At 67.1% G+C, this 56,552-nt stretch carries 48 protein-coding genes and 1 tRNA gene (1 of these 49 running past the window's edge); 26 read left to right on the forward strand and 23 right to left on the reverse strand.

The window, feature by feature from the left end; translation table 11 throughout:
• Positions 1 to 141, reverse strand: partial view of a saccharopine dehydrogenase NADP-binding domain-containing protein gene (locus AC1Z3O_RS13765; RefSeq protein WP_483516271.1) — the beginning only. 1,296 nt of this gene lie to the left of the window's left edge; only the first 141 of its 1,437 coding nucleotides appear in the window; the start codon lies at positions 139 to 141; the stop codon falls past the left edge of the window.
• A gap of 59 nt (positions 142 to 200) precedes the next feature.
• On the opposite strand from AC1Z3O_RS13765, the gene AC1Z3O_RS13770 reads away from it, so the two are divergent.
• Positions 201 to 503 (forward strand): hypothetical protein, encoded by a 303-nt coding sequence (locus tag AC1Z3O_RS13770; RefSeq protein WP_483516272.1) that lies wholly within the window; start codon positions 201 to 203, stop codon positions 501 to 503.
• A gap of 574 nt (positions 504 to 1,077) precedes the next feature.
• On the opposite strand, the gene AC1Z3O_RS13775 is transcribed toward AC1Z3O_RS13770, so the two are convergent.
• The 4 genes from AC1Z3O_RS13775 to AC1Z3O_RS13790 form a co-directional block, all read right to left on the reverse strand.
• Positions 1,078 to 1,167: transfer RNA gene (locus AC1Z3O_RS13775), tRNA-Ser, on the reverse strand.
• A gap of 80 nt (positions 1,168 to 1,247) precedes the next feature.
• Positions 1,248 to 2,561, reverse strand: coding sequence for a serine--tRNA ligase (gene serS / locus AC1Z3O_RS13780; protein WP_483516273.1), 1,314 nt, complete (start codon positions 2,559 to 2,561; stop codon positions 1,248 to 1,250).
• A 106-nt stretch (positions 2,562 to 2,667) separates the two neighbouring features.
• Positions 2,668 to 4,077 carry a replication-associated recombination protein A gene (locus AC1Z3O_RS13785; protein ID WP_483516274.1) on the reverse strand — a complete coding sequence of 470 codons (1,410 nt, stop codon included), beginning with the start codon at positions 4,075 to 4,077 and terminating at the stop codon, positions 2,668 to 2,670.
• A gap of 75 nt (positions 4,078 to 4,152) precedes the next feature.
• Entirely contained in the window at positions 4,153 to 5,247 is a 1,095-nt protein-coding gene (locus AC1Z3O_RS13790) for a TRAP transporter substrate-binding protein (protein ID WP_483516275.1), read from the reverse strand.
• A 380-nt stretch (positions 5,248 to 5,627) separates the two neighbouring features.
• Here AC1Z3O_RS13790 and AC1Z3O_RS13795 point away from each other — a divergent pair, with 380 nt between their 5' ends.
• Entirely contained in the window at positions 5,628 to 6,248 is a 621-nt protein-coding gene (locus AC1Z3O_RS13795) for a hypothetical protein (RefSeq protein ID WP_483516276.1), read from the forward strand.
• A gap of 51 nt (positions 6,249 to 6,299) precedes the next feature.
• Here the strand turns inward: AC1Z3O_RS13795 and AC1Z3O_RS13800 are convergent, their stop codons facing one another.
• The 3 genes from AC1Z3O_RS13800 to AC1Z3O_RS13810 form a co-directional block, all read right to left on the reverse strand.
• On the reverse strand, positions 6,300 to 6,695 hold the full coding sequence (locus AC1Z3O_RS13800; RefSeq protein ID WP_483516277.1) for a hypothetical protein: 396 nt from the start codon (positions 6,693 to 6,695) through the stop codon (positions 6,300 to 6,302).
• A gap of 8 nt (positions 6,696 to 6,703) precedes the next feature.
• Positions 6,704 to 7,363: an outer membrane lipoprotein chaperone LolA gene (gene lolA / locus AC1Z3O_RS13805; RefSeq protein ID WP_483516278.1), complete on the reverse strand. Its 660-nt coding sequence runs from the start codon at positions 7,361 to 7,363 to the stop codon at positions 6,704 to 6,706.
• Positions 7,364 to 7,521: 158 nt separating this feature from the next.
• Positions 7,522 to 9,852, reverse strand: coding sequence for a DNA translocase FtsK (locus AC1Z3O_RS13810; RefSeq protein WP_483516279.1), 2,331 nt, complete (start codon positions 9,850 to 9,852; stop codon positions 7,522 to 7,524).
• 169 nt (positions 9,853 to 10,021) lie between these two features.
• Between AC1Z3O_RS13810 and trxB the strand changes: the two genes are divergently transcribed.
• The 3 genes from trxB to AC1Z3O_RS13825 all read left to right on the forward strand — a co-directional run bounded on the left by trxB (position 10,022) and on the right by AC1Z3O_RS13825 (position 12,684).
• Positions 10,022 to 10,969 carry a thioredoxin-disulfide reductase gene (gene trxB / locus AC1Z3O_RS13815; RefSeq protein WP_483516280.1) on the forward strand — a complete coding sequence of 316 codons (948 nt, stop codon included), beginning with the start codon at positions 10,022 to 10,024 and terminating at the stop codon, positions 10,967 to 10,969.
• 326 nt (positions 10,970 to 11,295) lie between these two features.
• Positions 11,296 to 11,970: a Smr/MutS family protein gene (locus AC1Z3O_RS13820; protein ID WP_483516281.1), complete on the forward strand. Its 675-nt coding sequence runs from the start codon at positions 11,296 to 11,298 to the stop codon at positions 11,968 to 11,970.
• A 126-nt stretch (positions 11,971 to 12,096) separates the two neighbouring features.
• Positions 12,097 to 12,684 (forward strand): trimeric intracellular cation channel family protein, encoded by a 588-nt coding sequence (locus AC1Z3O_RS13825; RefSeq protein ID WP_483517599.1) that lies wholly within the window; start codon positions 12,097 to 12,099, stop codon positions 12,682 to 12,684.
• A 28-nt stretch (positions 12,685 to 12,712) separates the two neighbouring features.
• Here AC1Z3O_RS13825 and glnK read toward each other — a convergent pair whose 3' ends face one another.
• Complete coding sequence (gene glnK, locus AC1Z3O_RS13830) at positions 12,713 to 13,051, reverse strand: P-II family nitrogen regulator (protein WP_483516282.1); 339 nt, start codon at positions 13,049 to 13,051, stop codon at positions 12,713 to 12,715.
• A 112-nt stretch (positions 13,052 to 13,163) separates the two neighbouring features.
• A complete protein-coding gene (locus AC1Z3O_RS13835; RefSeq protein ID WP_483516283.1) occupies positions 13,164 to 15,212 on the reverse strand; it encodes an NAD(+) synthase in 2,049 nt (682 codons plus the stop codon).
• Between the two features lie 182 nt (positions 15,213 to 15,394).
• Between AC1Z3O_RS13835 and AC1Z3O_RS13840 the strand changes: the two genes are divergently transcribed.
• Positions 15,395 to 16,651, forward strand: a complete 1,257-nt coding sequence (locus tag AC1Z3O_RS13840) for a GNAT family N-acetyltransferase (RefSeq protein WP_483516284.1) — start codon at positions 15,395 to 15,397, stop codon at positions 16,649 to 16,651.
• Between the two features lie 48 nt (positions 16,652 to 16,699).
• On the opposite strand, the gene AC1Z3O_RS13845 is transcribed toward AC1Z3O_RS13840, so the two are convergent.
• Positions 16,700 to 17,242 (reverse strand): cytochrome b, encoded by a 543-nt coding sequence (locus AC1Z3O_RS13845; RefSeq protein ID WP_483516285.1) that lies wholly within the window; start codon positions 17,240 to 17,242, stop codon positions 16,700 to 16,702.
• A 177-nt stretch (positions 17,243 to 17,419) separates the two neighbouring features.
• Positions 17,420 to 17,947 carry an inorganic diphosphatase gene (gene ppa / locus AC1Z3O_RS13850; RefSeq protein WP_483516286.1) on the reverse strand — a complete coding sequence of 176 codons (528 nt, stop codon included), beginning with the start codon at positions 17,945 to 17,947 and terminating at the stop codon, positions 17,420 to 17,422.
• Between the two features lie 180 nt (positions 17,948 to 18,127).
• On the opposite strand from ppa, the gene AC1Z3O_RS13855 reads away from it, so the two are divergent.
• The 4 genes from AC1Z3O_RS13855 to AC1Z3O_RS13870 all read left to right on the forward strand — a co-directional run bounded on the left by AC1Z3O_RS13855 (position 18,128) and on the right by AC1Z3O_RS13870 (position 22,122).
• Positions 18,128 to 19,564: an aldehyde dehydrogenase family protein gene (locus AC1Z3O_RS13855; protein ID WP_483516287.1), complete on the forward strand. Its 1,437-nt coding sequence runs from the start codon at positions 18,128 to 18,130 to the stop codon at positions 19,562 to 19,564.
• Between the two features lie 53 nt (positions 19,565 to 19,617).
• Positions 19,618 to 19,860: a hypothetical protein gene (locus tag AC1Z3O_RS13860; protein WP_483516288.1), complete on the forward strand. Its 243-nt coding sequence runs from the start codon at positions 19,618 to 19,620 to the stop codon at positions 19,858 to 19,860.
• A 134-nt stretch (positions 19,861 to 19,994) separates the two neighbouring features.
• The gene (locus tag AC1Z3O_RS13865) at positions 19,995 to 20,753 is read left to right on the forward strand and encodes an SDR family oxidoreductase (protein WP_483516289.1); all 759 of its coding nucleotides are present in this window, start codon (positions 19,995 to 19,997) and stop codon (positions 20,751 to 20,753) included.
• 64 nt (positions 20,754 to 20,817) lie between these two features.
• On the forward strand, positions 20,818 to 22,122 hold the full coding sequence (locus tag AC1Z3O_RS13870) for an MFS transporter (RefSeq protein ID WP_483516290.1): 1,305 nt from the start codon (positions 20,818 to 20,820) through the stop codon (positions 22,120 to 22,122).
• A 190-nt stretch (positions 22,123 to 22,312) separates the two neighbouring features.
• Here the strand turns inward: AC1Z3O_RS13870 and AC1Z3O_RS13875 are convergent, their stop codons facing one another.
• From AC1Z3O_RS13875 to AC1Z3O_RS13900, 6 genes are all read right to left on the reverse strand, one after another.
• Positions 22,313 to 28,375, reverse strand: coding sequence for a hybrid sensor histidine kinase/response regulator (locus AC1Z3O_RS13875; protein WP_483516291.1), 6,063 nt, complete (start codon positions 28,373 to 28,375; stop codon positions 22,313 to 22,315).
• Between the two features lie 59 nt (positions 28,376 to 28,434).
• Complete coding sequence (locus AC1Z3O_RS13880) at positions 28,435 to 30,624, reverse strand: methyl-accepting chemotaxis protein (protein WP_483516292.1); 2,190 nt, start codon at positions 30,622 to 30,624, stop codon at positions 28,435 to 28,437.
• 78 nt (positions 30,625 to 30,702) lie between these two features.
• A complete protein-coding gene (locus AC1Z3O_RS13885) occupies positions 30,703 to 31,257 on the reverse strand; it encodes a chemotaxis protein CheW (protein WP_483516293.1) in 555 nt (184 codons plus the stop codon).
• Between the two features lie 26 nt (positions 31,258 to 31,283).
• A complete protein-coding gene (locus AC1Z3O_RS13890) occupies positions 31,284 to 31,652 on the reverse strand; it encodes a response regulator (protein ID WP_483516294.1) in 369 nt (122 codons plus the stop codon).
• A gap of 26 nt (positions 31,653 to 31,678) precedes the next feature.
• Positions 31,679 to 32,125, reverse strand: coding sequence for a response regulator (locus AC1Z3O_RS13895; protein WP_483517600.1), 447 nt, complete (start codon positions 32,123 to 32,125; stop codon positions 31,679 to 31,681).
• A gap of 334 nt (positions 32,126 to 32,459) precedes the next feature.
• A complete protein-coding gene (locus AC1Z3O_RS13900) occupies positions 32,460 to 32,630 on the reverse strand; it encodes a rubredoxin (protein ID WP_483516295.1) in 171 nt (56 codons plus the stop codon).
• Positions 32,631 to 32,845: 215 nt separating this feature from the next.
• Here AC1Z3O_RS13900 and hemL point away from each other — a divergent pair, with 215 nt between their 5' ends.
• Positions 32,846 to 34,135: a glutamate-1-semialdehyde 2,1-aminomutase gene (gene hemL, locus AC1Z3O_RS13905; protein ID WP_483516296.1), complete on the forward strand. Its 1,290-nt coding sequence runs from the start codon at positions 32,846 to 32,848 to the stop codon at positions 34,133 to 34,135.
• A 26-nt stretch (positions 34,136 to 34,161) separates the two neighbouring features.
• On the opposite strand, the gene dapA is transcribed toward hemL, so the two are convergent.
• Positions 34,162 to 35,055: a 4-hydroxy-tetrahydrodipicolinate synthase gene (dapA, locus tag AC1Z3O_RS13910; RefSeq protein ID WP_483516297.1), complete on the reverse strand. Its 894-nt coding sequence runs from the start codon at positions 35,053 to 35,055 to the stop codon at positions 34,162 to 34,164.
• 438 nt (positions 35,056 to 35,493) lie between these two features.
• Here dapA and AC1Z3O_RS13915 point away from each other — a divergent pair, with 438 nt between their 5' ends.
• The 3 genes from AC1Z3O_RS13915 to AC1Z3O_RS13925 are packed head-to-tail and all read left to right on the forward strand — an operon-like array spanning position 35,494 to position 37,531.
• A complete protein-coding gene (locus tag AC1Z3O_RS13915; protein WP_483516298.1) occupies positions 35,494 to 36,102 on the forward strand; it encodes a LemA family protein in 609 nt (202 codons plus the stop codon).
• Positions 36,103 to 36,118: 16 nt separating this feature from the next.
• Positions 36,119 to 37,003 (forward strand): TPM domain-containing protein, encoded by an 885-nt coding sequence (locus AC1Z3O_RS13920; protein ID WP_483516299.1) that lies wholly within the window; start codon positions 36,119 to 36,121, stop codon positions 37,001 to 37,003.
• A gap of 24 nt (positions 37,004 to 37,027) precedes the next feature.
• Positions 37,028 to 37,531, forward strand: a complete 504-nt coding sequence (locus AC1Z3O_RS13925) for a TPM domain-containing protein (protein WP_483516300.1) — start codon at positions 37,028 to 37,030, stop codon at positions 37,529 to 37,531.
• Positions 37,532 to 37,582: 51 nt separating this feature from the next.
• Here AC1Z3O_RS13925 and AC1Z3O_RS13930 read toward each other — a convergent pair whose 3' ends face one another.
• Positions 37,583 to 38,896: an MFS transporter gene (locus AC1Z3O_RS13930; RefSeq protein ID WP_483516301.1), complete on the reverse strand. Its 1,314-nt coding sequence runs from the start codon at positions 38,894 to 38,896 to the stop codon at positions 37,583 to 37,585.
• A gap of 77 nt (positions 38,897 to 38,973) precedes the next feature.
• On the opposite strand from AC1Z3O_RS13930, the gene AC1Z3O_RS13935 reads away from it, so the two are divergent.
• From AC1Z3O_RS13935 to AC1Z3O_RS13955, 5 genes are all read left to right on the forward strand, one after another.
• On the forward strand, positions 38,974 to 39,879 hold the full coding sequence (locus AC1Z3O_RS13935; protein WP_483516302.1) for a LysR substrate-binding domain-containing protein: 906 nt from the start codon (positions 38,974 to 38,976) through the stop codon (positions 39,877 to 39,879).
• 1,244 nt (positions 39,880 to 41,123) lie between these two features.
• Positions 41,124 to 42,503, forward strand: a complete 1,380-nt coding sequence (locus tag AC1Z3O_RS13940; RefSeq protein ID WP_483516303.1) for a sigma-54 dependent transcriptional regulator — start codon at positions 41,124 to 41,126, stop codon at positions 42,501 to 42,503.
• 193 nt (positions 42,504 to 42,696) lie between these two features.
• On the forward strand, positions 42,697 to 43,074 hold the full coding sequence (locus AC1Z3O_RS13945; protein WP_483517601.1) for a GtrA family protein: 378 nt from the start codon (positions 42,697 to 42,699) through the stop codon (positions 43,072 to 43,074).
• Between the two features lie 200 nt (positions 43,075 to 43,274).
• Positions 43,275 to 44,714: a hypothetical protein gene (locus tag AC1Z3O_RS13950; protein ID WP_483516304.1), complete on the forward strand. Its 1,440-nt coding sequence runs from the start codon at positions 43,275 to 43,277 to the stop codon at positions 44,712 to 44,714.
• Positions 44,715 to 44,753: 39 nt separating this feature from the next.
• A complete protein-coding gene (locus AC1Z3O_RS13955; protein WP_483516305.1) occupies positions 44,754 to 45,491 on the forward strand; it encodes a class I SAM-dependent methyltransferase in 738 nt (245 codons plus the stop codon).
• 450 nt (positions 45,492 to 45,941) lie between these two features.
• On the opposite strand, the gene AC1Z3O_RS13960 is transcribed toward AC1Z3O_RS13955, so the two are convergent.
• From AC1Z3O_RS13960 to AC1Z3O_RS13970, 3 genes are read right to left on the reverse strand one after another with little or no spacing between them, the layout of a single operon-like run.
• Entirely contained in the window at positions 45,942 to 46,970 is a 1,029-nt protein-coding gene (locus tag AC1Z3O_RS13960) for a glycosyltransferase family 2 protein (protein WP_483517602.1), read from the reverse strand.
• A gap of 37 nt (positions 46,971 to 47,007) precedes the next feature.
• Entirely contained in the window at positions 47,008 to 48,231 is a 1,224-nt protein-coding gene (locus AC1Z3O_RS13965) for a glycosyltransferase family 87 protein (protein ID WP_483516306.1), read from the reverse strand.
• A 9-nt stretch (positions 48,232 to 48,240) separates the two neighbouring features.
• Positions 48,241 to 49,485, reverse strand: a complete 1,245-nt coding sequence (locus tag AC1Z3O_RS13970) for a glycosyltransferase family 87 protein (protein WP_483516307.1) — start codon at positions 49,483 to 49,485, stop codon at positions 48,241 to 48,243.
• A gap of 1,069 nt (positions 49,486 to 50,554) precedes the next feature.
• Between AC1Z3O_RS13970 and AC1Z3O_RS13975 the strand changes: the two genes are divergently transcribed.
• The 7 genes from AC1Z3O_RS13975 (at position 50,555) to AC1Z3O_RS14005 (ending at position 56,516) form a co-directional block, all read left to right on the forward strand.
• On the forward strand, positions 50,555 to 50,728 hold the full coding sequence (locus AC1Z3O_RS13975) for a Flp family type IVb pilin (RefSeq protein WP_483516308.1): 174 nt from the start codon (positions 50,555 to 50,557) through the stop codon (positions 50,726 to 50,728).
• 92 nt (positions 50,729 to 50,820) lie between these two features.
• The gene (locus AC1Z3O_RS13980) at positions 50,821 to 50,994 is read left to right on the forward strand and encodes a Flp family type IVb pilin (RefSeq protein WP_483516309.1); all 174 of its coding nucleotides are present in this window, start codon (positions 50,821 to 50,823) and stop codon (positions 50,992 to 50,994) included.
• A gap of 208 nt (positions 50,995 to 51,202) precedes the next feature.
• Positions 51,203 to 51,763, forward strand: a complete 561-nt coding sequence (locus tag AC1Z3O_RS13985) for an A24 family peptidase (RefSeq protein WP_483516310.1) — start codon at positions 51,203 to 51,205, stop codon at positions 51,761 to 51,763.
• A 53-nt stretch (positions 51,764 to 51,816) separates the two neighbouring features.
• A complete protein-coding gene (locus tag AC1Z3O_RS13990; protein ID WP_483517603.1) occupies positions 51,817 to 53,232 on the forward strand; it encodes an ATP-binding protein in 1,416 nt (471 codons plus the stop codon).
• 48 nt (positions 53,233 to 53,280) lie between these two features.
• Positions 53,281 to 54,120 (forward strand): Flp pilus assembly protein CpaB, encoded by an 840-nt coding sequence (gene cpaB / locus AC1Z3O_RS13995; protein WP_483516311.1) that lies wholly within the window; start codon positions 53,281 to 53,283, stop codon positions 54,118 to 54,120.
• 86 nt (positions 54,121 to 54,206) lie between these two features.
• Positions 54,207 to 56,132 (forward strand): type II and III secretion system protein family protein, encoded by a 1,926-nt coding sequence (locus AC1Z3O_RS14000; RefSeq protein WP_483516312.1) that lies wholly within the window; start codon positions 54,207 to 54,209, stop codon positions 56,130 to 56,132.
• A gap of 27 nt (positions 56,133 to 56,159) precedes the next feature.
• Positions 56,160 to 56,516, forward strand: coding sequence for a hypothetical protein (locus tag AC1Z3O_RS14005; RefSeq protein ID WP_483516313.1), 357 nt, complete (start codon positions 56,160 to 56,162; stop codon positions 56,514 to 56,516).
• Positions 56,517 to 56,552: the final 36 nt, after the last annotated feature.

The following is a 56,552-nucleotide window of genomic DNA, read 5'->3' on the forward strand; positions in this document are numbered from 1 at the left end:
GCGCGGCGCATCCAGGTCCTTCTCGATGACCAGGATGCGCGCGTCCGGGTAGGCCCGCTCCAGCAAGGGCAGCACGGCCTGGCCGACGCAGCCGAAGCCGACCATGACGATGGTGTCGACCGTCACGCTGCAGCCTCGCATGCCTGGTTGCGTTTCATTGCATCGAGCCCGGCACTACGACGCCGGGCGCATAAGCGGTCTTGCTTCATCGTCAGGAAAGCGCTTCTTCTTATCGTCAGCGATCGCGCCAGGCGCCTGTCGCAGGCCTGGAATCGCCACGGGCTTTTAAAAAAAGCCGATGTTATCACGCAATAAAATCCGCCCGGATCATGAAAAATCGATGTTATCCCGCAGCAAAATCCGCGCGGATCATGACGGATTACAGTTTGCCTGGATCGCGTGAAGCAGCAATGGATTGCACCCTTGCCGAGCGAGCGAAAATGGCTATCGATGCCGCATGCCTGTCCGCCGAGGAAATGACTCGCTGGCAGGCGAACGGGTAGCGGACGATAGCGAAGCGGGCGGCCGGAAGCGCCGCCGGCATGCCAGGAGCGGCATGTGCGCGACCGCGCCGCGTGCTCGCCTATCGATGGCAATGCCGGTGCTGCCAATGCCTCCGATACCGCGAATCTCCCCGCCTATGTGGATCGGGGATGCCAGGCGCAAGCGCTCCGCATGCATTGAATAAACAGGCTTGCCTTTATGGAATTCGCCAAGCACTGCAGGCCGCAATCGGCTTGATAAGCTTGATAAGAGATACCGCCCTGCTGCATGGCGAGGAGGACGCTGTGATAGCGACCGGCCGGCGCGCTACGCATTGGCAACAAAGCCTATCGAATCTGGATGCGCCTCACCGATGCGAAGCCCGCCGCGCCAGCCAACGACGCGGGGGCCGCCTGACGAGGGAATCGCTGCTTGTGGGCTGCTTGCGCGCCCTGCTTGTGCGCCCTGCTTGTGCGCCCTGCTTGTGCGCTGAGGGAGTTTCGGGCGCCCCGATCGGGGCTCGATGGTGCTGCCGCGACGCCCCAAAAGAAAAACCCCGTAAGCCGTTAAGCTTACGGGGTTCTCTTCTACTACTGGCGGAGAGGGAGGGATTCGAACCCTCGGTACGCTTGCACGTACGCCTGATTTCGAGTCAGGTACAATCGACCACTCTGCCACCTCTCCTGAAACTTGGGCGCATGCGGCGAAGAACAAGATTATAGCGATACTCTCCGCTTCACCGCAAGCCCCCTTGGCAGAAAATTTCAGGCCTCGGGTTCCAGGCGCTCGATGCCACCCATATAGGGGCGCAGCGCGGCCGGCACGGTGACGGAGCCGTCGGCGTTCTGGTAGTTCTCCAGGATGGCCACCAGGGTACGGCCGACTGCCAGGCCCGAACCATTCAGCGTGTGCACCAGCTCGGGCTTGCCCTGCGCATTGCGCGTGCGCGCCTGCATGCGGCGGGCCTGGAAATCACCCATGTTCGAGCAGGAGCTGATCTCGCGATAGGTGTTCTGCGCGGGGATCCACACTTCGAGGTCGTAGGTCTTGGTGCTGCCGAAGCCCATGTCGCCGGTGCACAGCACGACGGTGCGGAACGGCAGTTCCAGCTTCTTCAGGATGGCCTCGGCGTGGCCGACGAGCTGCTCCAGCGCGTCGAAGGAGTGCTCGGCCGGCACGATCTGCACCAGTTCCACCTTGTCGAACTGGTGCTGGCGGATCATGCCGCGCGTGTCCTTGCCGTAGGAACCGGCTTCCGAGCGGAAGCACGGCGTATGGGCAACGAAGCGCAGCGGCAGCTTGTCGGCCGCGACGATGGCGTCGCGCATGATGTTGGTCAGCGGCACCTCGGCGGTCGGGACCAGGTAGAAGTTCTCGATGCGCTCGCCGCCCTCCTCGGTCTCGCCGCCGACCTTGCGCGGCACCTTGAAGAGGTCTTCCTCGAACTTGGGCAGCTGGCCGGTGCCGCGCATCGACGCGGCGTTGACGATGTAGGGCACGTACGTCTCGGTGTAGCCGTGCTCGAGGGTATGGGTATCGAGCATCAGCTGGGCCAGCGCGCGGTGCAGGCGCGCCACGCCGCCGCGCAGCATGGTGAAGCGCGAGCCGGTGACCTTGACCGCGGTGTCGAAGTCCAGGCCGAGACGCGCGCCTACGTCGACGTGGTCCTTGACCTCGAAATCGAAGCTGCGCGGCGTGCCGACGCGGCGCACTTCCACGTTGCCGTTCTCGTCGTTGCCGACCGGCACGCTCTCGTGCGGCAGGTTGGGGATCGACAGCATCAGTTCCGACAAGTGGGCCTGGATCTCCTCGAGGCGCGCGGCCGATGCCTTGAGCGTGTCGCCGATGCCGCCGACCTCGGCCATCACCGCGCTGGTGTCCTCGCCCTTGCCCTTGAGCATGCCGATCTGCTTGGAGAGGCTGTTGCGCCGCGCCTGCAGTTCCTCGGTCTGGGTCTGCAGTTGCTTGCGCTCGGCTTCGAGGGCCTGGAAGGCGGCTACGTCGAGTTGGAAGCCGCGCGTGGCGAGGCGCTGGGCCACGGCGTCGATGTCTTTGCGGAACAGCTGGATGTCGAGCATGTTGCGGAAAATGGGGAAGTGCGGAGCCGGCGACATGCCGGCGGACCCGCTATTTTACTTCAGCGGCGGCCCCAGCCTGGCTGAACCTGCGGGGTCGCGGTGCTGCTCAATGGCCGGACTTGTCCCCCGGGTCGGTCCCGGAAGCCTTGGCGGACGGCTCCGCCCTCTCGGCCTTCCCTGCGCCCTCGGCTTTCTGCCGCCGGTGCCAGGCGGCATCGAGATCGCGCAGGTGGCGCAGCTTGTCGCCGATCTTGCCCTCCAGCCCGCGCGGCGTCGGCTGGTACCAGCCCTGCGGCCGCAGGTCGTCGGGAAAGTAGTGCTCGCCGGCGGCATAGGCCTCCGGCTCGTCGTGCGCATAGCGATAGGCGTGGCCGTAACCCAGCTCCTTCATCAAGCGGGTCGGCGCATTGCGCAGGTGCACCGGCACCGGGCGCGACTTGTCCTTCGAGACGAAGGCACGCGCCGCGTTGTAGGCGTTGTAGCCGGCATTCGACTTGGGTGCCACGGCCAGGTAGACGAGCGCCTGCGCCAGCGCCAGCTCGCCCTCGGGCGAGCCGAGGCGCTCGTAGGTTTCGGCGGCGTCGAGCGTGATGCGCGCCGCGCGCGGATCGGCCAGGCCGATGTCTTCCCACGCCATGCGCACGATGCGGCGGGCCAGGTAGCGCGCGTCCGCGCCGCCGTCGATCATGCGGCAGAACCAATACAGCGCGGCGTCTGGATCCGAGCCGCGCACGGACTTGTGCAGCGCGCTGATCTGGTCATAGAAGGCGTCGCCGCCCTTGTCGAAGCGGCGCAGGTTCTCCGACAGCGCGCTGCCCAGCAGCGCCGTGTCGATCTTGTCCTGGCCCGCGCTGCGCGCCGCGCGCGAGACGATCTCGATATTGTTGAGCAGCTTGCGCCCGTCGCCGTCGGCGGAGGCCACGATCAGCTTGAGCGCCTCGTCGTCCCAGCGCAGGCCGCCGAGCTCCTCGCTGGCGCGCCCTGCCAGCTGCGCCAGCTCGGCCTCGTCCAGGCTCTTGAGCACGTAGACGGCCGCGCGCGACAGCAGCGCGCCGTTGACTTCGAAGGACGGGTTCTCGGTGGTGGCGCCGATGAAGGTGAACAGGCCGCTTTCCACGTGCGGCAGGAAGGCGTCCTGCTGGCTCTTGTTGAAGCGGTGCACCTCGTCGACGAAGACCAGGGTGCGGCGCCCATGGGCGCGGTACTGCTCGGCGCGCTCGACGGCCTCGCGGATGTCCTTGACGCCGGACAGCACCGCCGACAGCGCGATGAACTCCGCATCGAAGGCATCGGCCATCAGCCTGGCCAGCGTGGTCTTGCCCACGCCGGGCGGCCCCCACAGGATCATCGAATGCGGCTCGCCCGAGGCGAAGGCCACGCGCAGCGGCTTGCCCGGCCCGAGCAGGTGCTGCTGGCCGATGACTTCGTCGATATTGCGCGGGCGCAGCCGCTCGGCAAGCGGCTGGCTGGAGCGGTCGGGGGGTTCGGAAAACAGCGTGTCCGCCACGGTTGTCATGCCTTCTCTATCAGGGCGCGCGCCGGCAGGCGGCGCGCGGCCCCACAGTGTAGACCATCCGGGCAGGCACTTCGTCTAGCGGGCCCCGCCGCTGGCCTCGAATGCGTCGAGAATGGCCGCGCCAGACTTGCCCACGCGGGTGCGCCAGGCCGACACCGCGCTGGCGCCCGCCGCGCGCAGCGCCTCGCGCACGGCGGGCGCCGCCTCGCCGCGCACGGTCACGCCGTTTTCCATCATGTGCGCCGCATTCTCGGCGATGCGCGTGGACAGGCGTGCCCACTGGCGCTGCTCGGTCGCCTGCGCGGCGGCGTCGACCGCCTCGCGCTGCGCGGGCGTCAGCCCGGCGTAGGCCGCATTGCTGACCGTGGTGAACGACAGCGGCATGGCGTAATCGATGGCGGTGAAGTTCGGCAGGAACGTCCACAGCTTGCGTCCGGCACCGCCATCGCCCGAGGACAAGGCGGCATTGACCGAGCCGTCGCGCAAGCGCGGCATCGCATCGGAGAACGACAGGTCGATCGCGTGCGCGCCGGCGGCGCGCATCACTTCGGTCGAAGTCTCGTCATAGGTGCGCACGGTCATGGCGCGCAGGTCGTCCAGCCTGGCCAGCGGCACGCGCGACCACAGGCCGGTAGGCGGCCAGGGCGTGATATAGAGCAGACGCTGCCCCTGTGCGGCAAAAGCGCGCACGTAGTCGGCGCGCGCCAGCTCGGCCAGCCGGCGCGCCGACTCCAGCGACGTGGCGACGAAGGGCAAGGAGGACAGCAGGAAGATCGGATCGATCTCGCCCAGCGCGCCCGCGAATGCGTCGCCGCCCTCGACTCTCCCTTCCCGGACCGCGGCCGGCATCTGCGCCGACTTGATGCCGGCACCGGCGTCATAGGAAGGCGACACCACCAGCGTGCCGCCGGAGCGTGCCTTGACCTCCTCGGCAAAGGTCGACAGGCCCTCGCCGGGCATCGCGCTGGCCGGATATTCCGTAGCCATGCGCCAGGTCACTGGTGCAGTTGCGGGCGCGGCTGCGGCTGCGGATGCGGATGCCGGCGCGGACGCAGGCTGCTCCCGCGCCGGCGCCGCATTGCCGAGCGAAGCGAACGCGGCGATCAGCAGGCCCTGCAGCAGGCGGCGCCGCTGCGCGTGCACGGCCGGGCGCGTGGTGGGGCGATTCATCTTGACATCCTGGAGATTGAACGGGAACACCGGTCCGGCCTGGTTCGGAGATAAGGGCGGGGACGCCCCGCATTATATGGACTGGCAGCCAGCGCCGCGAGCCGGAGCCATGCACCCGAGCACATCGTGCAAGCGCGCCGCGAAGACACCGAAATGTGGCGCCCGCAGCACGCTGTCGCCCCAATTCGATGCGGCGCTGCGAACATCACTTCAAGCAGAGGCCATGCCGGCCGATATACGTACCACCCATGCTGTGCATCGTCGTCACGGCGCCGCAGCCACGCCCCAAGGCCTTCACCGCCTTATCGCCCAAGAAACCTATGCTGCTGTCCTACCACATGTTGTTGTTCAGGATGTCCAGGCTGACAAGCCGGGGCCGGATGACCGCCGTCGACGAGATCGCCCTCGCCGGGCAGTTGGCGGAGATGATGCATCGGCCGCATGTCACGCAGCGGGTGGTGGACGAGCTGATGGGCCATGAGCACCCCCAGGTGCGCCGCATCGCCATGAACGCGGTGCGGCGTGCGCGCTGCTTCGATTGCCCTGGCCTGCCGGCGGCGCTGCTGCGCCGGCTGGTCGACCAGGAGCCTTGGCTGCGCCACGATGCGGCCTGGGTGATTGCTGAGAGCGGGTTCGACGGCGCCGAGCTGCGCGCGGCGCTGCGCCGGCTGGCCGGCGGCCTCCAGCTGCCGCGGGATGCAGAGCGCGCACGCTCCTTCCCCAACGACGCCCCCTTGCAGGCCCAGGTGCGCGCCCGCCAGGCCCTGGACGCGCTACTGAAGAAGAGCGCGGCCGAGGCCAACAGCAGGCTGGGGCTCTCCCCCACGGCCGGATATGCCAGCGGCACGGTGGGCCATATCAATATGGTGCGGCGGGAGCAGCATCGCCGCATGGCGGCGCGCAGGCTGGACAGCAGCGTACGGCTGACCTACCGGCCGCTGCCGCCCCCCGAGGGCGTGCTGAAGATCACCAAGGCGGCCAAGCGCGCCGCGGGCAAGTAGCCGCCCGGCGGCGACCGGGGCGGTGAACGGGTTCGCGACCGGGTTGACGACCTACTGACGAGCGCGTTCAGCCAGCACGCGCATCGCGTCGGCCGGCAGCGGCCCGTGGCAGGTGCGCGAGCCGTTTGGCTGGCCCAGCACCAGCCAGACGCGAGACGAATCGCCGGCGGGGTGCAGCAGCCAGGCGGGCCCGCCCCCGGCCGCAGGCAGGTCCTCGAGCACGCCGCTGCCGGTCGACTGCAGCATCACCGCGCAATCGTTCGCCGACACACGCGTCGCCGCCAGGAAGTCGCGGTTGGCCAGCACCTCAGGCAGGGCCGTGTCGGAGGCGCGCAGGAAGGCGTCGACATCGAACTGCCGCGCGCCCTGCGTTGCGCAGGCGGCCAGTCCGAGCAGCGCAACGGCCGCTGCGGTGCGCGCCAGCCGGCGCATGGCATTCGCTAGCATGGGTGGCCTCATTGCTTCATCACATCGGCACCCTTGGGCACCGTGAAGTGGAAGGTGTCGGCCGGCAGCACCGGGTTCTTCTGCATCGCGGAGAAGCTCAGCAGCGTGGTGTTGCCGAAGGCGTCGCGCAGCTCCATCGCTTCGAGATTGCCGCCCTTGAAGCCGATGCCGATGCGCTCGAACTGCGTGTCCTTGGCCTTGGGCGTCAGCTCGAGCCACTCCACGCCATCGCGCGTGGGCCCGTTCTTGACCACGAAGTTCTTCTCCAGGTCATTGCTGCCGAACAGGATGGCGGCCGGGCTGGAGCCGAGCGCGGCGTCGAGCTTGCGCTCGGTGACCTGGTTCAGGTCCTTGTCATAGATGAAGAGCGTCTGGCCATCGGCCTGCAGCAACTGCTCGTAGGGCTTCTCATAGCGCCAGGTGAACTTGCCGGGGCGGGAAAAGGCAAAGCTGCCGCTGGAATTGCCGGTCACCTTCAGGGTGTCCCCCTGCCCCTTGACCTGCCGCTGCGTGAACGCGCCGCGGGCGGTCTTGACGGTGGAGACAAAGGTTTGCAGCTGGTCGGTGGCGGCGGCATGTGCCGCCGGCAGCGCCGGCGCCAGCAGGGCCAGCACGGCGAAGGTCCGCGCCAGATGGCGGCGGGCCTGCGCAAAACGCCTAGTTTGCATGAGGTCGCTTCCTTGCGTTCTTCGGTTTCCCGCCGCTGCCGGGAGGGCGCGTGCGGCGGGCCATGGCAGGGCGCGGCCGCGCCGCGCCTGTGTGCTTAGAGCCGTGGCCGGAACCAGGATTCCGGCCGAGTCGTAAGCCGATGTTACGCGGGCGGCGCTCACTCCTCTTCGCGCCCGGCGCCGCCACCCTGAGCCAGGATGTCGCGGTTGCCGTTGCCCGACATGGCCGAGACCAGGCCGGCCTTCTCCATGTCTTCGAGCAAGCGCGCGGCGCGGTTGTAGCCGATGCGCAGGTGACGCTGCACCAGCGAGATGGAGGCACGGCGGTTCTTCAGCACCACCTCGACCGCCTGGTCGTACAGCGGGTCGGCCTCGCCGCCACCACCGCCGACAATGCCCGCGCCGCCGCCGAGACCGTCGCCGCCGCCATCCTCGGCCAGGCCGCCTTCGAGGATGCCCTCGATATAGTTGGGCTCGCCGGCTTCCTTGAGCTTCTCCACCACGCGGTGCACCTCGTCATCCGAGACGAAGGCCCCGTGCACGCGCACCGGCATGCCGGTGCCCGGCGCCAGGTAGAGCATGTCGCCCATGCCCAGCAGCGCCTCGGCGCCCTGCTGATCCAGGATGGTGCGCGAGTCGATCTTGCTGCTGACCTGGAAAGAGATGCGGGTGGGCACGTTGGCCTTGATCAGGCCGGTGATGACGTCCACCGAGGGGCGCTGCGTGGCCAGCACTAGGTGCAGGCCGGCGGCACGCGCCTTCTGCGCGATGCGGGCGATCAGTTCCTCGACCTTCTTGCCGACCACCATCATCAGGTCGGCCAACTCGTCGATGACGATGACAATGACCGGCAGCTTCTCAAGCGGCTCGGGCGCATCCGGCGTCAGGCTGAACGGATTGGGGAGCTTCTCCTCGCGCGCCGCCGCCTCGTCGATCTTCTTGTTGTAGCCGGCCAGGTTGCGCACGCCCAGCTTGCTCATCAGCTTGTAGCGCCGCTCCATCTCGCCCACCGCCCAGTTCAGCGCGTTGCCGGCCTGGCGCATGTCGGTGACCACCGGGCACAGCAGATGGGGAATGCCCTCGTAGACGCTCATTTCGAGCATCTTGGGGTCAATCAGGATCAGCCGCACGGCATCGGCCTTGGCCTTGTACAGCAGCGACAGGATCATCGCGTTGATGCCGACCGACTTGCCCGAGCCGGTGGTGCCGGCCACCATGCAGTGGGGCATGCGCGCCAGGTCGGCCACCATCGGCTTGCCGGCGATGTCCTTGCCCAGCGCCATGGTGAGCTGCGAGGTGCTTTCGTTGTAGACCTGCGAGCCCAGGATCTCGGACAGCCGTACCGCCTGACGCTTCGGGTTGGGCAGTTCCAGGCCCATGTAGTTCTTGCCGGGGATGGTCTCGACCACGCGGATCGAGACCAGCGACAGCGAGCGCGCCAGGTCCTTGGCCAGGTTGACCACCTGGCTGCCCTTGACGCCGGTGGCCGGCTCGATCTCGTAGCGGGTGATGACCGGGCCCGGATAGGCCGCCACCACCTTGACCTCGACGCCGAAGTCCTTGAGCTTCTTCTCGATCAGGCGCGAGGTGTATTCCAGCGTCTCGGCGCTGACGGTTTCCTGGAGCGGCGGGATCGGGTCGAGCAGCGACAGCGGCGGCAGGTCGGAATCCTGGATGTCGGCGAAGAGCGGCTGCTGCTTCTCGCGCTCGACGCGCTCGGACTTGGGCACGGCCTGCGGGCGCACGATCTGCACCGGCGGCGCCTCTTCGATTTTCACGCGCTGCACCTCGACCGTCTCGGTGCGCTCGACCTTGGCGGCGGCGCCGATGATGCGGTCCTGCTTGCTTTCGCGGCGCGCCTTGAAGCCGAGGAAGAGGCCCTCGACGAAGCCGCCGATGTGCTCGGCCACCGACAGCCAGGAAAAGTGGAAGAACAGCGACAGGCCGATGGCAAACAGCATCAGCAACAGCAGGGTGGCGCCGGTGAACCCCAGCGCCATCTGCATCCAGCCGCCCAGCAGGTCGCCCAGCACGCCGCCCGGCGCGCGCGGCAGCGCGGCGCGCAGCGGATACATGCGGATCGCCTCCAGGCCCATGCTGGACAACAGCGTCAGGGCGAAGCCGATCCAGCTCACCACCATGCCCTGGCGCCCTTCTGCCTGGCGCTGGGGCAGCTCGTCGGTGAGCGTGCGCCAGCCGCGCCAGCAGCGCCGCACCAGCAGCACCGCCCACCAGTAGGCGGAAAAGCCGAAGATGAAGAACAGCACGTCGGCCAGCCATGCGCCGACGCGTCCGCCCAGATTGTGGATGTCCGCGACCTGGTTGGCGTGCGACCAGCCCGGGTCGGACTTGCTGTAGCTGGCCAGCATGCAGACGAAGGCCAGCGTGACGGCAAGCAGCAGGAACCAGCGCACCTCGCCAAGCAGCTTGCCGATGCGGGAAGGCAGCGCGGACGGGTCGGTGCGGGTCGTAGTGGTGGCTCGTGCCATGCGTGATTCGGGTGGTCTTGCAAATTGACGGATGGCGGCCATTTTAACCTTGGCGCGCACTATCGTTCCCATTGGAAATTGCAACAGTGGGCAAACGCGCCTCCACTTATAATGTCGGTTTTGACCGATACCGGTGCGCCCGCAGGCGCACCGGACACTGGATTGCATCATGGCCAAACACGCAAAAGTGCTCATTCTCGGGTCCGGTCCCGCCGGTTACACCGCCGCCGTCTACGCGGCTCGCGCCAACCTGGAGCCGGTGCTGATCACCGGCCTGGCCCAGGGCGGCCAGCTGATGACGACCACCGATGTGGAAAACTGGCCGGCGGATGCCAAGGGCGTGCAGGGTCCCGAACTGATGCAGCGCTTCCTGGAGCACGCTGAGCGCTTCAACACCGAGATCATCTTCGATCATATCCATACGGCCAAGCTGACCGAGCGTCCGATCCGCCTCGTCGGCGATGCCGGCGAGTACACCTGCGATTCACTGATCATCGCCACCGGCGCCTCGGCCCAGTATCTCGGCCTGCCCTCGGAAGAGAATTTCATGGGCCGCGGTGTTTCGGCCTGCGCCACCTGCGACGGCTTCTTCTACAAGAACCAGGAAGTCGCGGTGGTCGGCGGCGGCAACACCGCTGTCGAGGAAGCCCTCTACCTGTCGCATATCGCCAGCAAGGTGACGGTGATCCACCGCCGCGACAAGTTCCGCGCCGAGCCGATCCTGGTCGACCGCCTGCTGGCGCGCGAGAAGGAAGGCCGCATCGAGATCCGCTGGAACTCGGTGCTCGACGAAGTGGTGGGCGACGACTCGGGCGTGACCGGCCTCAAGCTGCGCAATGTGCAGACCGACACGGTCGAGGAGCTGAAGCTGTCCGGCGTGTTCATCGCTATCGGCCACAAGCCCAATACCGACCTGTTCGAAGGCCAGCTGGAGATGCACAACGGCTACATCGTCACCAAGACGGGCCTGCAGGGCGACGCCACCGCCACCAGCATCCCCGGCGTGTTCGCTGCCGGCGACGTGCAGGACCACATCTACCGTCAGGCCATCACCAGCGCCGGCACGGGCTGCATGGCCGCGCTGGATGCGCAGCGCTACGTGGAAGCGCTGAAGTAAGGCGAAGGCCGGCGCGCCGCAGGCGCCTGCCGAGGCATGCAAGGGGCGCTCCGGCGCCCTTTCTTCTTGCGCGCTGGCGCCGCACGATACGCCAACACCGCCGGCCAAGCATAATGTCTTGGCTCCCTCTCCCCTCAGGGGGAGAGGGTTGGGGAGAGGGGTGGTCTAGCAAGGCGCCACTTACAAACGAAGCCGTCGGTGTGATCCAGCACGCCAGCGCCAGGACGAAGCCACCGGTGTTGTCCAGCACGTCGCCGTTCGCCAGCCCCCGCCGCCACCCCCGGCCCCACCGAATTTATAATGACGCCTGCCCCACGGAGACTGCCATGAAGCACGGCGCCAAACCCGATTCCCCTTCTTCCGCCCGCCTCGGCCTGGCCGACCTGGGCAATCTGCGCAAGCGGCTCAAGGCCGACACCGAGCGCCGCGAGGCCGAGCGCCTGGCGGCCGAACAGGCGGCGCAGCGCGCACGCGACGAGGCCAATGTCTTCCGCAGTTCGGTGGGCCAGGTCAGCGCGCTGCGCGACCGCAACAGAGTCGAGCCGGCGGCCGGCAAGCCGGCGCCGGTCCCCGTGCAGACGCTGCGCAACGACCAGGAAACGCTGGCCGCCTCGCTGTCGGACGAATTCGACGTCGAGAACCTGCTCGACACCGACGAGTCCCTGTCCTTCCGCCGTCCCGGCATCGGCATGGATGTGGTCAAGAAATTGCGCCGCGGCGAATGGGTGCCGCAGGACAAGCTCGACCTGCATGGCCTGCGCAGCGAAGAGGCGCGCGAGGCGCTGTCCGAGTTTCTGCGCCGTTCGGTGCGGCGCGGTGTGCGCTGCGTGCGCGTGATCCACGGCAAGGGCATCGGCTCGCCCGACAAGCTGCCGGTGCTCAAGGGCAAGGTGCGCAGCTGGCTGGTGCAGAAGGACGAGGTGATCGCCTTCGTGCAGGCACGCGGCGCCGAGGGCGGCGAGGGCGCCCTGATGGTGCTGCTGCGCCAGCCCCGCGCCTGATCGGCGCCTGATCGGCGCCCTGCCCGGCCCGCCTCCACCGCAACCCGCCCGCATCCACCCTTGTCGCCCTTTCTGGTCCCCCACTTCGACGCGCTGTTCGGCCGCCTGCCGCTGATCCTCCACGTGATGGAGGTGATCGGCGTGCTGTCGTTCGCGGTGGCGGGTGTCGTAGATGCGCGCAAGCAGCGCTTCGATGCGGTCGGCACCTTCGTGGTGGCCTTCGCCACCGCCTTCGGCGGCGGTACGGTGCGCGACGTGCTGTTGGACCGGCGGCCCTTCTACTGGGTCGACCACCAGGGCTACGTGATCCTGATCTTCGTGATGTCGATCGGCGCGTCCTTCGTGTTCCGCGTGGTGAGCCGCGTGGCCTCGGACCGCACCATGCTGATCGCTGACGCGATCGGGCTGGGACTGTTCGCCGTGACGGGCACCTCGCTCGCGCTGGTGGCGCAGATGCCCGCCTTCGTGGCGGTGATGATGGGGATCATCTCCTCGGTGTTCGGCGGCGTGGTGCGCGACGTGCTGTGCAACGAGATGCCGATGATCCTGCGCGACCGCGTTCCCTACGCCACCTGCGCCTTCGCCGGCTGCTGGGTCTACCTGGGACTGACCTGGCTGGATACCCAGCAGGAGGTGGCGCTGCTCTCCGGCGCGCTGACCGCCACCATCATGCGCCTGCTCTCTGTCTGGCTCGGCTGGAAGCTGCCGGGCTGAGCCCGGCGCCAGCGCGCCGCCAGCGGTATCAGACCGCTGCTTCGTCCTGTTCGCCGGTGCGGATGCGGATCACGCGCTCCACCTCGGTGACGAAGATCTTGCCGTCGCCGATCTTGCCGGTATGCGCGGCCTTGACCACCGCGTCGAGTACCGTTTCGAGCTGGCTCTCGGCCACCACCACCTCGATCTTGATCTTGGGCAGGAAGTCGACCACGTACTCCGCACCGCGGTACAGCTCGGTGTGCCCCTTCTGGCGGCCGAAGCCCTTCACCTCGGTCACCGTCAAGCCGGTCACGCCCACGTCGGCCAGTGCTTCGCGCACTTCGTCGAGCTTGAACGGTTTGATGATGGCGGTAATCTGCTTCATGTTGGCCCCTATGATTTAGTCATTAGTGAATACCAGATTCTAGCCGGAAACCCCGCCACCTCTCTCGAGGCGGCGGGCAGTTCCACGCTGCAGTGCAACGAAGCGGCGCCGCTCAGGCGGGAATGCGCGCCAGGTCTCGCATCCACACCGCCGATTCGGCGTCGCTCGGCGCGCGCCAGTCGCCGCGCGGCGACAGCGAGCCGCCCGAGCCGACCTTGGGCGCATTGGGAATGCAGGAACGCTTGAACTGGCTGGTGCGGAAGAAGCGGTCGACGAAGATGCCGAGCACGCGCTTGATCTCCGCCAGCGTGTACTGGTTGCGCGCCACGTGCGTCCCTTCGGGCCAGCCGCCGAGTTCCCGGTCGCCCCACGCCGCCAGCGCCAGGAACGCCACCTTGGACGGCGCGAAGCCGAAGCGCAGCGTGTAGTAGAGATTGAAGTCCTGCAGCTCGTACGGCCCGATGATGGCCTCGGTCTTCTGCTCCGGCCCCGTGCTCGAATTGCCCGGCACCAGCTCGGGGCTGATATCGGTATCCAGGACGTCGAGCAGCACGCCGGCGCCGTCGCCCGCCACCTGGCCGGTTTCGGCGACCCAGCGCACCAAGTGGCTGATCAGCGTCTTCGGCACGCTGGCGTTGACGTTGTAGTGCGACATGTGGTCGCCCACGCCGTAGGTGCACCAGCCCAGCGCGAGTTCGCTCAGGTCACCGGTGCCGATCACGATGGCATGGTTGAAGTTGGCCAGCCGGAACAGGTGGTTGGTCCGCTCGCCGGCCTGCACGTTCTCGAAGGTCACGTCGTAGACCGCCTGCCCGTCGGCAAACGGGTGGCCCAGGTCCTTCAGCATCGCCAGACAGCTCGGGCGGATGTCGATCTCGCTCGCACTGCAGCCGACCACTTCCATCAGCCGGCGCGCCTGTCGCAGCGTGCGCTCGCTGGTGGCGAAGCCCGGCATGGTGTAGGCCAGGATATTGGTGCGCGGCAGGCCGAGGCGGTCCATCGCCTTGGCGCACACCAGCAGCGCGTGGGTCGAGTCCAGCCCGCCGGACACGCCGATCACCACCTTGGCGATGCCGCTGGACGAAAGCCGCTGCACCAGCGCCTGCACCTGGATGTTGTAAACCTCGTTGCAGCGCGCGTCGCGCCGGCGCGAATCGGCCGGCACGTAGGGGAAGCGCTCCACCTTGCGTGCCAGCGGCAGCTTGCCTTCGGTAGGCACCCCGACACGCAGTCGCACCACCTCGAAGCGCGCCACCTCCTCGCGGTGGCGCCGCACCGACTGCCCGAAGGTGGTCTGGTGCATGCGCTCGCGCGACAGCCGCTCCAGGTCGACATCGGCCACCAGCAGGTGCGAGGTGTCGGCGAAGCGCTCGGACTCGGCCAGCATCTCGCCGTTCTCATAGATCAGCGCCTGCCCGTCCCAGGCCAGGTCGGTCGAGGACTCGCCCTTGCCGGCAGAGGTGTACAGGTAGGCGGAAAGGCAGCGCGCCGATTGCTGCGACACCAGTTGATGGCGGTACCCCGACTTGCCCACCACGATATTCGAAGCCGACAGGTTCACCAGCACCGTGGCACCGGCCAGCGCGGCGAACGACGATGGCGGCACCGGCACCCAGACGTCTTCGCAGATCTCCACGTGGAAGCGGAAGAAGGGGATGTTCTCGATCTCGAACAGCAGCGCGGCGCCGAACGGCACCTCCTGCCCCGCGAGGGTCACGGAGCCGACGGCGGCGCAGTCGGCGGCGCTGAACTGGCGTGCCTCATAGAACTCCCAGTAGTTCGGCAGATAGCTCTTGGGCACCACACCGTGGATGCGGCCACCCGCCACCACCACCGCGCAGTTGAAGAGCTGGTGCTCCACGCGCAGCGGCATGCCCACCACCAGTGCCGGGGCGATCGTGGCGGAGGCCGCGACGATCTCGGCCAGCGCGCTTTCGCAGGCGTCCAGCAGCGCGCGCTGGTGGAACAGGTCATCGCAGGTATAGGCGGGCAGGCCCAGTTCGGGGAAGGCCACCAAGGCGGCGCCCTGCTGTGCCGCCTGCCTGGCCAGCAGGATGGTCTGCTGCGCGTTGTAGGCCGGGTCCGCCACCCGGCATTCCGGCACGCCCACCGCCACGCGCGCGAAGCCGTGGGAATACAGGTTGAAGAAAGAGTCGCTCATGTGATGCCTTCGATGCCTTTCAATGCCGTGGATGCCGTCGCTCAGGTGCCGGCTCCGCTGCATGCCATTCTACGACGCGCCCGGCACCTGCGCTGCAACACGAGGCCCTTTCCGGTAGACTCGGCCGGTAACTGGTCCCCGCGGCGGGCTCGGGGGCCGATATTGGAGTGGATCGAAGCACGATGCGGTCGGAATCTTGCAAGCCCGTGCAGCGGACGAAGCGCGGCACGGATGACAGCGCGGGCCACAGCCCGGCCCATGGCCTGGGCGACAGCTACCGGGCCGAGATCGTCTCCGACCTGGCCGGGATCGACCCGGCCGCCTGGGATGCGCTGGCCGGCGCCCAGCCCGGCCCCACCCCCTTCCTGCGCCACGCCTTCCTGCATGCACTGCACACCAGTGGCTGCGCGAGCGAGGACAGCGGCTGGTCACCGCGCTACCTGATGCTGTGGGCAAACGGCGGGGATGGCGGCGGCAGCGCACGCCTGGCCGCGGCCATGCCGCTGTACGCCAAGTCGCACTCCTACGGCGAATACGTCTTCGACTGGGCCTGGGCGGATGCCTACCGCCAGCACGGCCTGCCCTACTATCCCAAGTGGCTGTCAGCGATCCCGTTCACGCCGGTGCAAGGCGCCCGCCTGCTGGCCGAGGACGAAGCCGCGCGCCGCGCGCTGCTGCGCTTCGCGCTGACGCTGGCCGAAGAGAGCGGACTGTCGTCGCTGCACGTGCTGTTCCCCGGCGAGCACGAGGCCACGCTGATGGCGGATGCCGGCATGATGCTGCGGCACGGCGTGCAATTCCACTGGACCAACCCCGGCTACGGCAGCTTCGACGCCTTCCTCGACACGCTCTCGCAGAAGAAGCGCAAGAATATCCGTGCCGAGCGGCGGCGCGTGGCGGAGGCCGGCATCGCCTTCCGCCACCTGCGCGGCGCCGCCATCGGCGACGAGGACTGGCGCTTCTTCCACCGCTGCTACCGCCAGACCTACCGCGAGCATCATTCCTCGCCCTATCTGAGCCTGGACTTCTTCCGCCGCATCGGCGCCGCCATGCCGGAGAACCTGCTGCTGGTGGTGGCCGAGCGCGAGGGCCGCGCGATCGCCAGCGCGCTGCTGGTCTACGATGACTCTCCCGCCGTCAGCACGCTGTACGGGCGCTACTGGGGCGCGCTGGAGCACCATCCCTGCCTGCATTTCGAGACGGCCTACTACCAGCCGCTGGAATTCTGCATCGCCCACGGCATCCGCACCTTCGAGGGCGGCGCCCAGGGCGAGCACAAGATGGCGCGCGGCTTCCTGCCGGTGGCAACGCAATCCGCGCACTGGCTGGCGCATCCCGCCTTTGCCGATGCCGTGGAGCGCTTCCTGGCGCAGGAGCGCCAGGGCATCGACGCCTACCTGGACGAACTCAACGACCGCAATCCGTTCGCGCGCGCCTGACGTTCGGCTGAGGTTCGGCTGACGTCGGGCGGCAATGGACGCCGTCGCTCAGCGCCACATGCGGCGCAGGGTGTTGTCGCCCAGCATGTAGTGGTGGAACAGCGCCGCCACCGCATGCAGGCCGATCACGGCGTAGAAGGCGGTGCCCAGCGTTTCGTGCACTTCCTTGAGCTGCGCCTTGAGCCCGTCGTCGGGCGCCACCAGGGCCAGTTCCAGCCCGGTGCCGGGCACCGTCAGCGGGTGGCCCGCCGCGGCCAGCAGCAGCAGGCCCAGCAAGGGCTGCGCGAAGATGAACAGGTACAGCGCCAGGTGCATCGCGCCGGCCAGCCGCTGCATCCAGCGCGGACCGGGTTCCGGCGACGGCGCGCCGCCCACCAAGCGCCACAGCAGGCGCGGCACCGCCAGTGCCAGGACCAGCACGCCGGCCCATTCGTGCACGCTCATGCTCAGGCTGCGCGCCGCGCTGCCGCGCGCCGTGAAGCCTTTGATCTCGATGGCCGCGTAGGCGGCCGCCACCAGCAAAAAGATCGCCCAGTGGAAGAAGATGGCCGGACCGCTGTAGCGCGGCTGGGCAAGCGAGTTCGTGGTCATTGCGCCAGATCCTCGATGGATGGTAGGTAGGGAGTGCCGATAGCTTAACGTCTGCGGCGGCGCCACGTCTTGGCCGGTATCAAGGGCACGCCCACAAAAAACCCCGCCTCAGGGGCGGGGTCGTTCAGCGCACACGCGGCCAGGACGTCGCCGACGTCCCGCCAAGCAGTGCAAAAGTCACTTCACGTAGTTGGCCACGCCGTCGGTGATTTCCTTGTGGGCCTCTTCAATGCCAGCCCAACCTTCCACCTTGACCCACTTGCCGGCTTCGAGTGCCTTGTAGTTCTCGAAGAAGTGCTTGATCTGGTCGAGCAGGTTCTGCGGCACGTCGGACAGGCCCTTCATGAAGGCGGTGGCGGGCGACAGCTTGTCCACCGGCACGGCGATCAGCTTGGCATCAACGCCCGACTCGTCGGTCATCTTCAGCATGCCGAGTGCGCGGCAGCGCACCACTGCGCCGGCCAGGATCGGGAAGGGGGTGATCACCAGCACGTCGACCGGGTCACCGTCGCCCGACAGGGTCTGGGGAATGAAGCCGTAGTTGGCCGGGTAGCGCATGCCGGTGCCAATGAAGCGGTCGACGAAGAGCAGACCGGTTTCCTTGTCGGCCTCATACTTCACCGGATCGCTCTGCGCCGAGATCTCGATGATGACGTTGAAATCGTTCGGGATATCCTTGCCCGGCGAGACGAGATTGAAGCTCATGCGTGTTCTCCAGAAATGCCTGTGTTTGAGGATGGGCGGCATTATAGCGGGTCACGCTGACCGCAATCTGACAGACGCGCGACGGCGCAGGTGCATTGCACGCCCCGCCGGCTAGGTGATAATGCGGGATCGCGCCTCACCGAGGCCTCTCCCGTCCGCCCGCCGAGCCGGAGCCAATCCATGCATGCCCAGCACTACATCGCCAACCGCCTGATCGCAGCCGATTCCGGCCTGCGCATCAAAGTCTTCGACCCCTCCAGCGGCGAACCCTTCGCCGAGATCGCCCGCGGCAACGCCACCGACATCAATGTGGCCGTGCACGCGGCCCGCCAGGCCGCCGACGGCGACTGGGGCGCGATGGCGCCGGCCGAGCGGGTGCGCCTGCTCAACCGTGTGGCGCTGGCCCTCGTCGCGCACGAGGACGAACTGACCGCGCTGGAAGCGCGCGACACCGGCAAGCCGCTGCGCCAGGCGCGCGCCGACGCCCGCGCGGTGGCCCGCTACTTCGAATTCTATGCCGGCGCGGTGGACAAGCTGCACGGCCAGACCATTCCCTACCAGGCGGGCTACACCGTGCTGACGCTGCGCGAGCCGCACGGCGTGACCGGCCACATCATCCCGTGGAACTACCCGCTGCAGATCTTCGGCCGCAGCGTAGGCGCGGCGCTGGCCGCCGGCAACGCCTGCGTGGTCAAGCCGGCCGAGGATGCCTGCCTGTCGCTGCTGCGCGTGGCCGAGATCGCCGCCGAGGCCGGCCTGCCCGAGGGGGCGCTGAACATCGTCACCGGCTACGGCCACGAGGCCGGCGCGGCGCTGGCGCGCCACCCGGGCATCAACCACATCTCCTTCACCGGCTCGCCGCAGACCGGCAAGCTGGTGGCGCAGATGGCCGCCGAGAACCATGTGCCCGTCACACTGGAACTGGGCGGCAAGTCGCCGCAGATCGTCTTTGCCGACGCCGACATCGATGCACTGGTGCCGGTGGTGGTCAACGGCATCGTGCAGAACGCGGGCCAGACCTGTTCGGCCGGCAGCCGCGTGCTGATCGAGCGCCCGCTCTACGACGCCCTGCTCGACCGCCTGGCCTCGGTGTTCGAGTCACTGCGCGTGGGTCCCTCGCAGCTTGACCTCGAATGCGGTCCGCTGATCAACCGCAAGCAGCAGCAGCGCGTCTGGGATTTCGTCTCCGACGCCCAGCACGACGGCATCGCCGTGATGGCGCAGGGCCAGATCGTGCCCGAGGCGCCTGAGTCCGGCTTCTACCAGGTGCCCATGCTGTTCCGCGACGTGCCGCCGCGCCACCGCCTAGCCCAGCAGGAAGTGTTCGGGCCGCTGCTGGCGGCCATGCCCTTCGACAATGAAGCCGAGGCGCTGGCCCTGGCCAATGGCACGCCCTACGGCCTGGTCGCCGGCCTGTGGACGCGCGACGGCGGCCGGCAGCTGCGGCTGGCGCGCAAGCTGCGCGCCGGGCAGGTCTTCATCAATAACTACGGCGCGGGCGGCGGCGTGGAGCTGCCCTTCGGCGGCACCGGCCAGTCCGGCTATGGCCGCGAAAAGGGTTTCGAAGCACTGTATGGCTTCACCACGCTGAAGACCGTCGCCATCCAGCACGGCTGACGCTCGACCGACCTACGCACTACACCGCACTACACCGTAATACACAGCTTCACATGGGCAATATCAACTTCCTCTCGGTCGCCTTCGCCATCTTCTTTTTCTGGATGGCCTGGCACGTCAAGAACAAGCGCGCCACCAATCCGTCGGGCATGCCGCGCCTGCAGGTCTTCAAGCGCAAGTGGGGCGACACGATGGGCGACCGCGTGCACTGGTGCCTGTACGTGGCCCTGCCCTTCCTGCTCGCGTTGATGATGGTGGCCAACGCGCTGCGCGGCCGGGGGCCGTTCTCGCACTGAGGCATGGCTTGCGCCGGGCCGATGCCGCGGTCGGCACACGGAAGCCGTCCTTGTAGCAGGTCACTGCAGTACGTCGTTGTAGAGAGAGATTCACGGATCATCCGGAAGCTGCACACAACAATAGGAGACATGCGATGAGACTGGCCAACAAGGTAGCCGTGGTGACGGGCGGCGGTTCGGGCTTCGGCGAGGGCATCGCCCACGCCTTCGCGCGCGAAGGCGCGAAGGTGCTGGTGGCGGACCTGCGCGGCGATGCCGCCGAGCGCGTGGCGGCCGCCATCGCCGAGGCGGGCGGCCAGGCCCGCCCGCTGCGCGCGGACGTCTCGCGCGAGCAGGACGTGGAAGCCATGCGCGACGCCGCGCTGGCGGCCTTCGGCGACGTGCACATCGTCGTCAACAACGCCGGCACCACCCACCGCAACAAACCCATCCTGCAGATTACCGAGGACGAGTTCGACCGCGTCTACGCGGTCAACGTCAAAAGCATCTTCTGGTCGGCGCGCGCCTTCATCCCGCATTTCCGCGCGCACGGCGGCGGCGCCTTCGTCAACATCGCCTCCACCGCCGGCATCCGCCCCCGGCCCGGCCTGGTCTGGTACAACGGCAGCAAGGGCGCCGTGATCACCGCCAGCAAGGCCATGGCCGCCGAGCTCGGCCCGGACAATATCCGCGTGAACTGCGTCAACCCGGTGATCGGCGCCACCGGCCTGCTCGAGGAATTCATGGGCATGCCCGACACGCCGGAGAACCGCGCCAAGTTCCTCGCCACCATCCCGATGGGGCGCATGTCGACCCCGCAGGACGTGGCGAACGCCTGCCTGTACCTCGCCTCGGACGAGGCGGCCTTCATCACCGGCACGTGCATCGAAGTCGACGGGGGACGCTGCGTGTAGCTGCCCCCGGCATTCCAAGCGGTAACGTCGTAGAAAAAAAAGCAGATCCAAACGAGGAGACAGCATGACAACGACCGCAGTCAACGCCGGCGCCGACAGCGCCGCCTTCGAAGACGCCACCTACCGCAAGGTGAGCTGGCGCCTGGTGCCCTTCCTGCTGCTGTGCTACGTGGTGGCCTACCTGGACCGGGTCAACGTGGGCTTCGCCAAGCTGCAGATGCTCAACGACCTGAAGTTCAGCGAGACCATCTACGGCCTGGGCGCGGGCATCTTCTTCATCGGCTACTTCATGTTCGAGGTGCCGAGCAACGTCATCCTGCACAAGGTAGGCGCGCGCATCTGGATCGCGCGCATCATGATCACCTGGGGCGCGATCTCGGCGGCGATGATGTTCGTCACCACGCCGACCATGTTCTACGTGCTGCGCTTCCTGCTCGGCACGGCCGAGGCCGGCTTCTTCCCCGGCATCATCCTTTATCTGACCTACTGGTTTCCGGCCAACCGGCGCGGGCGCACCACCACCTACTTCATGACGGCGGTGGCGCTGTCCGGCGTGATCGGCGGGCCGCTGTCCGGCTGGGTGATGCAGGCGTTCGACGGCCACAACGGCTGGGCCGGCTGGCAGTGGATGTTCCTGATCGAAGGCATCCCGTCCATCCTGGTGGGCCTGTGGGTGATCGCCTACCTGGACGACCGCATTGCCCACGCCAAGTGGCTGACCAGCGAGGAAAAGGCGCTGCTTCAACGCAATATCGCCGGCGAGGACGCCCACAAGGAAGACCTCTCCATCGCCCGCGTGCTGTCCAGCCCGCGCGTCTGGCTGATGAGCGGCATCTACTTCAGCTTCGTGATGGGCCTGTACGGCGTGAGCTTCTGGCTGCCCACCATCATCAAGCAGACCGGGGTCAAGGGCGCGCTCGACATCGGCCTGCTGACCGCCATTCCCTACGGCTGCGCCGTGATCGGCATGGTGCTGGTGGCCTACAGCGCCGACCGCAGCGGCGAGCGGCGCTGGCACATCGCCCTGCCCGCGCTGGCCGGCGCCCTGGGCCTGGTGCTGTCCGTGCAGTGGCACAGCAATACCGCCCTGGCCATGTGCGCGCTGACGCTGGCCACCATCGGCATCCTCACCACGCTGCCGCTGTTCTGGAGCCTGCCCACCGCCTTCCTGGCCGGCACCGGCGCCGCGGCTGGCATTGCCATGATCAACTCGCTGGGCAACCTGGCGGGATTCATCAGTCCCTATGCGGTGGGGTGGTTGAAGGATCTGACGCAGAGTACGGATTCGGGGATGTATCTGCTGGCGGTCTGTATGGTGGTGGGGGCAATGTTGACGTTGTCGGTGCCGGTGAGGATGGTGAATAAGTAGGGGTTGGTGGGGCGCGGGTCGTGGGCTCGCGCTTTTGCTTTTTTGCGCTTTGCTTTTGGGGGCCCCGCTGCTCCGTGCTGTTAGTGGTGTCGTGCCTTTGCGGGCGGCGTTGGGTGCAACAGCCGACACCGCCCGAGAAAGCACGACACCCAGCGCTATGCGAAGCAGTACATCGCAACCACGACCACCCCTATCCCAACATCTCCCCCACCGACCCCGCCGTCCCTGCCGCCCGCGGCCCGATCAACTGGTGCAATGTCCCCAGCAGTTCGTCCTCGTTATACGGCTTGCCCAGATAGACGTTGACCCCGATCTCCGCCGCGTAGCGGCGATGCTTCTCGGCGGTGCGCGAGGTGATCATCACCAGCGGCATGTGCGCGGTGCGCGCGTCAGCGCGCACGTTGCGGGTCAGGTCGAAGCCGTCCATGTGCGGCATTTCGATGTCGACCAGCATGGCGTCGGGCATCACGTCCTGCAACTGCTTGAGCGCATCGACGCCGTCGCGCGCCAGTACGACCTGGTAGCCGGCGCGGGTCAGCAGCCGGTGAGTGGCCTTGCGTACGGTCAGCGAGTCGTCCACCACCATCACCGTGGGCTGGGTGCGCAGTCCCTCCACGGCGACGGCCGCTGTGCCGGCTTCGCCGAGTTCTGCCACGGCGCCGGTCGCGACAGGCGCCTGCTCGGATGCCTGCGGCTGCTGCAGCGCGCGCGGTACCAGGCCGCGTTCGCGGGCGTGGCGCTGGGCCAGTACCACCGGGTTGTAGATCAGCACGATCTCGCCATCGCCCAGCGTGGTGGCACCGGCGATGCCCTCGAGCCGCGCCAGGTGCGGGCCGATGTGCTTGACTACCACTTCGCGGTTGCCGATCACTTCGTCCACATGTACGGCCACCCGCTCGGCGCCGCTGCGCGTGACGATCACTGGCGAATACTTGGTGCCGGCTGCGATCGCCGGGCTCTCTTCCAGCAGCGCACCGAGGTAGTGGAACGGCACCTGTTCCTCGCCGAACGGGAAGCTGCCCTGGTTATAGGCGTCGGCCAGCGCCGGCGAGCGCAGCTGGTGGACCTGGTCGATCATGCCGCTGGGGATGGCGAACAGCCGCCCGCCCAGCGTGACCAGCAGCACCTGCGTGATCGCCGTGGTGAGGGGCAGATGCAGGGTGAAGCGGGTGCCGCGTCCGGCTTCCGTAGTCAGCGCAATGCGGCCGCCCAGCGCAACCGTCTCCGCGCGCACCACATCCATGCCGACGCCGCGGCCGGCCAGTTCGGAGACAGTGTCACTGGTGGAGAAGCCGGGCGCGAAGATCATTTCGGTCAGCCGCGCCTCGCTGGCGTCTTCATCCGCCCCGAGGAGATGGCGCTGCACCGCGCGCGTGCGGATGCGCGCCAGGTCCAGGCCGCCGCCGTCGTCGACGAAGTGCAGCACGACCTCGTTGCCTTCTTGCTGGACTTCCAGCGTCAGCGCACCGGTGCCTGACTTTCCGGCAGCGCGCCGCGCATCGGCTGGCTCGATGCCGTGCACCACAGCGTTGCGGATCAGGTGTTCGACGGGGCCGGCCATGCGGTCGAGCACGGAGCGGTCGATTTCCACCGTGCCGCCCTTGATCAGCAGCCTCACCTCCTTGCCTGTCTCTGCTGCTGCCTGGCGCACGACACGGTAGAGTCGTTCGGCCAGCGCGTCGAACTGCACCATGCGTGCCTGCATCAGGCTGCGCTGCAGGCCGCGGGTAAGCCGCGCCTGTGCCTCCAGGTCGCCGGCGGCGCGGTCGAAGCCGCGCTGCAGGTTCTGCTCGACCGTAGCCACGTCATTCACCGACTCGGCCATCATCCGCGTCAGTTCCTGGAAGCGGGTGAAGCGGTCGAACTCGAGGGGATCGAACTCCTGGTTTTGCCGCGAATCGGCAATACGCGACGCCATCTGCGATTCGGCCTGGATTTCGATCTCGCGCAGCTGGCCGCGCAGACGCGCCACGTTGTCGTTGAGTTCGCCGAGGTACGCGCGCAGCGCGCCCAGTTCGCTATCCACGCGGGCGCGCGCGACGCTGACTTCGCCCGCGTCGTTGATCAGGTTGTCCAGCGCGCGCGCCTGCACCCGTACCAGCGCGCGCTGGCGCTCTACCGGCTCCGGCTCGGTCATCACCGACGGCACCGACAGGGCCGGCATGGCCGACGGCACGATCACGGCAGGCACGCGCTCCGGCCCGCTTGTGGCGTCACCAGCAGGGGCTTCCGTAGCGGAGGTGGCAGCGCCATGCGCCTCGGCCACGCTGCCGCCCACTGCGGCCGCCGGCTGCTGCGGTGCGCCTGCAGCCGCACCGTCGCCGGCCGGCACAATGTGCGCCCCGCGATCCGCGCTGGCATGCACGCTCTCCACATCGTCCGCCGGCAGCAGGCGGCCGGCCTGCAGCGCTTCGGTGTGGGCCAGGATGCGGTCATACCAGGCATACAGCCGCGCGAACAGTTGCGGGCCGACGCGATTGCCGCGCAGGCTGGCGTCCAGCAGCGTTTCCATCTCGTGCACCGACTGCCCCAGCGCCATCGCGCCGGCCATGCGGGCACTGCCCTTGAGCGTATGGAGCGCACGCAGCACGAGGCCGCCGTGGCGGACCTCGTCGGCCGGCGCGGCCTCCCAGGTGCGCAGCAGGCGGCCCAGTTCGGGCAGGCTCGCCTGTGCCTCTTCCAGGAAGATCTCGACCAGGGTGAGGTCGAGCGCATTGTCAGCGGCCGGGTCTGCCGGCGCGGCGTGCGCGCGCGGCGCGTGCATCGGAATCACCACGGCCTGGTGTGCACCGTCGCCGGCGGGCTCGTGCTGCGGGTGCTCCGCCTGCGGCGGCAACTGCTGCACGCGCGAGGCATCGAACAGCATGGACACCGGCACGTCCGGCACGCCCGGCGCGGTTTCGACGGGCGCCGGCACGGCCAGCCGCGGCCGCACCAGCACGCGCTCGCGAAACTCGGCGAGGCTGCGGCACAGCGCCGGCTCCGCCTCCGGCCAGATGCCTGCGGCAAACTGGTGCAGCATGGCGCGCACGCGCTCGACCGCCTGCTCGAGCAGGCGGAAGTCGCCCGGATGCAGCGCTACAGGATGCGCTGCAAGCTGCAGCAGCAGCCGCTCCAGCGCTTCGGCCACCTCGCGCACCGGCTCCAGTTCCACCGTGGCGGCGCTGCCCTGCAGCGTGTGGGCCACGCGCAGCGCCAGCTCGCTGGGGCTGGGCCGCGCTTCATGGCGCCACTCCGAGAGGTCGGTGGCGAACTGGCGGATCAGGCCGTCCGCCTCCTGGAGATAGACGTTGTAGAGTGGCAGGCCGATGCGGATGGGGCCGATTGCCTTGTAGTGATCGTCCTCGTCCGACAGCGTGCCGGCCAGGCGGAAAGGAATGACATTGTCATCCTGCACCGCCGGTGCGTCGATGCTTGCTGCGGACGTGGCCTCGTTCGCTGCCACGGGCGCGGCATCCTGCCCTGCGAACGCGTCGCTGGCTTCACGCTCGCCTGCCGTGTCCGCTGCATCCGCCGTTCCTTCCGCATCGGCCACATCGGCCACATCGACAGTAATGCCCGCGCTCTGCGCCGAGCCGGCATCCGGGGCGGACTCGACCGTATCAAGCACCGTGTCAGGCGCACCGGGGCGGCCGTCACGCACGGCATGGGCGGCGGCCACCAGCGCGCCGACGTCGCGATGGCAGGATGCGTCCTCGCACAGCGCCGCCCGCCATTGCGACAGCTCGGCGTGGGCCTGGCCGAGCAGGTCGAACAGCTCGGGGCGCGGCTCGCGGGTCTCGGCAATCCACAGGTTCAGCACCTGCTCGATCGCCCACGCCGCCTCGCCATAGCGGCCCAGGCCGACCATGCGGCTGGAACCCTTGAGCGTATGGAAGCCGCGACGCAGGCGGCTGAGCGTGTCGGCATCGGCCAGTGCCGCGAGGCCGCCCTCCAGCGTACGGGCGATGCCGCCGAGCACGTCTTCGGCCTCGTGCAGGAAGATCTCGAGAAGTTCGGCGTCGATCGCCGCGTGGTCCGCGGACGGGTCGGGTTCCGGCGCCGCCGGCAGCGACGCGGCCGGTGCTGCCGGCAGGCCTTGCTGCTGCGACGGCTCGGCCAGCGACGCCACCAGCCGCTCGTCCGCACCGGCGCTGCCGGCCAGCCAGGCGTTGAGCTGGGTCACGGCCTCCGAGACCTGGCGGCGCAGCGTCGCGTCATCCTCGATGGCGGCCTGCTCACTCGCCGCCTGCAGCGCGGCGCGCAGGGCCTGCACCTCGGGCGCCTCGGCGTCCGCATGCACGCGCAGCATCGCCTTGGCGGCGGCACGGGCTGCGGCCAAGGGCTGGGCGGCCTGCCGCAGCGCGGCCTCTTCCATGCCGGCCTCGTCGCCCTCGTGCGCGGAGCGCTCGGATTCCGCTTCCCCCTTGCCCAGTTCCAGGGCATCGACAAAGGCATGCACTGCGCCCAGCTCGCCGGCGATGGCCGCCAGTGCATCGGCACGCGCGTTGGCATCGGTGTCGGCCAGGCCGGCCAGGCGGCTCTCGACGCCCTGCACGACGACGCTCACGGCGCGCGCATCGGCGGCAAGCGCCGGCGGCAGCGCGCCGCTGTCCTCGATTCCTGCCAGCGTGCTCAGCAGCGTACCGAAGGCCTGCGCGGCATCGTGCAGGTGGGCGCCCGCCGCGGCGCCGCCGCCGTCGCGGTCATAGGCATCCAGCCAGGACTCGCCGCTGTCGAGCTGGGCCCGCAGTTGCGCCACCGCCGCCAGCCGCAGTTCCTGCGCGCGGGCCTGCTCCATCATTTGCGCCAGCCATGGCGGCGGTGCCGTCTCGCCGGCATCGAGGCAACGCAACAGTTCATCGCAGCGCTGCGCAAACTCGATGCCCACAGCATGTCCCGACTTGCCGTGCACGCGCCAGGGCATGGCGAGCGCGCGGCCGAGGAAGAGGGCCACTGCTGCTGCGCTCAGCGCCGCCGGGCGCTCCTGAGCGTCGGCGCGGGCCGCGTTGGCGGCGGCATCCAGGCAACGCAGCAGCGCGGGCTGGGCCAGCGGCTGGGCCGCCTCGGCCAGCGCCGCCAGTGCCGTCTGCCACGCCTGTGCGTCGCCACACGCGGCGCGCTTCAGGCCGGCCGCGCTCTGCTGCAGGTTGCGCGTGTCGATGGCATCGAGCCAGCCGTAGTAGCGCAGCCGGTAGTCGGCGTCGGTGGCCAGGTGGGCATCGTCCAGGCCGAAGGCCTGCAGGCACTGGCGGATGGCCGCGCGCAGCGCCAGCACCGCTTCGGAACGGTCGGGATCCGGCGTCAGGCCAGTCGCCACCAGCAGGAAGATGCCGTCGTTGAGCAGCGCCTGCGGCACGCGCACCTGACCCTGCAGGTATTGGCGCAGCAGCAGGTGGGAGCGCGCGGCGAAGCGCTTGCCCAGCAGGTCAGAAGACAGGAGGCCGTGCGCAAGTGCTTCGAACACCAGCGACAGCACGTGCCACACCCCGCGGTCGGGATGGTCGGTGACGCGGCGCGCCTCCTGTTCGGCAGCGCGCACGTCCTGCAGCGCGTCCTTCAGCGGCAGGAAGGCTTCGCGCAGCAGCGCGCCGTCGGTACAGGGCGTCGGCAGGCGCAGCGCCTTGAGCAGCGCGGCCTCGAAGCGCTGGCGCGCACGTGTCACGGATGACGGCATGCGCGTGGGCAGCAGGATGCCCGGCAGCATCTGCAGCTCCTCGATCCACAGGTCGGCCGGGTGCACGCGCTCCTCGGACAGCAGCGCCAGCACGTCGGCATAGTTGCAGAACAGCCGCAGCGGATTCTCCGGCTCGCCAGCCATCAGGTCGTCGACGTACTCGGCCAGCGCCTGCACGCCACGGCGGAACACCTGGTAGGTGCCGTCGCTGGCGGACGCGGTGCCGGCATCCACCGCATCGAGCAGCCGGCGCAGCGATTGGCAATAGGCATCGATGCCGCGCAGGCCGACGATATGGACCGCGCCGGCGGCCTGGTGCAGCTGCTGGCCCGCCAGGCGCAGCGAGGTGGTATCGCGCGCGCCGAGCGCCTCGGGCGCCTGCTGGACCTCGTCCACGTAGCGGCCGAACTCGGCCGCCGCGTCGTCCAGCGCGGTGCGCAGGCTGGGTGCAAGCCAGGCCAGCATCGACAGGTCGCGCCGGGCGGCGTCCACGCCGGGCAGCGGGGCACCGTGAGCGGCTTGCTGGCTGGCCGGAGCGGTCCCGGCCGTCGGCGGATTCCCGGCCGTGTCGCGCGTGACTGGGGAGTTCAGTGACATGACTGCTTCCAATGTGGCCGTGGCGCGCCGGCGGAGCGCCGCGCCACGCGCCGGGCGGCTTAGCCGATCTTGAATCGAGATACCGAGTTGCGCAGCTCTTCAGTCAGCAGCGTGAGCTGGCGCACCGAGACCGAGGTCTGGCGCGTGCCCGCCGACGTCTCCTCGGTGACCTGCAGGATGCTTTCGATATTGCGCGCGACGGCGCCAGCCAGCCCGGCTTCGTGCGAGGTGGTCTGCGAGATCTGTTCGATCAGCTCGGCGAGCTGGCGCGACACGCGGCCGATCTCCTGCAGCGCGGCACCGGCGTTATCCGACAGCTTGGCGCCTTCGACCACCCCCTGCGTGCTGCGCTCCATTGCGTGCACGGCGTCCTGGGTATCGGTCTGGATGGTGCGGATCAGCGCGCCGATCTGCTTGGTTGCCTCGCCGGAGCGCTCGGCCAGCCGCTGCACTTCCTCGGCCACCACCGAGAAGCCGCGCCCGGCCTCGCCGGCCGAGGCCGCCTGGATGGCGGCGTTGAGCGCCAGCACGTTGGTCTGCTCGGTAATGTCGGAAATCAGCTCGACGATTTCACCGATCTCCTGCGAGGACTCGCCCAGCCGCTTGATGCGCTTGGAGGTGTCCTGGATCTGCTCGCGGATGTCGTTCATGCCGGCAATCGCGTTCTGCACCGCGTGCTGGCCCTGCTCGGCCGCGGCCAGCGAGGCGCGCGCGACGTTGGCGGACTCGGCCGCGCCGCGCGAGACCTGGGTGATGCGGTCGGCCATCTCCACCACCGATTCGCCGGTCTGCCGGATCTGCCGCGACTGCTCCTCGGCTGCCGCCGCCAGGTGGGTGGAGGTTTCCTGCATCTGGTCGGAGGCCTGGCTCACCTCGCCGGCGGTCTGCTGCACGCGGCGCACCAGTTCGCGCAGTTCTTCCACGGTGTAGTTCACCGAGTCAGCGATGGCGCCGGTGATGTCCTCCGTCACGGTGGCCTGGCGCGTCAGGTCGCCGTCGGCGATGTCCTGCAGTTCGTTCATCAGCTGCAGAATGGCCTTCTGCGTGCCGTCGTTGTTGCGCTTTTCGTCCAGGCGCCGCGCCTCGGCCTCGTGCTCGCGCGCCTCGGCTTCGCTGGCGCGCACGCGTGAGTCGCGCAGGTAGAGGGCGACCAGCCCGCCCAGGCACAGCAGCGTCAGCAGCGCAGAGGCCACGGTGGCGGCCAGCGTGGCCGGGCGGGAGCGCGCCGCCTGCACGTAGGCGCCCTGCAGCGCGGCAAGATCGCCGCGCAGCGCCTCGTTGTCGTTGAAGATCTGCTGCTGGGCGCGCTTGGCGGCGATCAGGCCCGGCAGGTTGCCCAGGATGGTCTGCGTGGTCTTCTGCACCGCGTCGAAGCGCTGCGACAACTGCTCCAGGTAGCTGCGGGTCTCGGCGTCGCCGGCGGCCGACAGGCGCAGCGCCTCGCTGCCGTTGAGCAGGCCGTCCAGCGTCTCGCGGAAGGTATTCGTGTCCTTGCCCAGCAGGAAAGCGGTCTCGGGGTTGACGCCTTCGCCGGCCAGGAATTCGTTCAGGTTCTTGCCCAGGCGCTGCGTCAGCATCACCAGCTGGGCCGAGGCCGCCACTTCGCGGGCATTCGCGCCCGACTGCAGCTTGATCGCGGCCACCTGCTCGGCCGATTCCAGCAGCTCGGGGTTGGAGGCGTTGAAGATCTGCAGCGTCTGGCCGATGGTGGTCAGCGTCGGCTTCTGGGCCAGCACGTCGCCGGCGCTCTTCTCGCTGCGCTTCCAGGAGTCGATCGCGGTCTGCAGCAGCGGCTCGGCCGTGCCGCTGGTGGCGCGCACATTGCGTTCGGCGCTGCCTTCCTGCAGCGCCTTCAGGTCGGCGGCAAGCTGCTCCCTGGACTGCTTGAGCTGGACGAAGGCCTGCGGGTTGCCCAGCAGGGCGTTCGGCACCGCCTTGGCCAGGCGCTGCGAGTGCATCAGGGTGTCACCGGCGATCTCGATCTGCGCCGCGCCGTTGGTGGCCTGCCGGTTATCGAGGTAGACCGAGCCCAGCAGTGCCGCCAGCGAGACCACCAGTCCGATCGTCAGCGCCCGCTGCTGGCTGGCGAAGGGCACGTTGCGCAGCCAGGCTGCCAGACGCTCGACGGGAGTCGTGCCGAGACCGCCGGGCGTCGCCAACGCGGGCGCCACGGCCGCGCCATCGACCGCCATCCCCGCGGCCTGCGCCACCTGCGCCTGGCGACCCAGGCGGAATCTCTTGAAATCCATAGCTCCCCTACCCCTTTATCCGTTCTTTCGATGTGTTGATTCGATGGCGGCGTCGATGGCGCCAGGCCTGGGCTGCGGCTAGGCCGGACGGCGCCCGACCTGCAGGAAGGCGGGCGCGTCCAGCAGCCGGCGCACTTCCAGCACTTGCCAGTCGCGCCCATCGCGGTCGGACAGGCGCGCCCCCTCCCACTCGCGGCATGCGCCGGTCTCGCCTTCGCCATGCGGCAGGCTCAGGTCGCCGGCATGGCGCAGGCCCAGCACGCGCGTGGCCAGGATGCCGCAGGCACGTTCGGCCTCACGCGAGAGCACGACGATCTTGCTGCCCGGCTGCAGCGACGTGGCTCCGTCACCGCAGAACAGGCCGAAGTCGATCACCCCCAGCAGGTTGCCGCGCGCATTGACCAGCCCCGTGTACCAGGGCGCCGTCAGCGGCACGCGGCTGGGCTGGCGCATCTCGATCACCTCGCCGGTCTGCGCCAGCGGCAGCAGCCAGTGCCGGGCGCCCACCTGCAGGCCGAGATAGCTGTCCACCGCGGGCAGGCTGCGCGCCTCCCGCAGGCGCCGCGCCAGCATCGCCTGGTAGTCCTGCAGGCGGGTCTGGCGCACGCGTAGGTCCTGGCGCGGAGCGTTCATGGCGGGATCCAGGCTGGGCAGGCCGCTCAGTGCGACAGCGCGGCGATCTTGGTCAGCAGTTCGTCGCTGTCGACCGGCTTGACGATGTAGTCCGACGCGCCCTGGCGCATGCCCCAGATGCGGTCGGTGTCCAGGCCCTTGCTGGTGCACATGATCACGGGGATGTCCTTGAAACGGTCGTCGCGCTTGATGGCGCGCGTGGCCTGGTAGCCATTCTGGCCCGGCATCACCACGTCCATCAGGATCAGGTCGAAGGGCTCGGTCTCGAGCCGGGCGAAGGCCTGCTCGCTGTTGCCGGCCACCGAGACCTTGAAGCCGCGCTTGCCGAGCAGGTCGGACATGAAGAGCGCTTCGGTGGGGGAATCGTCGACGATGAGGATTTTGTTGATGGTCATATTGTTATTTGGTTCGCGTCGCGCGCTCAGGCCGGCACGGCAGCCTGCACCGGGGCGCAGGCATCCAGGACGTGCAGCAGAGACTCACGCGTGAACGGTTTGGCTAGGTGGTCGTGGGCGCCGACGAGGCGGCCGCGCGAGCGGTCGAAGACGCCGTCGCGCGACGACAGCATGATCACGGGAATGGCGTGGAAGCGCGGGCTTTTCTTGATGAGCGAGCAGGTCTGGTAGCCGTCCAGGCGCGGCATCAGGATGTCGCAGAAGATCAGGTCGGGGTGCAGGTCACCGACCTTGGCTAGGGCGTCGAAGCCATCCTCCGCCAGCATGACCTCGCAGCCCGCCTGCGACAGGAAGATTTCCGCCGTGCGGCGGATCGTGCTGGAGTCATCGATGACCAGCACCTTGCGGCGCGCGCACGCCACGCCCGGCGCGGCGGCAACCCCGTTGTTTTCTGCAATCTGAGCGACCCGCATTTTGTTCCCGCGAACGGCGCCCTGCAGCAACAGGTGCGCCGTAATTCACTTGAGAACACCCGATCGGGCCAGGCTGGCTGCCCCGACGGACCCCCGATATACAACTTTTCCCAGAAAGCCGGTCTGTTTGCCGGCATGTTATCCGTGCGGCGCGTGGTACCCGCGCCTACGCGGGGTTCCCGGACCATGGCAGCAGTCCGGAAACGACATTCAAATTTGCAACAGAGTGTGACAAGACAACCGTGGGGCCGTCAATCTTGGCGATGCGGCCGCCTCAGGCGATCTGTCGCTTCTGTCGCTTTGGCGCGACGCGCACCCCGCGCGCGCCGCAGGCTCAGATCGCCACCATTTCGAAATCTTCCTTGCGCGCGCCGCATTCGGGGCAGGTCCAGTTGATGGGCACGTCTTCCCAACGGGTGCCGGGGGCAATGCCGTCCTCGGGCGCGCCGACGGCCTCATCGTAGATCCATCCGCAGATCAGGCACATCCAGGTCTTGTATTCCATAACAGGCTGCTGACTCTCCATTAAAATTCAGCGCAGATGGTACAGAATCGGCGCTAACGGCGCCAGCCGTGGCAAGCCAGATTCATGCCAATGACGCCGCGTTCCCTTCCGTTACCGCGCAGATCGCGCGCGAATCCCCGCAGTTCCCTGCGTTTTCGCCGTGAGTTGGCGGCCGGTTGAACGCGTTTCTCCTGCTTTTGACTTCAGACAAGGCCATGTCCCGTAACCAGCAGCTTTTCGATCGTGCCCAGCAGACTATCCCCGGCGGCGTCAACTCGCCCGTGCGCGCCTTCCGCTCGGTGGGCGGCACGCCGCGCTTCATCACGCGTGCCGAGGGTGCCTATATGTGGGACGCGGATGGCCAGCGCTATATCGACTACATCGGCTCCTGGGGCCCGATGATCGTCGGCCACACGCACCCGGACGTCGTACGCGCGGTGCAGCAGACCGCGGCCGAGGGCTTCTCCTTCGGCGCGCCCACCGAGGCCGAGATCGAGATGGCCGAGGAGATCTGCAAGCTGGTGCCCTCGATCGAGCAGGTGCGCCTGGTCTCCTCGGGCACCGAGGCCACCATGAGCGCGCTGCGGCTGGCGCGCGGCTTCACCGGCCGCGACCTGATCGTCAAGTTCGAGGGCTGCTACCACGGCCACGCCGACAGCCTGCTGGTCAAGGCCGGCTCGGGCCTGCTGACCTTCGCCGACACCACGAAGAATGCCCCCTCCTCGGCCGGCGTGCCGGCCGACGTGGCCAAGCACACCATGGTGCTGGAGTACAACAGCGTGGCGCAGCTCGAAGAGGCCTTCACCGCCCACGGCGACGAGATCGCCGCGGTCATCGTCGAGCCGGTGGCCGGCAATATGAACCTGGTGCGCGCCAGCGACGCCTTCCTGCAAGCCATGCGCGAACTGTGCACCAAGCATGGCGCGGTGCTGATCTTCGACGAGGTGATGACCGGCTTCCGCGTGGCGCTGGGCGGGGCCCAGGCCCACTACGGCATCACGCCCGACATGACCTGCCTGGGCAAAGTGATCGGCGGCGGCATGCCGGCAGCGGCCTTCGGCGGGCGGCGCGACATCATGGCCAGCCTGGCACCGCTGGGCGGCGTCTACCAGGCCGGCACGCTGTCGGGCAACCCCTTGGCGGTGGCCGCGGGCCTGACCACGCTCAAGCTGATCCAGGCACCGGGTTTCCACGACCGCCTGGCCGCGCAGACGCGCAAGCTGGCCGACGGCCTGTCCGAAGCCGCGCGCGCCGCCGGCGTGCCCTTTGCGGCCGATGCGATCGGCGGCATGTTCGGCATCTACTTCCGCGAGGGCGTGCCCGCCAGCTTCGCCGAGGTCACCGAGAGCGACACCGCCCGCTTCAACCGCTTCTTCCACGCCATGCTCGACAACGGCGTCTACCTGGCGCCGTCCGCCTTCGAGGCGGGCTTCGTCTCGTCCTGCCACGACGACGCGGTGCTGCAGGCCACGCTGGAGGCGGCGCGCAAGGCCTTCGCGGCCTGAGCGGCGGCCCCGCGCCGGCTGGCCGGCTAGCCGCCGGGCGGCGCGAGGCGTACCGCGTCGAGCACCGCGCTGGCCTCGGCCAGCCGGCCGGCCAGCGCGGGCGACGCCTGCGTCATCGGCGCGCGCAGCTCATCGCGCAATAGCCCCTGGTGCGCCAGCAAGGCCTTGAGCGGGCCGGGGTTGGTCTCGGCGAACAGCAGGTCCAGCATCGGCGAGAGCGCCTGGAACAGCCGGCGCGCCTCGCCCAGCCGGCCCGCCTCCACCGCCTGCCACAGTGCCACGAAGAGTTCCGGGCGGACATGGGCCGAGGCCAGGATGGCGCCGCGCCCGCCGATGCACAGCGTGCCCAGCACCTGCGCGTCCTCCCCGGCCAGCAGGGCCAGCCGGCCATCGGCGATCACCGCCTGCGTGGACTCCAGGCTGCCGCCGCAATCCTTGAGCGCGCGGATATTGCCGTGCGCGGCCAGCGCAAGCAGGGTCGCGGTCTCGATCTTGACGCCGGTGCGATAGGGAATGTCATAGAGCACCAGCGGCGCCGCCGCACGATCGGCCAGCGTGTGGAAGTAGTCGACAAGGCCCGCCTGCGAAGGGCGCACGTAATACGGCGGCGGCGTCAGCAGGCCCGCGAGCGGGCGCGTGTTCAGCCGCTCCAGCCGGGCCAGTACATTGCGTACATTGTTGCCGGCCAGGCCCATCATCACCGGCAGCGCGCCGGCCTCTTCCAGCACGGCATCGAGCACAGCGAGCTGCTCGGCCTCATCGAGCGCGGCCGCCTCGCCAGTGCTGCCGCACACCACCAGCCCGGCAATGCCGCTGCCGCGATAGTGCGCCACCAGCCGGCGCAGCGCCGCGTAGTCAACCTCGCCGTCGGCGAAAGGGGTGACCAAGGGCAACCAGATTCCTGAAAACACGTCTTGCATCGAACTCTCCGGATCGACCGATCGGAAAACCGTGCAGATGCGCGCGGACCAGGTGGACGGGCAGAGATGGGCCACAACGCCGCCCTGCCGTGCGTGCCGTTCCGTCGCTCATCTGACGGAACAGCGCGCCCCGGTCAGATGAGCGGCTGTTTTTTGGCTTTGGCGTGCGCGCGCGCCTGCGCCTGGCCGGAAGCGGCCTGGAAGGCGGTGGCGGAAGCAGCGGAGAAGCGGCGCACGGGAGGCAGGGAAATAAGCAGCGGAACAATCCGCGAAACAATCGCCGATGTCGGGCAACGACGATGAGAAAGGCGCCGCGCTGGCGGCGCCCGTGACGGCACAATCTACGCCCGAATGGCGCACCGCGTCAACCGCCCATGCCTGGCAAGCGGCACTCGCCGGTGCGCTAAACTGGAGATTCGATTCATTTTGGAGCCCTCGATGCGCGTTTCCCTGACTTCGCCCCAGTCCCTGATCCGCTGGCTGATGCTGGCCTTGATGGCCAGCATGCTGTCGGCATGCGGCTATAACGACTTCCAGGCCAAGGACGAGGCGGTCAAGGCGGCCTGGAGCGAGGTCATCAACCAGTACCAGCGCCGCGCCGACCTGATTCCCAACCTCGTCAACACCGTCAAGGGCTATGCCACGCACGAGCGCGAGACCCTGGAGGCAGTGACCAAGGCCCGCGCCGCTGCCACCAGCATCCAGGTCACCCCGGAGACACTGAACGACCCGGCGGCGTTCCAGCGCTTCCAGCAGGCCCAGGGCGAGCTCAGCAATGCGCTGTCGCGGCTGATGGCGGTGTCCGAGAACTACCCGCAGCTCAAGGCCGACGCCTCCTTCCGCGACCTGCAATCGCAGCTGGAGGGCACGGAGAACCGCATCACGGTGGCGCGCCAGCGCTACATCGCCGCGGTACAGGCCTACAACGTGCTCGCGCGCAGCTTCCCCACCAACCTGACGGCGATGGTCTTCAAGTACGAAGTGAAGCCCTCGTTCACCGTGGAGAACGAGAAGGCGATCTCGGCGCCGCCGACGGTCAAGTTCTGAGCATGAGGCTGACGACATGAGGCATTCCTGCGCGGCGCGCGGCTGGCCGCCGCGGGCCCTGGCGCTGCTGCTGGCCTGGCTGGCGGCGGCCCTGCTGCTGGCAACCGGCGCGCCCGCGCGCGCCGACGATGGCTTCGTCGCGGTGCCGCCGCTCACCCAGCGCGTGACCGACCTGACCGGCACGCTCAGCGCCGACCAGCGCAGCGCGCTGGAGAACGTGCTGGCGGAGTATGAACAGCAGCACGGCAGCCAGATCTTCGTGCTGATGGTGTCCACCACGGCGCCCGAGCCCATCGACGCCTACAGCATCCGCGTGGCCGACGCCTGGCGCGCCGGCCGCAAGGGCATCGACGACGGCGTGATCGTGCTGATCGCCAAGGACAACCCGCCCGGCCTGCGCAAGATGCGGCTGGAGGTCGGCCGCGGCGTGCAGGGCTCGCTGACCGATGCGATGTCCAAGCGCATCCTGCAGGACGTGATGGCGCCCCACTTCCGCCAGAACGACTTCTACGGCGGCCTGGCCGCCGGCGTGTCGGCCATCCAGGCGACCATTGACCAGGAAGGCCTGCCTGGTCCGCAGGCGAAGAAGCCCGCGGACCAGGGGGACTGGTCGACCTGGCTCGCCGTGTTGTTCCCGCTGGCCATCATCCTGTTCTTCTTCATCTCCGCCGCGCTGCGCCCGCGCGCGCCGGAAATCGTCACCGGCGGCCGGTATACCGACCGCGGCGCGGGCGGTCTTGGCGCCGGCGGGCTGGGCGGCCTCGGTGGGCTCGGCGGCATGGGCGGCTGGCGCGGCGGCGGCGGTTTCGGCGACTCCGATCGCGGCGGTGGCGGTGGCGGCGGATTCAGCGGCGGTGGCGGCGGCGGCTTCGATGGCGGCGGCGCCTCGGGCAACTGGTAGCGCAAGGCATCGGAGACGCGAGACATGCCCTATATCCAACGTGCCCTGCGCCACCTGCGCAGCCGCCCCGGCACCGCCCGGCGTTACTTTCCCGCGGCCGCCCAGCAGGCGCTGCAGGAAGCCGTGCGGGCCGGCGAACAGCGCCATCGCGGCGAGGTCCGCGTGGTGATCGAGGCCAGCATGCCGGTCGGCCACGCCTGGCGCGGCGTCAGCGACCGGACCCGCGCGCGCGCCCTGTTCGGCGCGCTCGAGGTCTGGAACACCGAGGAGCACACCGGTGTGCTGCTCTATATCAACCTGGCCGACCACGCCGTCGAACTGCTGGCCGACCGCGGCATCGATGCGCGCGTCGGCGCGCAGGCCTGGCATGGCGTCTGCGCGCGGCTGGTGCAAGGACTGGCGCGCGACCTCTCGGTCGGGCCCGTGCTGGAGGCGGTGGCGCAGATCCACGCGCTGCTGGAGGCGCACTTCCCGTCGGACGGGCGGCCGCGGCCGAATGCGCTGGATGATCGGCCGCTGGTGATGTAGGCACAGGAGGCGGCCGGCACCAGGGACTGGCCGGCACGCCACCTGCCCTGCCTACTCTGCAGGGACTGCCGCGCGCCGGCGGCCTCCCCAGGCATACCACACCGCGGCCGCCATCTGCAGCACCACCAGCCCGCCCCAGATCCACAGATGGGCGGCAGCGGGATAGCGCCCGCCGGCGGCCGGCCAGAAGTCCAGCACGTAGCCGATACCTACCTGGCAAGCGAAGGTCGCCAGGAACACCAGCAGCGTCAGCGCGGTAGTCGCACGCCCGATCAGCGACTCGGGGAAACTCCGCGCCAGCACCGCATAGGTCAGGATGCCGCTGGAGCCGAACACCCCATAGCCCGCCCACAGCCAGGCCGCCGGCAGCGGCACGCCCGCCATGATCATGAGCTGGACCACGACGAAGCCCGTCATGCCCAGGCCGGCAAACGCATACAGGCTGACGCCCATGCGTTCCAGGTGACGCGCCGCCCAGCCCGAACCGACGCATCCCGCCATCATGGCAAAGCCGATCACAGAGACCAGCCCGGCCGCGGCCGTCGGACTGGCGCCGGACACGTCGCGCAGAAAGGCACCCACCCAGAGCGTCTGCACGGCGAGGAAGATCCCCTGGTTCAGCAGCGTCAGCGGTGCCACTCTCCAGAACGCGGTGCTGCGCAGGATGTGGGCCGTGCCGCGCAGTTGCTCGGCTAGGCCCTGCCGATCCTGGCGCTTGACATGCGGCACGCCGAACCACAGCAGTACCGCCATCGCCAGCGACAGGCCGGCCAGCCCCAGGCTGACGCCGCGCCAGTCAGTGAGCGACAGCAGCCAGACCAGCGGCGAACCCACCACGACCGCGCCAAGGCCGCCGATCGCCATCACCACGCCGTTGAGCAGGGGCATGCGCGATAAGGGGAACCACAGCGCCAGGGCCTGGATAGCGGCGCCCAGGCAGACTGACACGCCAATGCCGATCAGCAGCCGCCCCGCGGCCAGGCCGGCCATGCCGCCGGCGAGCGAGAAGCCCAGCGCCCCGATGGCGGCGAACACCAGCATCGCAGCCTCGGTACGGCTCGGGCCGAAGCGGTCGAGCAGCAGCCCGGCCGGCAACTGGGCACAGGCGAAGCCAAGGAAATAGAAACTCGTCAGCAAACCCAGGTCCGCAGCCGACAGGCCGAGTTCGCGCGTCAGATGGGGCGCGAAGCCCAGGTTGACGCCACGGAAGATATAGGACACCAGGAAGCCCAGCGAAAACACCGCCAGCACGCGCCAGCGCAGCGGGGAGAGCGCCGCTGCATGGCCGGGCGCTGCGGGCCTGGATGCGCCAAGCGCGCCGGCAGCAGGAGGAAGGGAGGAGGAAGAAGTCGAGGTCGTCGTCATCCAGGCATTGTCGTCACCAAAGCGGTGCAAGGCCAACGAAAGATACCCGCCGCAATTGTGAGTAGAATTTGACGGCCATGGCCGTCCAACCCCTCCACCTGCCTCCCCTGCAAGCCCTGCGCGCACTCGAGGCGGCTGCGCGCCACCGCAGCTTCTCGCGCGCAGCCGAGGAGCTTTCGCTCACGCACAGTGCCATCAGCCACCATATCCGCGGCCTCGAGAACAAGCTTGGCACCAAGCTGTTCCAGCGCGACGGCAGCCTGATGATTCCCACCAGCGTGGCCGCACGGCTCGCCGAACGCGCGCGCGGCGCGCTCGACGAGCTGGAGGCCGCGCTGCGCGAAGCGGGCTCCAGGAGCGGCCCACCGGTAATCCGGCTGCAGATGAGCGTGATGGCCGACCTCGCCAATGCCTGGCTGATCCACCGCCTGCCCAGCCTGCACGAAGCCGCACCGGAGATCGACCTGCACCTGCGCCTGCATGCCGAGATCTCCCCGCCCGACCCCTACGGGGTGGATCTCGGCATCTGGCACCAGCGCGTCGACCTGCCCGGATTCGAATGCCGCAGCCTGGTGGAGGACCATGTGATCGCGGTCGCGAGCCCCAAGCTGCTGGAGCGCTACCCGGGATTCACGATTGCCGACCTGCCACGCCTGCCGATGCTGCGCTTCGCCCTGCGCCCCTGGCGCGACTGGCTCGAGCGTGCCGGCCTGCCGCCGGACGAGCCGGAGCGCGGCCCCATCTTCCAGGACGCCGGGATGATGCTGCAATCGGCGGTGGCCGGCCTGGGCGTGGCCACCGCGCGCGCCATGCTTGCGCATGACTACCTCGCCAGCGGCCAGCTGGTGCAGATCGGCGATACCCAGGTGCCGTCCAGCCTGCACTACTGGGTGGTCTGGCGCGAGGGCAATTCGCGCGAGAAACATATCCTTCAGCTCGTGCATTGGCTGCGCGGGCAGGTGGCAGCTTCGCAGCCGGCCTGAGAGCGGGCTGCATCCAGGCCACGCCCCTCGCCAACCGCTGGCGGCCGGTGCCAGGTTTCAGAAATGAAACACTTGCGGATGCGCCGGGCCGCCTCCCCCGAAGGGGCACTGAAACGATGAGGACTACATCATTTGGCTGAGGGCACGGCAGCGCATGCCCTGCCGAATTCAACCGCCAACGCCCCCCACTCCACCCTTTGTCGGTCAACGAGCGGCAGTGCCGAAAGCGATTCTCGCTTCGCCGCGTCGACAAGCGAACGGGCAGGCCGCCAGTGGGGACCGCACCATCGTCCGCCCGACTCCCCGCGTATCCGCTGACGGATCGTATGGCGTATCAGAAACAGAACGAACTGCAGCACACCGCACCCGCCTCGGATCGCCACGCCACCTGTCGCTTCGATCACCTGCCCGCCCGAGTGGAGCGCAGGACCGGGGTGGCTCCTGCGCGCCATCGGCGGATCGCTCACCCGATTGGGTCATGCGTGCCTGGCCGCGGGCAAGTGGCGCATGCAGATGCCGTGTATCAGGATTGAAACCATTTGGCGCGCCGCTTGCCCTGTGCCGAGGGGGCCAGCGCCAAAACATCAGGCCGCTCAATGACTTATGGCATGTGGCATGGAGGTCGCTAAAGGCTAGCCTGCGAACCGGCGGTGCCCAGAGCAGGGAAACATGCCAGCAGGCACCAGCTCCGCCCGTTCGCCTGAAGGGAGGCAGCGCCGGGCAGAACACCAGGACGTTTGGAAATGCCGGCCGGCATGTTCCAGATGGATCTGGGGTCACCCGGAAAGAGGGGCAGTGCGCGGGACCCGCGCAGGATAAATCGGGTCCGGGCAGGACAGTGCCGCTGCGGCGGTGCCGTCTTGCAACACGAGAAGACAAGTCGTTTGAAATTGACTTTCAGCAAGTGGGCGGCAGGTGCAGCAGCATACCGGCCGCTCGCGGGGTTAAGCCGGTGAGCCAGCCACGTGAGATGGCAACGCTCCCGGCGATTGCGACTGGAGCAGGTTCCAGTATGCAGGGGTGACGGGTTGGGGTCCGCTAGTGGCAAAGTCCGGGGAGCATCGTCGGCGCACACCGACGCCATAGTCCGGTTTCTGCGCGACTAGACGGTCCAGATTTCCAGCAAGCGGCCGGGCGCCCAAGCGCGCCTCGGGCAGCATGCGTCCAATACCTTCCTCCCGCAGCAGTAGCGCGTAATTGGTCGCCGCCAGTGGCGATCCAACAAGAAAAATTCGGGGGAAGTCATGACCGCGTACATCAATCGCCCTTTGCTCTATCTGTCGATGCATCACGATGCAACGCTGTGCCGATACCTGGCTCAGCAAGGCTGGAAGCTGATCTTCGCCTCGGGACGAAGGGATCTCGAGGCCCTGAACCTGGACACCCCTTGCTTAGCCGGCCTGCTGGACCTGCATTGCGGCTACAGCGACGCCGAGCTGGAAGAACTGGAGCCCTGGCTCGGCCTGCGCAACATCGGCTGGGTCGGCATGGTCAGCGACACCGACGCCTTGCCGGACCCGTTGCGCAAGCTGCTCGGTATCTACTTCATCGACTATTACACCGCGCCATGCGACAACGCGGAACTCGCCCGCTCCCTCGGCCACGCCGTCGGCATGGCCAAGCTGCGGCCTGGCGCCTCGCCAGCCTTGGCGCTTCCGGTCCATCCCGTCGGCATGATCGGCCAATGCCCGGCCATGCAATCCCTGTTCCGCGGCATCGAGAAGCTAGCGCGGTGGGATACACCGGTGCTGATCTCGGGCGAATCGGGCACCGGCAAGGAACTCGCCGCGCAAGCGATCCACCGCGCCTCGCATCGCGCCGAGCAGCCCTTTGTCGCCGTCAACTGCGCCGCCATCCCCCCCACCCTGCTGATGTCGGAGCTGTTCGGCTATGAGCGCGGCGCCTTCACCGGCGCTGCCAAGCGCAAGCTCGGGCGCATCGAGATGGCACAAGGCGGCACGCTGTTTCTCGATGAAATCGGCGATATGCCGCTGGAGAGCCAGACGAGCCTGCTGCGTTTCCTGGAAACCGGCTCCATCGAGCGGCTGGGCGGCACGGAATCGATCGCCGTCAATGTGCGCATTGTCTCCGCTACCCATGTGGATCTCGCAGCCGCCGTTGCCGCCGAACGCTTCCGCAGCGATCTCTATCACCGACTCTGTGTCTTGCGCGTCAAGCAGCCGGCGCTGCGCGAGCGCGGGAGCGACATCCTCCTGCTCGCGGAGCACATGCTGAACAACATCCGCAAGCACTCGCCCGAGCACATCAGGGGTTTCTCGCCGGCGGCACTGCGCGCGCTCACCCAGCACGACTGGCCAGGCAATGTACGGGAACTGATCAACCGCATCCGGCATGCTGCGGCCATGTGCGAAAACGGCGTCATCAAGCCCGGCGACCTTGACCTGCTGCCCCCGCCAGACGCCCCGCGCCCGCTGACCCTCGCCGAGGCAAGGGAAGCGGCAGAACTCGGCGCCATCAAGGAAGCGTTGCAGCGACATCATGAGCGCCTCATCGATGTGGCCGAAGAACTCGGCATTTCCCGCGTCACCCTGTTCAGGCTGATGCGTGAATACAAGCTGCAGATGCGAAAGGGGGAGCTTGGGATGGTCCGCCTGCAAGGCTAGCCTGATTGCGCTTGCGCCTAGGAGGACCGCCATGTCGCATGCAGAACGAGGCGTCATCGATCGCGCCAGCGACCGTGACCCGCCGCCCCATCGCCCCCCTTCCGCTACGGCCGGCTCTCGAGCGCGGGCATTTGCGCGCGCCTCGGCCACCGCGGATCAGGAACCTGCCGAACGTGCCAGGCCGCGGCGCACCATGATCGCCAAGCTGCTCCGCTTTGGCATCTCCGGCGTGGCCACTACCGGCGTCCACTTGGCATTGGCTACATTGCTGATCACTGCATTTTCGGCGTCCCCGGTACTGGCCAACAGCATCGCCTTTGTCTGCGCCACCGCCTGCTCCTATCTGCTCAATACGCTCTGGAGTTTCTCCGCGCGCCCGCACCACGAGAATTTCCTGCGCTATCTCTGCGTCTCGATCTTCGGGCTGATGCTGACGATTGCCATCTCATGGACGGCGCAAAGAACAGGCGCCAGCTACTGGACCGGGCTCTTTTACATTGTGCTGATCGTGACGCCGATCACCTTTCTCCTGCAACATTCGTGGACCTATCGTCAGAGTTTTCGAAAATAGGCAAGGCCGGCACAAAAGCGCATTCGACCGGAGCACGGCATGCCGATACACCCAAAGGGGATCCTTGGTCCAAGCCCCGGCGGCCGGCAGTTCTGAAATGAAAGGCATGTTTAAGGCATTCCAGGACACCAGATGACTTGCCCGCATCCCCAATCGCCAGCGTCCCCGAGCATGCTGATCTGAGCGAAACGGAGGTACTGATGTCTTGCACCAAAACGTCTTCGGCCAGGATTCCCACCCGCTTGCTCTGGTACGCCTTCTTCGCCTTGAGCGTAATTGCCATTGTCATGTTCTCCGGAACGAAGCTGCTCTCCGATCCGGACATGTATTGGCATATCGCCGCAGGCAAATGGATGATTCACCATCACCAGGTGCCGATGGCCGATCCATTTTCCTTCTCGTTGCGCGGAGCGAAATGGGTTCCGCATGAATGGCTGGCCGAAATCATACTTGCCGCAACATACGAATGGTTCAACTGGACTGGGGTAGTCCTGATTACCGTACTGGCCGTCACTATCACGCTCACAATCCTGCTGCGCTTCCTGACGCGCTACTTCGAGCCCTTGCACGCAGTCGCGGGATGTTCGCTCGCGTTTCTCACGATGGCGCCTCACCTTCTGGCTCGCCCGCATGTTTTGTCGTGGCCCTTGATGATGCTATGGGTCATTGGCCTGGTTAAGGCCCGCGAACGCGATGAAGTGCCGCATCTCGGGCTGCTCATCGTGATGCTGGTCTGGGCCAACCTCCATGCCAGCTTTCTCCTTGGTATCGCCCTGGCCATTGCATTTGGCGCGGAGGCAGTATTGTGCGCAGGAAATCGATGGCCCGTGGCCAGGTCGTGGGCAAAGTTCGTTGTACTTTCCCTGGCCGTCTCGTGCGTATCTCCGAATGGCATCGATAGCCTGCTCCTTGCCCACAAGATTTCAGGCATGAGCTATTCGCTCAGCATCATCGATGAATGGAAGTCACCTGACTTCCATTCTTTCCAGCCTATTGAACTCTGGCTTTTCCTTGTGTTCTTCGGCGCCCTCCGATTCGGCATCCGCGTGCCGGCAACCAGGATCGTGATCTTCTTCGGCCTGATCCACCTTGCCCTGGTTTCCGCGCGCAACGCAGAGCTTCTTGGCATGCTCAGCCCGGTCTTCCTGGCACCGTCCTGCGCCCCCCAATTTCGTGCTGCGATCCGGCCAGAGGTGAAACCTGTCTTCTCCAACCGCTTTTATGTGCTGCTTGCCGCCGGCTGCCCCCTGCTCCTGTCATTGAGCCTCCTCCTGCTGGCCCGCGGCTTCGATGGAAACCGTGGCGCTGCCGCACCGCAGGATGCCATACGGGCGGCGATATCGGCCGGCGCATCCGGCCCGGTATTCAATAGCTATAACTTTGGCGGCTATCTCATATTTTCCGGGATCTCCCCGTTCATTGATGGCCGAGCCGATCTCTATGGGGATGAATTCATGCGCATGTACGGCAAAGCGTATACGGGTGACACGGATGCGCTCACCAAGCTACTCCATGACTACAAGATCCGCTGGGCGATCCTGGAACCGTCAAGCCCCGCCAGCATCACCCTCAACCGTTCACCCGACTGGCGGAAAGTCTATAGCGACCACGTAGCCGCCTTGTATGTCGTCAATAGATGACCCATCCCCACACGCCGGTTCATTTCCCGGAGCAATCCAATGTCCCCCAATGCCTACTACGAAATGGCGGAAACCGAACTGGTGCACTGGTGGTTTCGTGGACGCCGCGATATCGTTTGCGCCACCATTTCCAGCCTGGGATTGCCAGCCAACGCGTCGATACTGGAGATCGGGGCAGGCACAGGCGGCAACCTGGACATGCTGGCCCGCTTCGGCAAGGTGAGCGCGATCGAAATGGACATGACTGCGCGACGCATGGCGCATACCAAGACAGGGGGTCGCTATGATATTCGGGCAGGCCATTGCCCCGATCACATGCCCCTCTTCGCGGACACATTCGACCTCATTTGTTTTCTCGATTGCCTGGAACACATAGCAGACGATGTAGGAGCGCTCGCCGCGGCAAGAAGGCTATTGCAGCCGAATGGCCGCATTCTTGTCACGGTGCCGGCCTATCAGTGGCTCTGGAGCCGGCATGATGAGTCCCTTCATCATCACCGCCGCTACAGCCGCGCCACATTGCAGTCAGTGATAGCAGGCGCCGGCAATCTGGCGATTGAGCGGATGACCTACTTCAATACCATCTTGTTCCCGCTGGCCGTTGTGGCACGACTCAAGGATAAGCTGTCTGGAAGCGAGGTCGTGACTGGAACGTCCGTCCCGGCGGCACCTTTCAATGCCGCGCTCCACTGGCTGTTCAGCGCCGAACGGCACTGGCTTGCGAATGCACCCTTGCCGTTTGGCGTCTCCCTCCTCGCAATCCTGCGCGCCCATTGACGCGCCCATTGATTTTCCGAGTAGCGGCACCGGCAGACAGAGGGGGCGACCTGGCAGGCAGCCTGAGTCGTTCCCAGGTAGCGCCGCATGGGACTTCAGCCCCACCCTGATCGGGTCCGGAGATACGTGATGTCCCATGGGGAGACCCGCTTCGGCGCAGTCGGCGCGAAGCGGCACGCCAGCAGGCATTCTGCGACCGGCAGCTTGTGCCCAGCGTCCGTCGTGACGCGATGCCGGCGTCCATATGCAGGCGCCTGATCCCGGCCTGATGCGCGATGACGCCATCTGTCCGGTCTTCACCGGCTCGCCCCGACACCATCGGGTCTGCCGGCCTCTGCGGCCGGGAGCCCGACCTCGTCACGCCAACTCAAGTACGTTGGCGCGACGCGCATGTGAAGGCGCGGGCGTTCAGCCAGACAATGCCTTGATCCTGCCCTGCGACGCCAGCGTTCAACGCTTGGTCTTGTAGATGCGTGGCACGCTGGCCAACTCGATAATCCGCCCCCCGCTGGCCACCCGCTTTGCCTTCTGCTTTTCCTGATAGCGGCGCTTGACGAGATAAATCGGTCGCCCCTTCGACTCATCGTAGATACGACCCACATATTCGCCAACAATACCAAGCCCGATCAGTTGAAGCCCGCCAAAGAACAGCAGGACAGACAAGAGCGAGGCATAGCCCGGCACTTGAACACCGAGAATCAGCGTTCGCATGATGATAAAGACGCCGTACCAGAATGCTACAAGTGCGATCAGCATGCCGATATACGTCCAGCTCCGCAGTGGCAGCGTACTGAAGCTGGTTATCCCTTCAAGCGCAAAGTTCCACAAACGCCATCCGGAGAACTTGGACTGCCCTGCGCTGCGCGGTTCACGCTCATACGGCACGATGACGGTGCTGAAGCCCACCCATGCAAACAGTCCCTTCATGAATCGATGCCGCTCCGGCAACTGCTTGAGCGCGTTGACCACGGCCCGGTCCATCAGCCTGAAGTCTCCAACATTTTCCGGCAGTTTCACGTCTGACAGGCGGTTGTGAACCCGGTAGTAGGCGGCAGCCGTGAGGCGCTTCAATAACGAGTCGCAGGCACGACTGGCGCGTTGCGCGAGAACAACCTCGGCTCCATTGCGCCAATGCGCCACCATTGCCGGAATCAACTCGGGAGGATCCTGCAAGTCCGCATCGATTGGAATCACGGCATCGCCGAAGGCCTCATCGATACCTGCCGTCAGCGCCGCTTCCTTGCCGAAGTTTCGCGTCAGGTCGATCACCCTCACGCGCTCGTCGAAGCGCGACATCTCGACCAGCTGCTCCAACGTGTCGTCCTTGCTGCCATCGTTGACGCAAACGATCTCGAAGCGCGCGAAGTCAATGGATTCCAGAATCGGCACGACACGCTCAAAGAAGATGCGCAGCACATTGGCTTCGTTGTAGAACGGTACGACCAGGGAAATCAGCTGTGTTTTTTCGTAGTCTGACATCATGCCCCCTTCGTGGAGCCGTCGTGTAATGGGCCCGCTATGCGCCGGTAATTCGCTCGAGATGAATACGGCGCGCGATATGCAGGAGCGCAAGCAGCAAGATGATCGGCATCAACTGGAAGTTGATCCACTTGATCAGAAGCAATCCACTCAACGGCAGTAGCCAGAGCAAGACCAGCAACTCACGCTCCCCGGACAGCCAGCCCTTTCTCCACCCGTGCGTGGCAAGCCAGGCGATCACGAATCCGAGGAACGCCAGATCGTAGTCGTACAGGTAAGCGCTCACCAGCAGGGTTGCCGTGAGCAAGGCGGCCGCCTGCAGCGCGAAGCTGCACGTGCGCCTCCACGCGTGGACAACCAGCACCACGGCACTCATGCCCACGGCCGCATGCAGTGCATAGGCCAACGCTGGCTCGCCGTGCATCATCCGCACCATGGCGAATATCGTGGGCATGCGGTGCAGGAGGGCGGTGCCCGATTCCACCGCGAGTCGGGCCAGTTCCGCGTTGCGCAGGAATGCCGCAAACGCTTCAGGGCCAAAAGCCCCAAGAGCAAGTACAGCCAGCGCCAGCGACGTGAGCGTCATCGCGGCCAATGCCTTCCAGTATTTCCCGCATGCGAGCGCCACAGGAAACAGCAACGCCAGATGCGGCTTGACTGTCAGCATTCCCAGCAGCATTCCCGCCATCACTGGTCGATTTCGCAGCAGTGTCAGCGCCAGCCCCGCGCAGGCAGCCAGCAGCAGGGCGCTCTGGCCCGTTGCCAGTACTACCGCAATGCCGGAGAACCCCACGCATGGCAGCCAAGCTTCCCGCCATGGGACGATCCGGCTGAGCGCCCACAAATAGGAGGCGGTGCTGACGCCGAGGAAAACCGGCAACGCGAGCCCGTACGGCAGCAAGCCGAGCGGCAGCAAAAACAGCAGGAAGGTGGGCGGATACAGCCAGGGCAGGATGAACTGGCTGGCGGCAATCGCGGGAACGGTTGCCGACTCAAGATCGCGCAGCGTCGCGATATCGTAGATTCCAAGCGTATTGCCCTGCAGGCCGATCCGGGCGGCGCTCCAGAACACCACAAAGTCACCGCCAGGCGGAACGTCCACTGTCTTGAACACGTAGGCGCGCATGCTCCAGATCATGAAGTAGACGGCATAGGATGCAAGCGCGGCCATCGAGTACAAGCGCAGGCGCTCCCGGCCAAGCCAGTGGCGGCTGGTTGCAGCGGACACACGCCCATGATCGGCGGATTCAGCATGGAACATGATCCGCCCTCATGCCCGGCCAGCCACACGCCGCAGGATGAGCAGCAGCATGGCGAGAAGAATCAATGGCCCGAATTGCGGCAACTTGAGCACGGGATTGGCGTGCTCGAACAGGGGCAGAAGCCAGGCGAGCACGAGCAGGACGCGCTCGCCGCTCGACAGTCCTCGCCGGATGCCGTCAGCAGCGATTCCCGCAATCGCGATCGCAAGCCATGTCAGCTCGTAATCGCGGAGATAAGGTGTCGCCAGCATGGTGGCAATCATCAGTGTCCCGACTCGCAGTCCGGGATCCGCCGAGCGCTTCCACACATAGACCATTGCGCCGATACCCACCGCTGCCACCAGTCCGTACACAACGTAGGCGAAGGTGACACCGCCTCCTGCCAGTCTCACGGCGGCAAGCGGGGTCGACATGCTATACCATCCGACGGGGTCATCCTCGATGCAATGAACCCGAACCCATTGCATATTCCGAAGGAATGCCGGGACTGTTTCCCAGCCACAGACCGCCACGCTGATGCCTGCGAACAGAATCGAGGTCAGCGCCGCGCTCGCCAAGGCTTTCCACGCACGCGCAACAAGGAACACGACGGGAAACAGCAGGGCGAATTGCGGCTTGATCGCAAGCAGGCCGACAAACACGCCTGCGAGAACCGGTCGCCTTTCGATCCAATACGCGGCCGATGCGGCCAATCCCGCCGTCAGAAGCGAGTTCTGTCCCATGATGGCGGCAATGATCGTTGCCGGCGATGCCAGCACCGGCAACCAGATGCCATGGCGCCAGACACTCCCGGTCTCCAGCAGCCGGGCGACCGCCCTGAGGTATCCATAGCCTGTCGCCAACATGAACAACAGATAGCTCAGCGCCAGCGGCAACAAGGAAAACGGCATCACCATCAGCAGGAACGTTGGCGGGTAGAGCCAAGGCAGGATGTCGGTGTTCCCCCTTGCCATCGTTCCATGCTCGGCGATCACTGCGGCAAGACGGCTTGCGTCATAGGCTGCCAATGGGCCTTGACCAAGGGCGAGATATGACGCGCCCCAGAAAACCGAGAAATCCACACCTGGCCGGGATACCGACGCATCCGTGAAGCCCTTGCTAGTCCATCCCCAGGTGACGAGCAGAATCGCAAAGAGAACCAGGACCAGCGCACTGTACACGCGGACCCTATCGAGGTCGATCCAGTGGCGGCCCGCTCCCGCTTGCGCTGGTTCCACGCACTCGGTCGTCAGGCGCAATGAATCCTGGTTCATGCCATCTCCTCGCCTCGTTCCTGGGTTCGCCACGATCTGTCGCACGCAGACTCTGCCGGGCCGGTCCAATCGATCTGGGCATCTGCATGGACACTGCGAAATGCGCAATATCCCTGCCATGTGCAAGCCTTGCCTCAGTCTTGTCTGCAAGCAGGGATAAGGCAAGCCACGGCCCGGCCACGCTGCCATCGCCGGCACCGGGCGAACTACCGCTGACACCCCAACGTTTCAATTCTGAAGCGTGCGGCATCCTCGCCGGATGTCGCATCCCACATGGCTTTCCCGCCGTCCACAATGAAATGCATGCGATTCGCCCGCGACCGACGTTTCCATCTGGAAACATGGCCTTCGCGGACGCGGGCCTCGCCCATTCGGCCACCGATCGGAGCCAAGCGCCAATCCGGTGGCCGATTTCCATCCGGTACTGAACCTAATGCACTAGCACGGATTAGTCCTTTTGAATGAGGTGCGGCCAGCGCCCTCTCATTCGTATGTAGCGTCACCCGAAATGCCCCTCGCAAGCACGCGTTTCCAAGCGGAAACGACGCCCGGAAGGAAGCCCTCAATGCAGACCGCGCCGTGCCCGACAGCAGCTGCCCGGCTCCCCGGAAACGCTTGCCAGGCCTCCAAAGGCATGGAGGTGGCCCGGCTTTTGCCTATGCCAGGACACGTGACCGCCGCCCTCGTGCAAGACGGACAGCAGCAAGGCCCGGCGGAAGTGGCAAAGCTGGATGACATCGCCACCCCAACACGGGTTGTACAAGGAACCAGAGCCCATGTCTGACCAAGCAAAGTGCGCATTGCCCGCCCGAAACCAGACACACCGCATCACTGCCAAGTGCGCCTGGCGCACGCCGGCGCAGCGTGCGGAAAGGCTCGATACGGCAGCGCGCTTAGTTGAGTGTGCGCACAGACAGTCTGCCCGGCTGCTGCGGCCTCGCGGCAAGAAGGCACGCGGCAACGGCGAGGGATGCTGGCCGTTCAATGCCTGCGCGATATGCGCCCCGCCGCCGTCGGCGATATATCTGCGCTTTTTCCGTAGTACCACTCTGTCAACCAGGAGTTCGTCATGCAACGTCTGATTACCACTCTCAAGCAGTTTGCCCGCGATGAAGATGGCGTGACCGCCATCGAGTACGGCCTGATCGCATCGCTGGTTGCGGTTGCAATCATCGCCGGTGCCGGGACCCTCGGCAACACGCTCAACAACACCTTCAGCTACATCTCGACGAAGATGGCGTGACCGCCATCGGAGCGTGGGCTGCCATGCAAGCGGGAGCCCACGCCCGACACACTCAGCTTTCTGCTGTGCTCTTCTGAATGGAGGCGACCGTCATGCGGCACTTGAGCATCACCATCAAGCAGTTCATTGGCAATGACGATGGCGTGACCGCTATCGAGTATGGCCTGATCGCAGCGCTGATTGCAGTCGGCATCATCACCGGTGTCTCGGCGGTCGGGACCAATATGAATAGCATGTTCAGCTACATCGCCACGATGGTCACCTGAGCGCATTGCGCGATGGAAGCGCACACGGCCGTCTTGTATCCGCGGCCCGGGGGATGTGAAGCCGATCATTGGCCTCCACGCCGCCCGGCTGCACCGATCAACGCGATGCCCCCTGTGAGGCATCGCAACTCAGCAATTCGACATGCCGTTTAGCTGCCACGCCATGTGAGTTACCAGACAAACAGCCGGAACCAAGCCTGAGGACATCATGAACGCTGCCGTCACCCTCTCATCACTGATTGGCCCCACGTCGATCGGGATCGTGCTGACCGCAGCGGCAATCGATCTGCAGCGCCGCCGCATTCCCAACTGGCTGACCTTTGGCGCCTGGCTGCTCGCCCTGCCCGTGCAGTGGGCGATCCATGGCCTTGGCCACGGCTCGCTCGCCTGGGCTGGCGGCTGGCTCACCGGCTTTCTGATGTTCCTGCCGCTCTACCTGCTGCGCGGCATGGCGGCAGGAGACGTCAAGCTGATCGCAGCGGTGGGCGCTTGGCTCGGTGCCGCCATGGTGCTGGAGGTTGGGCTGGCTACGTTCCTGATCGGCGGCATATGGGCCATGGTGGTCACGCTCCGGCACGGACGCTTTGTCCGGCTGTGCCGGAATCTAGGCAGCATTGTGCTGACCCTTGGCCAGGTCAGCCGTGAGGCGGAAGCGCCGGGCCGAAGCGTGGACGCATCCTGGTCCGTGGGTTCACTGCCCTACGGCGTGGCGATCGCCGCCGGCACCATTGCCATTCTGTTCGCCTCGGCCTACCAAGCAGGTGCATAAGCACTTCCTATTCACTTGGCGACGCGATGACCAAAGACTACAGGGTGAACGACATGATCGAGCGCAATGAAACAGGCCAGGTGCCACGTGTTCTCGAGCCCGTGCGATCGACCATGAGGCAGGGCGCCGCCGACCGCGAGCCGGCCCCGCCTTGGCACGTGCAGCCGCGCACCGTTGCCGATACCGGCCTGGACATCTCACTCCTGCTCGGACTGCTGATGAAAACGGCCTATCTGCATCGCAGCGCGACGCTTGCCATGCTGACGGATGTGCTGAAGCTGCCGGCTGCGGTCGTCAATGAAGTCGCCGCATACGCCGTACGTGAACGCATGCTGGAAGTGGCACACCGCGGCGCTAGCGATCTCGATGTGCGCTTCCGCCTGACCGACTCAGGCTACGCCAGAGCCGCGGAGTTCACAGCCCGCTGCAGCTATGTCGGCCCCGCTCCGGTGACGCTGGAGGCCTACGTTGACGCCGTGAAGCATCACTCCGTCCAATTGACCTCGGTATCCAAGGCCGACGTCACTGCCGCCTTCGGCGAATTGGTTGCGCCACCGAACCTGCTCGACGATGTGGGGGTCGCGCTCAATACCGGCCGCGCGCTGATGCTCTACGGTCCCGCCGGAAGCGGCAAGACTTACCTGGCGCAGCGATTGGGCACGCTGCTGCCTGGTGCGGTGCCGGTGCCCCACGCCATCACGGTGGCCGGAGAGATCATTCAGGTCTTCGATCCGCTCATCCATGCCCAGTTCGAAGAGAGCGGCGGCCCCATGGCCCGGCGCTCACAGGACCGGCGCTGGGTCATCAGCCATCGTCCGGCTGTGCTCTCCGGCGGGGAACTGACGCTGGAGATGCTGGAATTGCGTTATGACCCGGCTGCCGGCTTCTACCAGGCACCGCCCCAGATGAAGGCCAACAACGGCATCTATATCGTGGATGACCTCGGACGCCAGCTGGTCGGCGTGAGCGAACTGCTCAACCGGTGGATCGTCCCGCTCGACCGCGGCGTGGACATGTTCTCGCTGCGCAATGGCGTGCGCTTTTCCGTGCCGTTCGACGTATGGCCGATTTTCTCGACCAACCTGGACCCGGTCAAGCTGGGAGACGACGCCTTCCTGCGCAGGCTCGGCAGCAAGCTCCATATGGGCCCGCTACCGGTAGACGACTATCGCGAGGTCTACATGCGCGCCGCACGCGACCTCGCCGTTCAAAGCACGGATGCGGTCTTCGGCTACCTGCTGGAAGAGCTGCACGCGGCCACCGGCACGCCGCTGCTTGCCTGTATTCCACGCGACCTGCTGCGCCTGGTGGCATCGACCATCCAGTACCACGGGTGGGCACCGCACGTGAGCGAGGATGCCCTGCGCCGGGCATGGCAGAGCTATTTCGGCTCGCAATCAGCATTCGAGACCGCGCAGCCAGCCAATGCGAGCAGCGGCTGGCTGCAAGAGAGGCAGGCTTCCACCTGAGACCTGGCGGACCGATCTACTTCAACGATAACAGTAGGGGGATTCATCATGAAGAACGCGCGTGCAATTCTGATGCTGGTCGTCGCCCTGGTGGCCGGGATCGCGGCGGTGATTTCCGCATCGCGATGGCTGATTCAGCAGTCCTCGAGCTCGACCAAGCAAGTGGTCGTCGCAGCCAGCGACCTGGACCTCGGGCAGCCGCTGGGCAACGACCAGCTGCGCGTGGTCAGCTGGCCCGCCGGCAGCGTGCCGCCGGGCACCTTCGATGACATCAAGGGGCTCCAGGGACGCGTCGTTCGCACCAGCCTGCAAAGGGGGGAACCGATCCTTGACGCCAAGCTTGCACCGCTTGGCACCAAGGGCGGCCTGTCCGCGGTAATTGCCGAAGGCAAGCGCGCCATCACCGTGCGCGTCAACGACGTGGTCGGCGTCGCCGGCTTCGCCCTGCCCGGCAACCTGGTGGATGTCATCGTCAACACCAATGAGGCCGAGAAGAACGCGAACAACAGCAATATCTCCAAGATCGTGCTGGAGAAGATCCTCGTGCTGGCGGTGGCCCAGCAGGTCAGCCGCGACGACACGCAGCCCAAGGTGGTCAACGCGGTCACGCTGGAAGTCACGCCCGAACAGGCAGAGAAGCTCGACGTGGCACGCAGCGTCGGCACGCTCTCGCTGGTGCTGCGCAACCAGGTGGATGTGGCGGCCGTGAACACCGGCGGCGCCACCAAGAACACCCTGCTTGGCTCACCGGCAGCCGAGCCCGCACCCAAGGTCGTCATGGTCGCCGCGCCGAGGCCCGTGGCCCGGCCACGGCTGGCCCCGCTTCCGGTGCGCCGGGACTGCATCGGGGTACTTGCCGGCATCCAGGGCAGTCTCGAGTGCTTCTGAGCCGTACATGGCGCCTGCCCGCCTGCCCATCCTAATCCTAGCTGTCTGATTCACCGATGTGTCGTTCAGCCTCTCCGGGGGGAGATATGAAAACGAACCAAAAACATGACGCTGCATCGAGCAATGCTCGTGTCATTGCCTTGGCCAGCGCAACGGGCATCGCCCTGTGCGTCGCGCAGGCTGCGCTGCCGCAGACCGCTGTGGAAGCGGGCGCGATTGCCAAGTCCACCACGGGCGCGCCCGCCCGCCCGGCCGGCCCGGCTGGCGGGCCCGTGCAGATGACCATCAGCATGAACTCGCAGCCGCCCGCACCGGCGGCCGAGTCGCGCGGCCCCAATTGCACCGGGGCGGTACGCAACGAAAGCAGTGTCGTGGTGGCAGTCGGCAAGTCCACCCTCGTCCCGCTGCCGGAGCCGGTGCGCAATCGCACCCTCGGCAATCCCGCCGTGGTGCAGGCCACGATGGTATCGCCCCAGTCGATGTACGTGCTTGGCCGCAGCATCGGCACGACGAACATGATCGTGCAAGGGCGCAGCGGCAGCTGCAGCATCATCAATGTGGTCGTCAATGCCGACTCCGGCGGCCTGCAGACTTCGCTGGGCCAGCTACTGCCAGGCGAACGCAATATCCGCGTCGGCACCGCGGCAGACAATCTCGTGCTCTCGGGCACCGTGTCGAACGCGCAAGCCGCGGCCCAGGCCATGGACATCGCGCGTGCGTATGCCAACGCAGCCCAGGGCGATAAGGGCGGTGGCGGCGGCGGCGGGGGTGCGGGCGCCACCGGTGGCGGCGTGCTCAACATGATGTCGGTCGATACACCGCAGCAGGTGATGCTGGAAGTCAAGGTTGCAGAAGTATCCAAGACCCTGCTTAACCAGCTCGGCACGCAGCTCAATATCCAGGGCGGCTTCGGCTCCTGGAGCGGCGGCCTGCTGACCTCCTTCCTGACCGGCTCGGCCGCGGCCTTCTTCGCCAACAAGGCGAACAACAAGCCGTTCCAGACGGCCATCGACGCGCAGAAGAACGACAGCCTGGTGAAGGTTCTCGCCGAGCCCAACCTGGTCACCCTCAGCGGCCAGGAAGCCAGCTTCCTGGCGGGCGGCAAGATCTACATCCCGGTGGCGCAGAGCAACGTCCTGGGCGGCGCGGCCACCATCACGCTGCAGGAGGAAGAGTTCGGCGTGGGGCTGAAGTTCACGCCCACGGTGATGTCGGGCGGCCGCATCAACCTGAAGGTCTCGCCCGAGGTGTCTGAGCTTTCGCCCACCGGGGCCACGGTTTCGGGTTCCAACCTGACCGGCCAGACCATCCTGCCGCTGATCACCACCCGGCGCGCGTCCACCACCGTGCAAATGCGCGACGGAGAGACCTTCGCCATCGGCGGGCTGCTGCAGGACAATGCCCGCGGCACGATCAAGGCTGTGCCGGGCGCTGGCGAGATCCCTGTGCTCGGTGCCCTGTTCCGCAGCACCTCGTACCAGCAGGACCTCACCGAGCTTGTGTTCGTGATCACGCCACACTTGGTACAGCCACTGCAGTCGGCCTCCTATCCGCTGCCGACAGACAGCTTCACCAAGCCGAATGAGCTTGACGTCTACTTCATGGGCAATATGGAGGGTAGGAAGAGCGCACCCGCCAATCCGGCGCCGGCGCCCGCACCAGCACCGCAGGCCCCGATGCTGCCGCCCGCCGCACCGGCCGCCCCGTCCTCGCAAGCGCCGGCTCCGCTCCCACCCACGGCCAATGTGGTGCCGCCCGCCACGCCGGCAGCGCGTGCCGAGGCCGCTTCCGCACCGGCGGACCAGGCAGCCGATGGCGCGGTGAACGCAGCAGCGGTGCCCTCCGCCGCGCCGGCAGCCGACGTACAGGGCAAGCCGCTCGACAACCCAGCGCCGCAGGCACAAGCTGCCCCGCCCGCCGATGACACCGCCGCGCGCATCGCCCGTATCGAGGCGACGGCAGCGCGGCTGGACAAAGCCCGGACCGGCGCCGGCGCGCGGCAAGTGCAATAGGGCCTGGAAATCCTCTGGAGAGATGCCATGAACACGAAACAGAAGCAGAAACTCTTGGGGCGCGTGCGGACGATGGCGCTGCTCCTGCTCGCCACCCAGGCCCTGACGGCTTGCGTCACCAGCACGCCTTACTGGGACCAGCATATCGGCGAGTCCGTGACGACCTTGAGCCAGGCCCAGATCATCAACCCCGACGCACCTGCGGGACTGCCGACGATGACCGGGGTCGACGGTAAGGCCGCTGTCACCGCCATGACCAACTATGACCGGTCGATGATCCGCTTCTTCCCGGGCGGCACGGGCAATGGCGCAGGCTTTAGCGGAGCCGGCTTCGGCGGAGGCAACTACGGCGGCGTCGGCATGGGAGGCGGTTCGTCGCGCTGATGCACCGAGGCAGGGGAACGGGGAAATCATCCCGCT

It is taken from the genome of Cupriavidus sp. 09_S30, assembly GCF_056930435.1.

Excerpts from the sequence above, each read along its gene's own strand:
- serS (WP_483516273.1), bottom strand. The coding sequence starts at position 2,561 with ATGCTCGACATCCAGCTGTTCCGCAAAGACATCGACGCCGTGGCCCAG.
- AC1Z3O_RS13785 (WP_483516274.1), bottom strand. The coding sequence starts at position 4,077 with ATGACAACCGTGGCGGACACGCTGTTTTCCGAACCCCCCGACCGCTCC.
- AC1Z3O_RS13790 (WP_483516275.1), bottom strand. The coding sequence starts at position 5,247 with ATGAATCGCCCCACCACGCGCCCGGCCGTGCACGCGCAGCGGCGCCGC.
- AC1Z3O_RS13795 (WP_483516276.1), top strand. The coding sequence starts at position 5,628 with ATGACCGCCGTCGACGAGATCGCCCTCGCCGGGCAGTTGGCGGAGATG.
- AC1Z3O_RS13800 (WP_483516277.1), bottom strand. The coding sequence starts at position 6,695 with ATGCTAGCGAATGCCATGCGCCGGCTGGCGCGCACCGCAGCGGCCGTT.
- lolA (WP_483516278.1), bottom strand. The coding sequence starts at position 7,363 with ATGCAAACTAGGCGTTTTGCGCAGGCCCGCCGCCATCTGGCGCGGACC.
- AC1Z3O_RS13810 (WP_483516279.1), bottom strand. The coding sequence starts at position 9,852 with ATGGCACGAGCCACCACTACGACCCGCACCGACCCGTCCGCGCTGCCT.
- trxB (WP_483516280.1), top strand. The coding sequence starts at position 10,022 with ATGGCCAAACACGCAAAAGTGCTCATTCTCGGGTCCGGTCCCGCCGGT.
- AC1Z3O_RS13820 (WP_483516281.1), top strand. The coding sequence starts at position 11,296 with ATGAAGCACGGCGCCAAACCCGATTCCCCTTCTTCCGCCCGCCTCGGC.
- AC1Z3O_RS13825 (WP_483517599.1), top strand. The coding sequence starts at position 12,097 with ATGGAGGTGATCGGCGTGCTGTCGTTCGCGGTGGCGGGTGTCGTAGAT.
- glnK (WP_483516282.1), bottom strand. The coding sequence starts at position 13,051 with ATGAAGCAGATTACCGCCATCATCAAACCGTTCAAGCTCGACGAAGTG.
- AC1Z3O_RS13835 (WP_483516283.1), bottom strand. The coding sequence starts at position 15,212 with ATGAGCGACTCTTTCTTCAACCTGTATTCCCACGGCTTCGCGCGCGTG.
- AC1Z3O_RS13840 (WP_483516284.1), top strand. The coding sequence starts at position 15,395 with ATGCGGTCGGAATCTTGCAAGCCCGTGCAGCGGACGAAGCGCGGCACG.
- AC1Z3O_RS13845 (WP_483516285.1), bottom strand. The coding sequence starts at position 17,242 with ATGACCACGAACTCGCTTGCCCAGCCGCGCTACAGCGGTCCGGCCATC.
- ppa (WP_483516286.1), bottom strand. The coding sequence starts at position 17,947 with ATGAGCTTCAATCTCGTCTCGCCGGGCAAGGATATCCCGAACGATTTC.
- AC1Z3O_RS13855 (WP_483516287.1), top strand. The coding sequence starts at position 18,128 with ATGCATGCCCAGCACTACATCGCCAACCGCCTGATCGCAGCCGATTCC.
- AC1Z3O_RS13860 (WP_483516288.1), top strand. The coding sequence starts at position 19,618 with ATGGGCAATATCAACTTCCTCTCGGTCGCCTTCGCCATCTTCTTTTTC.
- AC1Z3O_RS13865 (WP_483516289.1), top strand. The coding sequence starts at position 19,995 with ATGAGACTGGCCAACAAGGTAGCCGTGGTGACGGGCGGCGGTTCGGGC.
- AC1Z3O_RS13870 (WP_483516290.1), top strand. The coding sequence starts at position 20,818 with ATGACAACGACCGCAGTCAACGCCGGCGCCGACAGCGCCGCCTTCGAA.
- AC1Z3O_RS13875 (WP_483516291.1), bottom strand. The coding sequence starts at position 28,375 with ATGTCACTGAACTCCCCAGTCACGCGCGACACGGCCGGGAATCCGCCG.
- AC1Z3O_RS13880 (WP_483516292.1), bottom strand. The coding sequence starts at position 30,624 with ATGGATTTCAAGAGATTCCGCCTGGGTCGCCAGGCGCAGGTGGCGCAG.
- AC1Z3O_RS13885 (WP_483516293.1), bottom strand. The coding sequence starts at position 31,257 with ATGAACGCTCCGCGCCAGGACCTACGCGTGCGCCAGACCCGCCTGCAG.
- AC1Z3O_RS13890 (WP_483516294.1), bottom strand. The coding sequence starts at position 31,652 with ATGACCATCAACAAAATCCTCATCGTCGACGATTCCCCCACCGAAGCG.
- AC1Z3O_RS13895 (WP_483517600.1), bottom strand. The coding sequence starts at position 32,125 with ATGCGGGTCGCTCAGATTGCAGAAAACAACGGGGTTGCCGCCGCGCCG.
- AC1Z3O_RS13900 (WP_483516295.1), bottom strand. The coding sequence starts at position 32,630 with ATGGAATACAAGACCTGGATGTGCCTGATCTGCGGATGGATCTACGAT.
- hemL (WP_483516296.1), top strand. The coding sequence starts at position 32,846 with ATGTCCCGTAACCAGCAGCTTTTCGATCGTGCCCAGCAGACTATCCCC.
- dapA (WP_483516297.1), bottom strand. The coding sequence starts at position 35,055 with ATGCAAGACGTGTTTTCAGGAATCTGGTTGCCCTTGGTCACCCCTTTC.
- AC1Z3O_RS13915 (WP_483516298.1), top strand. The coding sequence starts at position 35,494 with ATGCGCGTTTCCCTGACTTCGCCCCAGTCCCTGATCCGCTGGCTGATG.
- AC1Z3O_RS13920 (WP_483516299.1), top strand. The coding sequence starts at position 36,119 with ATGAGGCATTCCTGCGCGGCGCGCGGCTGGCCGCCGCGGGCCCTGGCG.
- AC1Z3O_RS13925 (WP_483516300.1), top strand. The coding sequence starts at position 37,028 with ATGCCCTATATCCAACGTGCCCTGCGCCACCTGCGCAGCCGCCCCGGC.
- AC1Z3O_RS13930 (WP_483516301.1), bottom strand. The coding sequence starts at position 38,896 with ATGACGACGACCTCGACTTCTTCCTCCTCCCTTCCTCCTGCTGCCGGC.
- AC1Z3O_RS13935 (WP_483516302.1), top strand. The coding sequence starts at position 38,974 with ATGGCCGTCCAACCCCTCCACCTGCCTCCCCTGCAAGCCCTGCGCGCA.
- AC1Z3O_RS13940 (WP_483516303.1), top strand. The coding sequence starts at position 41,124 with ATGACCGCGTACATCAATCGCCCTTTGCTCTATCTGTCGATGCATCAC.
- AC1Z3O_RS13945 (WP_483517601.1), top strand. The coding sequence starts at position 42,697 with ATGATCGCCAAGCTGCTCCGCTTTGGCATCTCCGGCGTGGCCACTACC.
- AC1Z3O_RS13950 (WP_483516304.1), top strand. The coding sequence starts at position 43,275 with ATGTCTTGCACCAAAACGTCTTCGGCCAGGATTCCCACCCGCTTGCTC.
- AC1Z3O_RS13955 (WP_483516305.1), top strand. The coding sequence starts at position 44,754 with ATGTCCCCCAATGCCTACTACGAAATGGCGGAAACCGAACTGGTGCAC.
- AC1Z3O_RS13960 (WP_483517602.1), bottom strand. The coding sequence starts at position 46,970 with ATGTCAGACTACGAAAAAACACAGCTGATTTCCCTGGTCGTACCGTTC.
- AC1Z3O_RS13965 (WP_483516306.1), bottom strand. The coding sequence starts at position 48,231 with ATGTTCCATGCTGAATCCGCCGATCATGGGCGTGTGTCCGCTGCAACC.
- AC1Z3O_RS13970 (WP_483516307.1), bottom strand. The coding sequence starts at position 49,485 with ATGAACCAGGATTCATTGCGCCTGACGACCGAGTGCGTGGAACCAGCG.
- AC1Z3O_RS13975 (WP_483516308.1), top strand. The coding sequence starts at position 50,555 with ATGCAACGTCTGATTACCACTCTCAAGCAGTTTGCCCGCGATGAAGAT.
- AC1Z3O_RS13980 (WP_483516309.1), top strand. The coding sequence starts at position 50,821 with ATGCGGCACTTGAGCATCACCATCAAGCAGTTCATTGGCAATGACGAT.
- AC1Z3O_RS13985 (WP_483516310.1), top strand. The coding sequence starts at position 51,203 with ATGAACGCTGCCGTCACCCTCTCATCACTGATTGGCCCCACGTCGATC.
- AC1Z3O_RS13990 (WP_483517603.1), top strand. The coding sequence starts at position 51,817 with ATGATCGAGCGCAATGAAACAGGCCAGGTGCCACGTGTTCTCGAGCCC.
- cpaB (WP_483516311.1), top strand. The coding sequence starts at position 53,281 with ATGAAGAACGCGCGTGCAATTCTGATGCTGGTCGTCGCCCTGGTGGCC.
- AC1Z3O_RS14000 (WP_483516312.1), top strand. The coding sequence starts at position 54,207 with ATGAAAACGAACCAAAAACATGACGCTGCATCGAGCAATGCTCGTGTC.
- AC1Z3O_RS14005 (WP_483516313.1), top strand. The coding sequence starts at position 56,160 with ATGAACACGAAACAGAAGCAGAAACTCTTGGGGCGCGTGCGGACGATG.